51 protein-coding genes, 1 tRNA gene and 1 pseudogene (2 of these 53 only partly in view) are annotated in these 57,671 nt (G+C 50.0%); 35 read left to right on the plus strand and 18 right to left on the minus strand.

The window, feature by feature from the left end:
* Window positions 1-292: the 5' portion of a DUF4396 domain-containing protein gene (locus G367_RS0106260; protein WP_020412259.1), read on the minus strand. 551 nt of this gene lie to the left of the window's left edge; only the first 292 of its 843 coding nucleotides appear in the window; the start codon lies at window positions 290-292; its stop codon lies beyond the left edge, outside the window.
* A 508-nt stretch (window positions 293-800) separates the two neighbouring features.
* On the opposite strand from G367_RS0106260, the gene G367_RS0106265 reads away from it, so the two are divergent.
* The gene (locus G367_RS0106265; protein ID WP_020412260.1) at window positions 801-1,451 is read left to right on the plus strand and encodes a class I SAM-dependent methyltransferase; all 651 of its coding nucleotides are present in this window, start codon (window positions 801-803) and stop codon (window positions 1,449-1,451) included.
* Between the two features lie 216 nt (window positions 1,452-1,667).
* Here the strand turns inward: G367_RS0106265 and G367_RS0106270 are convergent, their stop codons facing one another.
* The gene (locus tag G367_RS0106270; protein WP_020412261.1) at window positions 1,668-2,693 is read right to left on the minus strand and encodes a patatin-like phospholipase family protein; all 1,026 of its coding nucleotides are present in this window, start codon (window positions 2,691-2,693) and stop codon (window positions 1,668-1,670) included.
* Between the two features lie 581 nt (window positions 2,694-3,274).
* Between G367_RS0106270 and G367_RS0106280 the strand changes: the two genes are divergently transcribed.
* Window positions 3,275-5,221, plus strand: a complete 1,947-nt coding sequence (locus G367_RS0106280) for an aconitate hydratase (protein WP_020412263.1) — start codon at window positions 3,275-3,277, stop codon at window positions 5,219-5,221.
* 71 nt (window positions 5,222-5,292) lie between these two features.
* Here the strand turns inward: G367_RS0106280 and G367_RS0106285 are convergent, their stop codons facing one another.
* Window positions 5,293-6,237 carry an alpha/beta fold hydrolase gene (locus tag G367_RS0106285; RefSeq protein ID WP_020412264.1) on the minus strand — a complete coding sequence of 315 codons (945 nt, stop codon included), beginning with the start codon at window positions 6,235-6,237 and terminating at the stop codon, window positions 5,293-5,295.
* A 178-nt stretch (window positions 6,238-6,415) separates the two neighbouring features.
* Here G367_RS0106285 and G367_RS0106290 point away from each other — a divergent pair, with 178 nt between their 5' ends.
* Complete coding sequence (locus G367_RS0106290) at window positions 6,416-7,135, plus strand: helix-turn-helix transcriptional regulator (RefSeq protein WP_020412265.1); 720 nt, start codon at window positions 6,416-6,418, stop codon at window positions 7,133-7,135.
* A gap of 409 nt (window positions 7,136-7,544) precedes the next feature.
* Here G367_RS0106290 and G367_RS0106295 read toward each other — a convergent pair whose 3' ends face one another.
* The 5 genes from G367_RS0106295 to csrA form a co-directional block, all read right to left on the minus strand.
* Window positions 7,545-7,925, minus strand: a complete 381-nt coding sequence (locus tag G367_RS0106295; RefSeq protein ID WP_020412266.1) for a hypothetical protein — start codon at window positions 7,923-7,925, stop codon at window positions 7,545-7,547.
* A 281-nt stretch (window positions 7,926-8,206) separates the two neighbouring features.
* Window positions 8,207-8,680 carry a LabA-like NYN domain-containing protein gene (locus tag G367_RS0106300; protein ID WP_026304961.1) on the minus strand — a complete coding sequence of 158 codons (474 nt, stop codon included), beginning with the start codon at window positions 8,678-8,680 and terminating at the stop codon, window positions 8,207-8,209.
* Window positions 8,681-9,287: 607 nt separating this feature from the next.
* On the minus strand, window positions 9,288-9,944 hold the full coding sequence (locus G367_RS0106305; protein ID WP_020412268.1) for a hypothetical protein: 657 nt from the start codon (window positions 9,942-9,944) through the stop codon (window positions 9,288-9,290).
* A 2-nt stretch (window positions 9,945-9,946) separates the two neighbouring features.
* Window positions 9,947-10,267: a hypothetical protein gene (locus G367_RS0106310; RefSeq protein ID WP_020412269.1), complete on the minus strand. Its 321-nt coding sequence runs from the start codon at window positions 10,265-10,267 to the stop codon at window positions 9,947-9,949.
* 564 nt (window positions 10,268-10,831) lie between these two features.
* A complete protein-coding gene (gene csrA, locus G367_RS0106315) occupies window positions 10,832-11,020 on the minus strand; it encodes a carbon storage regulator CsrA (protein WP_020412270.1) in 189 nt (62 codons plus the stop codon).
* 1,714 nt (window positions 11,021-12,734) lie between these two features.
* Here csrA and G367_RS0106325 point away from each other — a divergent pair.
* From G367_RS0106325 to G367_RS23245, 5 genes and pseudogenes are all read left to right on the plus strand, one after another.
* Window positions 12,735-12,977, plus strand: coding sequence for a hypothetical protein (locus G367_RS0106325; protein WP_020412272.1), 243 nt, complete (start codon window positions 12,735-12,737; stop codon window positions 12,975-12,977).
* 67 nt (window positions 12,978-13,044) lie between these two features.
* Window positions 13,045-13,293: a hypothetical protein gene (locus tag G367_RS0106330; protein ID WP_020412273.1), complete on the plus strand. Its 249-nt coding sequence runs from the start codon at window positions 13,045-13,047 to the stop codon at window positions 13,291-13,293.
* A 540-nt stretch (window positions 13,294-13,833) separates the two neighbouring features.
* A complete protein-coding gene (locus G367_RS0106335; RefSeq protein ID WP_020412274.1) occupies window positions 13,834-14,496 on the plus strand; it encodes a DUF7822 domain-containing protein in 663 nt (220 codons plus the stop codon).
* Between the two features lie 1,911 nt (window positions 14,497-16,407).
* Window positions 16,408-17,259, plus strand: coding sequence for a pentapeptide repeat-containing protein (locus G367_RS0106345; RefSeq protein WP_020412276.1), 852 nt, complete (start codon window positions 16,408-16,410; stop codon window positions 17,257-17,259).
* 126 nt (window positions 17,260-17,385) lie between these two features.
* Window positions 17,386-18,435, plus strand: a pseudogene (locus tag G367_RS23245) (IS5 family transposase).
* An 840-nt stretch (window positions 18,436-19,275) separates the two neighbouring features.
* Here the strand turns inward: G367_RS23245 and G367_RS0106365 are convergent.
* Window positions 19,276-19,362: transfer RNA gene (locus G367_RS0106365), tRNA-Leu, on the minus strand.
* Window positions 19,363-19,540: 178 nt separating this feature from the next.
* Here G367_RS0106365 and queA point away from each other — a divergent pair.
* From queA to secF, 4 genes are all read left to right on the plus strand, one after another.
* On the plus strand, window positions 19,541-20,614 hold the full coding sequence (gene queA / locus G367_RS0106370) for a tRNA preQ1(34) S-adenosylmethionine ribosyltransferase-isomerase QueA (protein ID WP_020412281.1): 1,074 nt from the start codon (window positions 19,541-19,543) through the stop codon (window positions 20,612-20,614).
* 14 nt (window positions 20,615-20,628) lie between these two features.
* Window positions 20,629-21,747, plus strand: coding sequence for a tRNA guanosine(34) transglycosylase Tgt (gene tgt, locus G367_RS0106375; RefSeq protein WP_040628384.1), 1,119 nt, complete (start codon window positions 20,629-20,631; stop codon window positions 21,745-21,747).
* 206 nt (window positions 21,748-21,953) lie between these two features.
* On the plus strand, window positions 21,954-23,822 hold the full coding sequence (gene secD, locus G367_RS0106380) for a protein translocase subunit SecD (RefSeq protein WP_020412283.1): 1,869 nt from the start codon (window positions 21,954-21,956) through the stop codon (window positions 23,820-23,822).
* Window positions 23,823-23,833: 11 nt separating this feature from the next.
* Window positions 23,834-24,835: a protein translocase subunit SecF gene (secF, locus tag G367_RS0106385; protein ID WP_020412284.1), complete on the plus strand. Its 1,002-nt coding sequence runs from the start codon at window positions 23,834-23,836 to the stop codon at window positions 24,833-24,835.
* A 146-nt stretch (window positions 24,836-24,981) separates the two neighbouring features.
* Here secF and G367_RS0106390 read toward each other — a convergent pair whose 3' ends face one another.
* The 3 genes from G367_RS0106390 to pyrC form a co-directional block, all read right to left on the minus strand.
* Window positions 24,982-25,236, minus strand: a complete 255-nt coding sequence (locus G367_RS0106390) for a PFL_1563 family small protein (protein ID WP_425411204.1) — start codon at window positions 25,234-25,236, stop codon at window positions 24,982-24,984.
* Between the two features lie 84 nt (window positions 25,237-25,320).
* The gene (gene rnt, locus G367_RS0106395) at window positions 25,321-25,995 is read right to left on the minus strand and encodes a ribonuclease T (RefSeq protein WP_020412286.1); all 675 of its coding nucleotides are present in this window, start codon (window positions 25,993-25,995) and stop codon (window positions 25,321-25,323) included.
* Between the two features lie 91 nt (window positions 25,996-26,086).
* Window positions 26,087-27,118 carry a dihydroorotase gene (pyrC, locus tag G367_RS0106400; protein WP_020412287.1) on the minus strand — a complete coding sequence of 344 codons (1,032 nt, stop codon included), beginning with the start codon at window positions 27,116-27,118 and terminating at the stop codon, window positions 26,087-26,089.
* A 317-nt stretch (window positions 27,119-27,435) separates the two neighbouring features.
* Between pyrC and G367_RS0106405 the strand changes: the two genes are divergently transcribed.
* From G367_RS0106405 to G367_RS0106450, 10 genes are all read left to right on the plus strand, one after another.
* Window positions 27,436-28,656 (plus strand): argininosuccinate synthase, encoded by a 1,221-nt coding sequence (locus G367_RS0106405; protein ID WP_020412288.1) that lies wholly within the window; start codon window positions 27,436-27,438, stop codon window positions 28,654-28,656.
* Window positions 28,657-28,811: 155 nt separating this feature from the next.
* Entirely contained in the window at window positions 28,812-30,266 is a 1,455-nt protein-coding gene (ccoN, locus tag G367_RS0106410; RefSeq protein WP_020412289.1) for a cytochrome-c oxidase, cbb3-type subunit I, read from the plus strand.
* Between the two features lie 11 nt (window positions 30,267-30,277).
* Window positions 30,278-30,895: a cytochrome-c oxidase, cbb3-type subunit II gene (gene ccoO / locus G367_RS0106415; RefSeq protein WP_020412290.1), complete on the plus strand. Its 618-nt coding sequence runs from the start codon at window positions 30,278-30,280 to the stop codon at window positions 30,893-30,895.
* A gap of 18 nt (window positions 30,896-30,913) precedes the next feature.
* The gene (locus G367_RS0106420) at window positions 30,914-31,147 is read left to right on the plus strand and encodes a CcoQ/FixQ family Cbb3-type cytochrome c oxidase assembly chaperone (protein ID WP_020412291.1); all 234 of its coding nucleotides are present in this window, start codon (window positions 30,914-30,916) and stop codon (window positions 31,145-31,147) included.
* Window positions 31,147-32,055, plus strand: a complete 909-nt coding sequence (gene ccoP / locus G367_RS0106425; protein ID WP_020412292.1) for a cytochrome-c oxidase, cbb3-type subunit III — start codon at window positions 31,147-31,149, stop codon at window positions 32,053-32,055. Before G367_RS0106420 ends, ccoP begins: the two co-directional genes overlap by 1 nt.
* Before the next feature lie 138 nt (window positions 32,056-32,193).
* Window positions 32,194-33,612 carry a cytochrome c oxidase accessory protein CcoG gene (ccoG, locus tag G367_RS0106430; protein WP_020412293.1) on the plus strand — a complete coding sequence of 473 codons (1,419 nt, stop codon included), beginning with the start codon at window positions 32,194-32,196 and terminating at the stop codon, window positions 33,610-33,612.
* A gap of 85 nt (window positions 33,613-33,697) precedes the next feature.
* Complete coding sequence (locus G367_RS0106435) at window positions 33,698-34,222, plus strand: FixH family protein (RefSeq protein ID WP_020412294.1); 525 nt, start codon at window positions 33,698-33,700, stop codon at window positions 34,220-34,222.
* Window positions 34,219-36,663: a heavy metal translocating P-type ATPase gene (locus G367_RS23250; protein WP_020412295.1), complete on the plus strand. Its 2,445-nt coding sequence runs from the start codon at window positions 34,219-34,221 to the stop codon at window positions 36,661-36,663. Before G367_RS0106435 ends, G367_RS23250 begins: the two co-directional genes overlap by 4 nt.
* Window positions 36,664-36,678: 15 nt before the next feature.
* Window positions 36,679-36,858: a cbb3-type cytochrome oxidase assembly protein CcoS gene (gene ccoS, locus G367_RS0106445; protein ID WP_020412296.1), complete on the plus strand. Its 180-nt coding sequence runs from the start codon at window positions 36,679-36,681 to the stop codon at window positions 36,856-36,858.
* 3 nt (window positions 36,859-36,861) lie between these two features.
* Window positions 36,862-37,605: a sulfite exporter TauE/SafE family protein gene (locus tag G367_RS0106450; protein WP_020412297.1), complete on the plus strand. Its 744-nt coding sequence runs from the start codon at window positions 36,862-36,864 to the stop codon at window positions 37,603-37,605.
* Window positions 37,606-37,659: 54 nt separating this feature from the next.
* Here G367_RS0106450 and nadC read toward each other — a convergent pair whose 3' ends face one another.
* Window positions 37,660-38,514 carry a carboxylating nicotinate-nucleotide diphosphorylase gene (gene nadC / locus G367_RS0106455; RefSeq protein WP_157533379.1) on the minus strand — a complete coding sequence of 285 codons (855 nt, stop codon included), beginning with the start codon at window positions 38,512-38,514 and terminating at the stop codon, window positions 37,660-37,662.
* Window positions 38,515-39,000: 486 nt separating this feature from the next.
* On the opposite strand from nadC, the gene G367_RS0106465 reads away from it, so the two are divergent.
* The 8 genes from G367_RS0106465 (at window position 39,001) to G367_RS0106500 (ending at window position 49,448) form a co-directional block, all read left to right on the plus strand.
* Complete coding sequence (locus G367_RS0106465) at window positions 39,001-41,385, plus strand: DUF1631 domain-containing protein (RefSeq protein ID WP_020412300.1); 2,385 nt, start codon at window positions 39,001-39,003, stop codon at window positions 41,383-41,385.
* Between the two features lie 166 nt (window positions 41,386-41,551).
* Window positions 41,552-42,112, plus strand: a complete 561-nt coding sequence (ampD, locus tag G367_RS0106470; RefSeq protein ID WP_026304965.1) for a 1,6-anhydro-N-acetylmuramyl-L-alanine amidase AmpD — start codon at window positions 41,552-41,554, stop codon at window positions 42,110-42,112.
* A 138-nt stretch (window positions 42,113-42,250) separates the two neighbouring features.
* A complete protein-coding gene (ampE, locus tag G367_RS0106475) occupies window positions 42,251-43,126 on the plus strand; it encodes a regulatory signaling modulator protein AmpE (protein WP_020412302.1) in 876 nt (291 codons plus the stop codon).
* Window positions 43,127-43,304: 178 nt separating this feature from the next.
* Window positions 43,305-44,732, plus strand: a complete 1,428-nt coding sequence (locus G367_RS0106480; protein ID WP_020412303.1) for an aldehyde dehydrogenase family protein — start codon at window positions 43,305-43,307, stop codon at window positions 44,730-44,732.
* 107 nt (window positions 44,733-44,839) lie between these two features.
* Window positions 44,840-45,826: a threonine ammonia-lyase gene (locus G367_RS0106485; protein ID WP_020412304.1), complete on the plus strand. Its 987-nt coding sequence runs from the start codon at window positions 44,840-44,842 to the stop codon at window positions 45,824-45,826.
* Between the two features lie 2 nt (window positions 45,827-45,828).
* Window positions 45,829-46,419, plus strand: a complete 591-nt coding sequence (locus tag G367_RS0106490; RefSeq protein ID WP_020412305.1) for a YbhB/YbcL family Raf kinase inhibitor-like protein — start codon at window positions 45,829-45,831, stop codon at window positions 46,417-46,419.
* 83 nt (window positions 46,420-46,502) lie between these two features.
* Complete coding sequence (locus G367_RS0106495) at window positions 46,503-47,870, plus strand: AmpG family muropeptide MFS transporter (protein ID WP_020412306.1); 1,368 nt, start codon at window positions 46,503-46,505, stop codon at window positions 47,868-47,870.
* A 300-nt stretch (window positions 47,871-48,170) separates the two neighbouring features.
* Window positions 48,171-49,448 carry an AmpG family muropeptide MFS transporter gene (locus G367_RS0106500; RefSeq protein ID WP_020412307.1) on the plus strand — a complete coding sequence of 426 codons (1,278 nt, stop codon included), beginning with the start codon at window positions 48,171-48,173 and terminating at the stop codon, window positions 49,446-49,448.
* A gap of 36 nt (window positions 49,449-49,484) precedes the next feature.
* Here G367_RS0106500 and G367_RS0106505 read toward each other — a convergent pair whose 3' ends face one another.
* Window positions 49,485-49,901, minus strand: a complete 417-nt coding sequence (locus G367_RS0106505; RefSeq protein WP_020412308.1) for an MGMT family protein — start codon at window positions 49,899-49,901, stop codon at window positions 49,485-49,487.
* Between the two features lie 228 nt (window positions 49,902-50,129).
* Between G367_RS0106505 and G367_RS0106510 the strand changes: the two genes are divergently transcribed.
* Both G367_RS0106510 and G367_RS0106515 read left to right on the plus strand, forming a co-directional pair.
* Window positions 50,130-51,083, plus strand: coding sequence for a DUF481 domain-containing protein (locus G367_RS0106510; protein WP_245556663.1), 954 nt, complete (start codon window positions 50,130-50,132; stop codon window positions 51,081-51,083).
* An 84-nt stretch (window positions 51,084-51,167) separates the two neighbouring features.
* Complete coding sequence (locus tag G367_RS0106515) at window positions 51,168-51,929, plus strand: SDR family oxidoreductase (RefSeq protein WP_020412310.1); 762 nt, start codon at window positions 51,168-51,170, stop codon at window positions 51,927-51,929.
* An 83-nt stretch (window positions 51,930-52,012) separates the two neighbouring features.
* On the opposite strand, the gene G367_RS0106520 is transcribed toward G367_RS0106515, so the two are convergent.
* The 3 genes from G367_RS0106520 to cfa form a co-directional block, all read right to left on the minus strand.
* Window positions 52,013-52,423, minus strand: coding sequence for a hypothetical protein (locus G367_RS0106520; RefSeq protein WP_020412311.1), 411 nt, complete (start codon window positions 52,421-52,423; stop codon window positions 52,013-52,015).
* A gap of 25 nt (window positions 52,424-52,448) precedes the next feature.
* Window positions 52,449-52,784: a hypothetical protein gene (locus tag G367_RS0106525; RefSeq protein ID WP_157533382.1), complete on the minus strand. Its 336-nt coding sequence runs from the start codon at window positions 52,782-52,784 to the stop codon at window positions 52,449-52,451.
* Window positions 52,785-52,985: 201 nt separating this feature from the next.
* On the minus strand, window positions 52,986-54,131 hold the full coding sequence (gene cfa / locus G367_RS0106530; RefSeq protein WP_020412313.1) for a cyclopropane fatty acyl phospholipid synthase: 1,146 nt from the start codon (window positions 54,129-54,131) through the stop codon (window positions 52,986-52,988).
* Window positions 54,132-54,274: 143 nt separating this feature from the next.
* Here cfa and G367_RS0106535 point away from each other — a divergent pair, with 143 nt between their 5' ends.
* The 3 genes from G367_RS0106535 to groL all read left to right on the plus strand — a co-directional run bounded on the left by G367_RS0106535 (window position 54,275) and on the right by groL (window position 56,942).
* Window positions 54,275-54,745 (plus strand): FxsA family protein, encoded by a 471-nt coding sequence (locus G367_RS0106535; protein ID WP_020412314.1) that lies wholly within the window; start codon window positions 54,275-54,277, stop codon window positions 54,743-54,745.
* A gap of 214 nt (window positions 54,746-54,959) precedes the next feature.
* Complete coding sequence (locus G367_RS0106540) at window positions 54,960-55,253, plus strand: co-chaperone GroES (protein ID WP_020412315.1); 294 nt, start codon at window positions 54,960-54,962, stop codon at window positions 55,251-55,253.
* Between the two features lie 48 nt (window positions 55,254-55,301).
* Window positions 55,302-56,942 (plus strand): chaperonin GroEL, encoded by a 1,641-nt coding sequence (gene groL / locus G367_RS0106545; RefSeq protein ID WP_020412316.1) that lies wholly within the window; start codon window positions 55,302-55,304, stop codon window positions 56,940-56,942.
* A 146-nt stretch (window positions 56,943-57,088) separates the two neighbouring features.
* Here groL and G367_RS0106550 read toward each other — a convergent pair whose 3' ends face one another.
* Window positions 57,089-57,671: the 3' portion of a DUF4886 domain-containing protein gene (locus G367_RS0106550; RefSeq protein ID WP_020412317.1), read on the minus strand. Its footprint extends 197 nt past the window's final position; 583 of the gene's 780 nt are visible here — the last part of the coding sequence; its start codon lies off the right edge, out of view — the gene reads right to left on this strand; it ends in the stop codon at window positions 57,089-57,091.

The raw sequence follows: 57,671 nt of genomic DNA on the forward strand, positions 1-57,671 counted from the left end.
CTATTGATGCTGCAATCACGATTCCAGTTGCATCGCCAGCCAGGCAATGCATCTCACTGTTTACGCTTTGCTTCCATGTTGCCCGGGTAAAAGCATCGTGGGCGCCAGGGAAAGGCCGACGACAAGTAAGAAGATAGAGTATTAATCCGACAACACCGGTATATACCACCACCAATATCCATGCCATACGTTGTACCCAGCTGGTCGGCGCGTTAGTGATGGAATCCCAAACGACAAAGACCACACTTATAGCCGTGAAAATAAACCAGACAAGCATAGCGCCATTTAGCATGCCAGATTCTCTTTAAGGATTAGGCTGATATCTAGTAGTTTAATTGATAGTTACCGGTTTTTGAGAATTTGGATGGGTATTGGCTGTATCCATTCGAAGTTACATATTTATATATCGCACTTACTTTTTCAGGACTATAGTGCAGCAAGATAATCTTGGAAGATATTAGGGTAATACTTGAAGTACTTCATTTGATATAGAGTTATATTTACCTAATTGATCCACCAAATGATTTGGCTTAAGCTTGATCTATTGAAGTTACGTAAGATTAGCTGCTTTTACACTTTGATTTGACCTGGGCTCGTATATTGTTGCTTGGATCATGTTTAGAGAAATTTGATGGTGAGTTATGTGAACAACGCAATAACAGGTCAAAAAAATTGTTTGGACGCTAAGCGGCGATGTAAAAAGTAATCGAAAAACTGCTGTTAATTTCTAAATTAATTGCAGTTTGTAAGTACATAAGTGCTATTTATGTGCTCTACAATTGGTACTAAATGGAGAATAAATGTCTAAAGATCCTAAACTGGTCGCGGAACAGCTAAGGAAGCCATCTGGTGCTTTAGCTTCAGATACTGCACTGCAGATGAACAAGGCTAATAAAGCAACGAACCTGGCTGCACTAGAATTGCTTAATGTGGTAGATCATGATCATATTCTTGAGATTGGGCCCGGCAATGGCAAGTTTGCAGTAGATGTGCTCCGTAAAGGCTCCAGTATTCGCTATACGGGAATCGATTGGTCCAGTGAAATGGTTGCGAGCGCGAAAACTCTCAATTCTAAACACATTGAATCGGGACAAATGGACTTTAAAGTTGGAACCTCGGAGAGGTTGCCGTTTGCCGACAGCCAATTCGAGAAGGCGATTACTGTCCACACCGTCTACTTTTGGGAATCTCTCAAAAAACATTTATCTGAAATACGCAGAGTACTGGTACCTGAAGGAAAATTTTGTTTAGCTTTTGGTGATAAGTCTTTTATGCAGAGTTTGTCATTCACACCGTTTGGGTTTCAGCTTTTTGATGAAAGCGACATTCGAACTCAATTAATTGAAGCTGGCTTTAGGGTTATATGTAGTGAAAAGCATATTGAATATGGAGAGAGCAATACTGGTGATCGAGTAGAAAAATTAATAAATATTATTTTATGTGAGGCTTGAGCCGAAAATTATATAGGGTTACCAAAAAACTTGGTGTTGCTGCTGATTGTTTCGGGTATGATTTCAATGAAAATTTGGCAATGAAGCCTCAAGCACAGAGTTGGTATGTTTTGAGCAGTGGTAAAGTCCATGAAAAGGTTGTTAACGCTTGGTCTCTATTTGATAGAGTACTTGAATGATTACTTATTGGCTTAGCTAATTTTGTGTTGATAGGTATCAGTATCCTTGCTTATATTGATGAATATCTTGTGTGTTCAGCAATGTCCGAGTAATGTCATCCAGTAATTTATCATAGTGCTTTGCATTTCTTTCACCAGACCTCTTCAATTCTTTCAAGTTTTTGGGGGATGCATCATCCAATGCGGGATTAGCATCATATAGATCTGGCTGAATTCGGAAGTACTTTGTATTTTCTACAGTAGATGAAATTTGTTTCAGATAATAATGCGTCATTTGGGCTCCGCCACTCAGTGCGATATCTATCGCTGGTCTCGCCCAGTTAAAAATGCCCCAATTTTTGACTTCTTTGTATTTGTAGCTTATTAGCTGTTTACCAGTGCCAAGAGATACAATAATCATATCCTTAATACCACCCACACCGCTAAACTTAATGGCCTCTGAGTAGGCGCATAATGCAGGGTCACTGGCTACCATACCGCCGTCTACCAGGATATATTTTTTGTTAAGTGGCGGCAGCGAATAAATACGTGCAGGTTCAAAGTAGGTTGGTGCGGCAGTACTGCCTCTTAGTAAATCTCTTACCAAAAAATCCTCATCTCTTATTATGGCGCAGTGTTGCCTAAAGATAACTTGCTCGCGCTTTTTAATATCATAAGAAATGAAACAGGTGGGTTTTAATAGTTTGCTTAGCTTTGTTTTACCAAAATACTTCTTTAATATCTTTTCCAGTTCATGTGTAGAGTATTTTTCCTCCTTAAGTAGTCTCAGCTTGTTCAGGTAAGGCCAGATTCCAGTATCAAACACCTTACCTCCTTCTTTAAGGTAAATATTTACCGCTTCCCGGGCTGAAAATTTGGGTCTTCCCTCCTTGTTTGGACAAATATAGGCCGCGCCTAATATAGCGCCAGTGCTTGTTCCTGCAACCAGATCAAAAAAATCTCCTATTCTGGCGTCGGGATTGCCTGATTTCACTCTCAGCTTATGTTCAAGAGAAACCAATATCTGACCAGGCAGTATGCCTCTTATCCCCCCTCCATCAATAGATAGGATTCTGATCGCCACTGTTCACTCTCCTCGTCTTTACTAATTGTGTGCGATTCTAGAAAGATAGCACTAGGATCAACAGTTAATGATTTAAATATCAGAGGTGACTACTGCATATCGAAAGAGTTTATCGGTACAAAAAATCCCCTTTTTAGCAGTATTTCTGTATGAATAAAAGGAATGTATAAATTTTAAAGAAGGTTGGTGCATGCACATAAACGGGTTGGTGGGCAACTATCAGCTTTTTTTAAAGCAAAAAATTTACGCTGACTTTTATAGTTACAGTAAAAATCTTAATAGTTCCTTATTGTCCTCAAGGAAAGTACAGCCACAGATTTATACACAGAACATGAGGCTGTTGGATATGATCACTTGTTTATTAAAAGGCAAATACAAAAGACCATTATTCATGGCAGGTTTGGAATAGCGCGTTTTCCTATTTTTTGAGGCTTAAGGTTATCGGTCCCGTCGCTTAATTAACCATGCAAGTACAGAAGGGCATTTAGAGACACATAGTAACTATCTTGGGTCGGACTACAATGATCAGGGCTAAGAAGCGCCGCAGGTGGAGCTTCCCAGATTAAGGAAGGGTACCCATTATGGCTATGAACCTCGCACAGAAACTGATTAAGAGCCATCTCGTGAGCGGTTCATTGGAACCCGGTAGTCCAATAGAGATAAAGATTGACCAGACGCTGGCTCAAGATGGCACCGGCACTCTGGTAATGTTAGAGCTAGAGGCGCTTGGTTTATCGCAAATCAAGACTGAGCTTTCCGCACAGTATGTAGACCATAACCTCCTACAGACGGACTTCAAAAACGCTGATGATCATTTGTTCCTGCAAAGCGCCTGTCGCAAGTTTGGACTTTGGTTCTCACGTCCCGGTAATGGTGTAAGCCACCCGGTACATATGGCTTGCTTTGATATCCCCGGAAAGACGTTACTTGGCGCCGATAGCCATACATGTGCAGCCGGCTCTATGGGCATGCTGGCCATTGGTGCTGGTGGCCTACAGGTGGCCATGGCTATAGCTGGCGTTCCCTTCGCGCTGAAAATGCCGAAAGTGCTCGGCGTAAAGCTTGAGGGTGAATTACCGCCATGGGTCAGTGCCAAAGACATAATCCTGGAAATGTTGCGCCGGCAAACAGTCAAGGGCTGTGTGAATAAGATTGTCGAATATCACGGCCCAGGCCTCGCCAATCTGACCGCGATGGACCGCCATGTGATCGCCAATATGGGGCAGGAGATGGGTACCACTGCCAGTGTCTTTCCTGCCGATGAAGCTGTGAAAGCCTTTCTCAAACAACAGCACCGAGAAAGCGATTATGTAGAAATGAAAGCCGATGAGGGTGCGAGCTATGACGAAGAGGATACTATCAATTTATCTGATCTTGAGCCGTTAATCGCTTGCCCATCCAGCCCAGATAAAGTGGTAACCGTACGTGAGGTGGCGGGTCGCCCTATTTACCAGAGCTATATAGGTTCTTCTGCTAACCCGGGGCTGCGGGATTTCGCCATACCAGCGCGTATTGTCGCAGGTCGTCGTTTAGCCGACGATGTCTCTTTTGATATCAACCCAACCTCGCGCCAATTGCTCGAAGAGCTTAGCCGGAGTGGCGATCTCACAAAACTACTTGAAGTTGGTGCGCGCTTGCACCAAACAGGCTGTGGCGGCTGTATTGGTATGGGGCAAGCTCCCGCCACTGGCCGTATCAGCCTACGAACTGTGCCACGTAATTTCCCCGGTCGATCCGGCACAGCAGATGACCAAGTCTATTTATGCAGCCCTGAAACTGCCACTGCCAGTGCACTGAAGGGCGTGATCACCGATCCTCGTGACCTGGACATGGACTATCCCAGCTTTAGTGAGCCGGAATATCTGCCAGATATAAGACCATTACTTCAACCACCCCAAGAAATCCCTGTAGCAGTTGAGCTGATTAAAGGTCCGAATATCAAACCGTTACCAAACTTTGATAAGCTTCCGAACATCTTAACGGGCCCGCTATTACTGAAAGCGGGTGACAACGTCTCTACGGATGAAATACTGCCTGCCGGAGCGGAGATTTTACCTTTGCGCTCAAACATACCCGCCATTAGTCGCTATACATTTTCCCGTATCGATGAAAACTTTTACCAGCGGGCAATGAAATTGAATGGTGATTGTTTTGTTGTTGGTGGTGAAAATTATGGGCAAGGCTCCAGCCGTGAACATGCAGCGGTATCTTCACGGTTTCTTGGCGTAAGGTGCATAATCGCAAAAAGCATGGCTCGTATCCATCGCCGTAATCTCATTAACTTTGGTGTGCTGCCACTGCTTTTTGAGAACTTTGATGATTACGACCGAATTGAGCAAGATTCAATTCTTGAGATTGACAAGCCAATAGCACAATTGAAGTCAAACAATTCTGTAAAGCTTTTGATTAAGTCATCTGGCGAGACTATTAATCTGCGCAGTGACCTGTCAGCGGATGAAATCGAGGTGCTAGAGGCTGGTGGCATGATTAATCAAGTACGAGAAAAGTATCTGAGTAACGAGAAATAGTAGATTTTACTACATCCATAAATTACTCAGATAATTTCAGAGATATTTTTTATATCAAATGGGCTTTTGCGCTAAGTGGCATCCTGTTGTTCTAGCCACTTTAAAATTATCTGATTTGTTTCTTCAGGTTTCTCCTGTTGAATCCAATGGCCGCAGTCGAGGCTGATGATATCAACATTGGGAACGAACTCTTTTAGGTTTTGGGCTTTGGGGATCAAGTCTCGATCGCCGTAAATCATGAGTGCTGGCTTTTGAATGATTGGGTCTACATCTGCCAAGATCTGCCAATTGCGGTCAAGATTTCTGTACCAATTTATACTGCTCATGAACCCTGTTTTCTCAAATGCGGAAATAAAAACAGCCAGTTCGCTATCACTCATTAAGGGCTCGCCAAGTGGCGCTTCTGCTCTGGCGAGATCGATCATCATCATTCCAGGCTCTGGTGGTGCTGGAGGCACGTTCTTGCGGAATATATTGCGAAGGAACTGTGAAGTATTTGCGTCTAACACAGTGTCCGCGATGCCTGGCTGTCGGTTAAAGTGAACGATGTAATAGTCGCTTCCTAGAAATTCCTCCATAAACTCGACCCAAGGCTTTTCTGTGCGAGCCTGGTAGGGTAAGGCCATATTTATAACTTTATTTACCCGGGTTGGATGTAATAGCGCAAGCCCCCAAACCACCATTGCCCCCCAATCATGGCCGATAAAGGTAGCATCTTTGTATCCATAGTGGTCAAGCAGTGCGACGAGGTCATCCGACAAGTTTTTAATGTCATAGTCAGTTACGTCGGCAGGACGGGATGAATTGCCATAACCACGCTGGTTTGGAACGATAACGTGGTAGCCGGCTGCGGCAAGTACTGGCACCTGATGGCGCCAAGAATAGGCATGCTCTGGCCAGCCGTGACAAAGCACAATTGGGTTTTCCGTACTCTGCAGGCCTGCTTCAAAGACTTCTAACTCAACGCCGTTGATTGAAATAAGAGTGGGCTTAGGGAAATCGGTTAGATTAAACAATTTATTTCTCCTTTCTTGGATGGCTCAAGTAACGCCGCATATACCGGATGGACCCTTTCTTTCCCTTGGGATTACGGGTGTGCGTTGCAATTTCAGAACTCCTTTGCTGAAATGAACGGCCATAGATTAAAATCCAATGGTGCCAAATAATGTCACCATTTAATCATATTCTTACAAAATGAGTGTTCGCCTTCGACAAGACGCCATCGTGCGCAGCCTTCGCCGAAATGGTACTTCTACGATTGCTGACCTAGCAGAAGAGGTCGGTGTATCCAGGCGTACAGTGTTGCGTGACATTAGCGCACTGCGCGATGAGGGCTTTGTTATTCATTCTGAACCCGGTCCTGGGGGCGGCCTGCAACTAGACCCGCAATCGGTTCAAACCACAGCGCGTCTCTCGGTTGCCGAAGTCTTTGCTCTTCTGATCAGTGTTGCATCAATGCGTGCGGCTGGGAATTTACCTTTTTCAGGTCTTGCAGATGCTGGCCTTGCCAAAATAGAGAAAGCTTTGCCGCCGGACAAGGTACGTGACTTACGCCGGTTTTTGGACTGCTTATATATCGGTAAGCTTTCACCACAGGTAGACATCTCAAATATCCAAGAGATGGAGCCCGCCCTGCTACCCACTTTTGAGGCAGCTTTTCTCCAACGGCTACAACTAAGTTTCCAGTACTGTGATGCAAAGGGGGCTGTAACCAGCAGGGTTGTTGAGCCACAAGCTATGCTCATTTTACCACCACTATGGTATTTGGTAGCTTGGGATCCCGCACGCAAAGACTTCCGTCATTTTCGAATGGACAGAATCAGTAAGCCGGAATATCTTGAAGGCAAAACATTTCGGCGCCGACATGTTTTATTCGAAGATAGTGTCTCCCCAATTCGCCATTTACCTCGCTAATCTTATTCGTTATGAAAGACAAAATGGTGTCTTAAGCCAGACTCATTTTGCCAGAGCTAAGTGAGATATCGATATAAAATGGGTGTATTAATACTCACCACTTAAAATATATTTCAATATATTTTGTCGATAGAGGTCGCTAGAAAATAATTAGTAGCTGTGATTATACCAGCTCATGATTAAGTTAATCGAGTATCAGTAACAAATTTGCAAGGGCATTTATATTGAGTTATTTACATACATCAATATCTTTATTGGTTGCTTTTTCCTGCTATCTAATTCCGCTTCGCGGTTGATGATTGGGAAATAATACGAGATTTTTAATAGATGTAACCTGATTAAAGTAGGGGGTTTGTTCAGGGTTCTCTGTATCTATGCTTAATCGGTCAACGACTGCCCAATCACGCGGCTATGGAGCTTGTGCCGGAATCTTATAGATCACATATTGGCGCCCACGGTACTCTATACCTTTTGATAGATAAAGCCATCTAGATACGGCGACTTCCATGGGTTTGTCCCACGCTTTGTTTGAGGAACCTTCGATCTTTATTTTTCTGGGAATGAGTCCTCTACCTTCTGATTTCGGAATCTCTGCTAATTCAAACGAAACCACTATACATGCTGGTAAGTACTTGCCATTACCTTTAGGAAGCACAGGTATGGTCTTTATTGTTGGCTTGGCCTTAGATTCTGGTATATCAAGATCTAAGTTTGGGCAAACATCTACATCCTCAGTTGCTTGAGTAACCATGGAGAAGAGGATTAAACCTGTAATCAGTAAATTCTTCACTTTGTTAGGTCCTTGACTAGAGCGTACTAATCGGTAGTCTGTATGAAGCCAGCTGGAAGTACTTTTTCTTTGTCCTCCAGGATAGAGTTTTATCCTTAAATTACAAAATTGGAAGGGATGTTGCTTTGAGCGCAATTGTTTCAAATGAGTCGCTAATCATATGTATATTTCACATTGACCAGTTATCGCTTGATGTAGCGTATTAGCCCTCATTAAGAAGAAAAGAACGCAGTAGATGACTACAGGTGCATATGAGAGCCATCTACTATTTTAGATAGTAATTAGAGTAACAGCTTATTTTCAATTGGGGTGAATTTACTCGCTGCATTAATCAATGAGGCAGCTGTCAACTCTGGTACGCCATATACTTCAACTTTCTTGCCTCGGTCTAATCTAAGTTTATGAGCAAGAATGTCAAAGTCACCATCTCCCGAGACTAAAACTATAGTATCTACCAGGTTTGAGTATTCTATGGCGTCAATAGTTATCCCTACATCCCAATCACCCTTGGCGGAGCCATCGGACCTTTGCGTAAAGGGTTTTAATTTCACTTCAAAACCAATAGATCTCAAGATATTTTGAAATTCATACTGTTTTCTATCGCCACGGTCGATGGCATAAGCCGCCGCCTTAACCACTTCTCTTCCACCCGTCACTTCGGACCAAAACTTATTGTAATCAAAGTTTCGTTTATAGATTTGCCTGCATGTGTAATAAACATTTTGCACATCAACAAGTATGGCAATTTTTTCCATTTGAGAATCCAGTAATATTGAGAGGCCTAATACACAAACAGCGATATGACCTGCGGCCTCTTTTGTACACACTTTATGCTGCTAGCTTTTCATATTCAAGTGACAATTTTTTGCCAAGGCCGGGTATAGCTACTCTCGGCTATCACGCTTGGCTACTTGGAATAGGGTGCCTGTCCTGATATTTATGCTGATACCCTTATAAGGTATCCAATCTAAGCGTATGAAATTGCTACTGCCATTAGAGAGTGCAGTATCGAGAAGTGAGATGCCACTTACCCGCTGGTCAGCAACTCTTAGGTAATACACTGGCTAAATTCAATCACCCTATTTGAGTATCCGCGTGAGATTCTATATAGGGAGTGTGAAAGTGCCTCTCAGCGATTTTACTCGTAAAACTGCCGAGTTACATAAGGTGATTCTGTTGGGTGACTTAACGGGGAGGTGGGTGCATCTGATAATGTAGATAGCCTCAAATGACCGATGCTATTCCGAAGCTAGAGGCCGCGAGTACATCGATTTATGATCTAGTTTGTCAAGCTACTGTCTGGTTATCACTATTCAACGATTAAGAGCAGCCTCTCATAATCATTTGCAGTTGTATGAACAATCAAAACTCGAGCTTTGCTACATGCATATTGGTTCTAATTGTAGCTCCTCTATTTCCAAGGTTATTACCGGATTTATACTTTAGATTTCTAGAATCAGTAACAACTGAAGAGGCCCCACCATCTTTTAACGCTTGGTGTAGATCTTGTTGAGGAATCTTTGGATTAATATTGGCGCTATACACATGGAGATTGACTTCATTATTTATACCGAAGTGTCTGCATGCTTCCATGATAGCTTCAGTTGTTGCTCTATATAAATCTTTATTTAGCTTCACCAAGAGGCTGAGTTCCAGGCTTGCTTCCCCCTCAGCATTCAGATTTTTGACATAGACATTGCTAAGAATATCCCTTGGCTCAATCATATAGAACTGAGAGGCTACGGTTACTGCATCAATAATATGATGCGGGTTAGTACCATCTATACCAAATACCCATATTTCATTATCAATTAAAGCCGCCTCTTTTATGCTCGTTTTAAGGCGCGGATAAAATGGTGAAACATTGACGGCGTACTTAGTTTTCCAGACTGATAGTGAATCAAAAGCAGTACGAAGAACATACTGTCGCTCTTGTATTCCATTTAAGATTAGTGTTGCATCAGTTTTATATTTGCTAGCCTGACTTCCCTCGGCTATTGTCATTGCTCCCTTTGACACAATTAATCCTCCAAGGAAAGCTCTGATGCAAAACAGCCGAATACGATCTCCCCAGTCTGCTTGGCTTCCTCATAGGACTCCTTGGTCTCGTAATCTTCATCAGCTTCTGTATCCCACTGCTGGCTATCATATGTAGTGACCCTGGAAACCTCCTCCACTAACATGAAGTCTTCTTCAAGTGCGGCGGTCAATCGAGCTACAGCATTTTCTCTAGATTCGTCCGGAACAATAGAGCGACCAAAATAGAAAGTGCTACCATCTTGGGGTAACGAGCTTTGTGGCAAAACTTTTACTTTAGTATCAATTACCCAGAAAATAGACATATACATCCCTCTTGATATTGCAGGTGTGGAATTAAAACACCAAATAGTACATAAATTATCTAGTGATATTTCAACCAGATCAATAACATCCTCTTGCAGCTTGGGATTTATATAAATCAAATTTATTCAATTATCCTTGCCGCTAGGTAGTCTCATCGTTTTTAGCATTGGAGTCGAATACCTTAAAAAAGTGTTTAATCAATAGGCCCTGCCTGTAGATAAAAAGCGGAGTATATTTGCCATTGGTTGCCAGAGTGGTAGCAATCCGTGGCCCAATGAAAGTGGCAGAATCAGCAAAAGAGTTCCGTCACCGTTATGAACCGGATATATTTAATTGATCACTGAATATAAACCTGATGATCGCTCGCATGGTAAACTACCCCCTGTGGGTGCCCGCGTTGCGGGCTTCTGAGGGGCGTAGTCTCAAGGCCAATGTTTCCCTTCCTGGGTGTATACTGGTAAGGAATATCCATTGGAATCTAATACAGAACTATAAAACCGTAGAGCTATTCTCTATGGAAGTTAGATTCATGGAGTAGCCGCGTTACAGAAAGAATCCACCTCTCAACGATCTTCACTCTCCATCTCTCGTTCTTTCTGGATGCGCATATAGATTTCTTCACGGTGAACGGGCAGGGATTTGGGAGCCTCTATCCCCACTCTCACGTGATTACCTTTAATATCCAAAACTACGATTGAGACGTTTGCTCCAATCCTGAGGTTTTGGCCAATCCGACGAGTTAAAATTAACATATCCATTTCCTATTGATACTTAAACCATGGGGAGACCTTCCGCTGTGGGAAAGCTTAGAGAGCGACGTTTTGAGGCAGTACAAGGTGGGGCGCGGGAACGATAGGCGTAAAAGTAGAAAAGGCGGATACAACGCTTCCAGAACCTGAAAAAGCCTTTCAAGTTACTGAATGTGCTCCACTTTATTGAAGACGAGCGGGTTTCTAGCGTATCATCCATTACAGCCATTTTGATAGTTCGCGTATCAATTTGGTTAGCTGGCCCCTGGTGTTGGTAGCACCTTGGGTCAGCGCCTTTTACTTACTTTTATGTCACGCTACCGTTCTCCTTTGCGAGATTGGGCCATTTAGAACGTTTTGAGCCTTTTGATTCCGGGTTGTTCGCTAATTAAAGCTTGCTCAGCTATGGCTAAAAATACCGATAAATATCTATTTACCTTACGCATTTTTGACACTGAAAACAATCTTAATAAATTCCAATAAGATCATTTTGGTGCCTATCTTCCTATACGCATTTGCTATTGCACGGTTTTTAGATTGTTGGTCTGATCCAGGCTTGATTACTACTGTTAGATTTACATTCGGAAGAGGTTGGGTGGACCAAGATAACTGGAATCAGTAATCTAAATTTTAAATGCACTCCATGATTTATTGAGTAGATAAGAATTTATAGAATCTATTGCATAGCTTCTTTTCTTCTGGGTCAATTTATGGCTGCTTGCTATGCAACTAGATTGTGGTCTGCATTTAATGAGGTGTTTAGTGGTTAGCTAATTAAAGTATTCTTATTTCAATTCTAAGTTACCGAAGCTAAAAGATCGGAGAAGGCTTATTCAGCTGCTCAGTTTAAAGTGATGATCCAGCCGATGCTTTCACTTATGAACATTTTAAATATGGAAGAGTTGAGTAGTAGAGAGATAGAAAACTGTTTGTTGAAAGTCAAACAACCAATCAGAAAATTGAGTACTTTGGGTAAAGACTGCTCCCTGTTTGGTGCAAAATGTTGGAAATATGATTTCTGCCTTTTTCAGAGCAAGAAATTAATGGTATCGAACAACAGTACAATATTTTTCTACCGCAGTAATTTCGAGACTTTTTACTAGAGATTGGCATTGGGGAAGTCGGCTGCGGTATTGAAATTATGTTGGTAATTCATGGCCCCATCGTAGGGAAGTGTGGATAACCCGGAGCTACCGTGAACCACAGTCATTCTCTATCAGCTATCTGGGTTAGTATGAAGCTGGCTGGCTAATAGTCTTCAGATGTTAGAGGCACAGTATCCACTTTTAAAGGCTGACCGCCAAAGCGCCTCCAGATGACTAAAGCTAATCCTTTGAGCCTGATAGTCAACCAGACCCACATATTCGAGTATATCTAATCCACCGCACGCTAGGGAGGATTGGACGATCTGATCCATGCACTACTTACTGCTGATTCTTTGGTTAACGCCTATCTGATTATTATTTGAGCAAAAGAGATCGCTGATCAATTTTTGTACTGCACATAGTGGATAACCTGATAAAGGTAACCAGCGCTATTACCTCTACTGCGGCGGAGTATGCGCACCGAGCTACAGACAGCGGCAACTCACTAATGACCAAAATGCCTGGCTAGGCTGGGGCTTCACTGGGAAGAGGGGCACGCGGGCTATCTTGACAGGCCCTGAGCCCTGTATCATATACTGTATGGGTATACAGTATTGTGCTTGGAGGTAGTCATGGGAACCAAAAACATCATTTTTGACGGAGAGCCGATCCGGATATGCCGCTATCGGTCGGACTATGACAACCGACCAATGTACGCCATCTGCATCCTTAACTATACAAAGTACGTACGCAGCTTTTCGGTTTCTGTGGGTGTGAATTTGCGTGAAGAACTGGAGCTGACACTAAGGCAGATGCGGGAAGTTGAGCGCAGTATGGCTTGGTTGGAATCAGAATTTAAGGAGTTGAGTGCTTAATCTGGGTTGCTCTAAGCACTATTGAATGGCTAGCGGATGGCCAGGGAAACTTAACCGGAGAAAGGACATGGGAAGAACGATCAATAGGTTTGCAATCTTTGCCGAGCGTATTCATTTAATGAATGGCGGTGCAAAAAGTTTTAGAGGCTCCGCTCCAACTGATGAGGCGGCAATGGAGCTAGCAGCGGAAATTGCTAAATCCGAGAAAGCGGAGTTTTATTCCTGGCTGCAAATCCTTGATATTGTAACTGGGAACTATACCGAGTATTCAATCAAGAGAGGTGGTGTATTGGAGGAAAGGGAGTGCCAAGAATAACAAGAGCCTGCTAACTAGGGGGGGCTGCCCTCGTGACAGTCTTAGACTCGATGAATAAGGAGAAGGGGTGCGAGCGTATCGGAAAAGGTGATTGGTGGATTATAAGAATGGTGAGAGTCTTTTATAGTTTAAGCTAAGGCAGATCCTGGTTTGAAACAATTCTGGATGAACAGCATTGGTTACCAATGGTTAAGTTAACTGGTTTTGCAGCGATGCGGTTAGATAAATTCAGAGTAGTAATTGATTAAAATCAATTCGATATTGGAAAAGTGCTTTACACATAATGAGAAACATAGTGGTGGTAGAATGTAGATCCTATAGCGTTAGGGTATTTGTGGATATCTACAATTAACACACCTGATCGGGTTTTATGAGCAGGTTGCTGGCTATCAATAACCAATCGACTGCGTGTTTACAGAAAAATAATTTCACTTTCGGCTTGCTCTACTCAGGAAGTTGCCATCTAATAGTTTGCATATCCAGAAGGGGCATAACGCGATAAAGCTATGCTGTTGCTGGTATTTATAGGGAGTATCAAAAATGGCAAACCGTTCTTATCTTTACAGTCTTAGCAACCAACCAAAATCCTACTCAGACCGCCCCGACACTATCTCGGGCTTATCTGAATGGCCATACAATATCCCCTTCACTTATCGTGTGCTCATGTCTGGGAACCCAAAATTGTGTGCATCACTGATATCAGATGGCTTTGACGATGATTCGCCCGATAATAAAACTCAGCTTTATGCTATCAGCAGTGACTTTGAGACAGGATTTACGCGGTTAAAAAAATTTATTGAGGTTCTGCGAGTAATCGGGAAAGAGATTGATGGCCTGCAGGAATCAACGCTTAATGAAACATTAGAGTTTCTTGAAGAACATAAGGATAGTTATCTACTACTTGAGACTATCGAACTGGACTGCATGGATGAAAGTGAGGAAGCAGCCCTGCGTGACTACGTTGAAGGCGAAATCAGCGCTTGCCGTGAAGCTGGAGCTGCGATTGATGCGCTGCCAGAAGACCCAGAGGTAGCTGCCGATATTGTAATAAATGCAGCGAAAAACAAGTCAGAAGCTGCCCCAAGTGCATTTTACGGCCTCCAGTTCAATGATAAGTTTGACGATATTGAGAGTGAGCCACCTTTAGGTCTGTACTGGAGTGATATTCTTTATTATGAATTAGAAAATAAAGAGGAATTTTAGGAGGCTCTTTGATAATTGGGTATAGGAGCCCTTAAATATCCCCCAAGGTGGCGCCGAATCAAACTGGATGCTTTTATAGTTTTTTCCAGCGGAGGATGACTTCAGTATCTGGCTAGTACAGTGCTGCCTCATTGCCGATATAAATGGCGACATGGTAATTATTGCTCATTGCTACATAGGCGTTGATATCATGAGCAAAAATTTTAGCCTGATTATGAATCTGGGACTTAATTCACCCATGACAATATTCATAGTTGTTGCAATATTTTATATTTCTACCGCATAGAGACGCTCTCCGCGAACAATGAGATAAATGGGATGTGCTGTCTATAGAAATTTGGGCGCTGCGCGATAGGGTCATAGGCTTTCTATCGATTGTGCTTTTATATATTGATTTAATTCTGTTTTTTTTGTGGGTAGTGTTTAGCGTTGACTATCATTGCAGATCTAATAAGGCTAATAGCACTGTTGGTGTTTAACAGTGTACGAACCGCCATGCGCATTAAATCAATTCAAAAACCTATTGAGGAGGCTGCCGTCGATTAGCGTGGGAATAATAGCAGCTAGTCAAATATATAAAAACTAATGGTTCTGGCTTCCGTCCTGTCTTATAAAAGTTAAATAAATAAGTCAAGAAAGAGAGTAACTCTGTTAGGCTTATTTTTAAATTTTTATAGAAAATAGCCGGTTTGATAAGTGATAGTAAAGGGTTTCTTTTAAACTCTGCAAGTGTCATTTATATTTGCTTAGGATATTGTAGAGAGATTGCTGAATATATTTTCAATATTTATCTTTGGATTGGCTACTCGTAATAAGTTGTAATGTGCAGGTTTTTGAAATGATTGTGTGGTTTTATTTTCTCATCTGAATGTCGTGTGCTAATAATATGTTTGAAGTAAATATTCGAATTGTTACAAAGGAAGCTTTAATTGTGCGTATGGTGTTACAGATGATGTGTTGGTGCATATTTGTTTGTATTTCACTTAAAAAGGAAAAAAATGAGAAATGTCCAAAAAATACAGCGGATTTGAATGGACGGCATGGTTTCATGGTGGCTTTCAGCCAAGCCTCATTGCCATGGATAATCATTCAAATATGGTTGCGGTACCTGATAACGTTTTAATCCTTACATACACGGCGATTGGGACTAGCTTAGTAGGTAGGCGAGCTGTCGCGTTTTATAATGAAATTACTAGGGTTGGACGTCCTTCATTAAGAAAGTTTGTATCTAATGAACATCAAAAGGCCGTAAGTTTCCAAACATTCACTGGTGCAACTAGCCCTAATAATTTAGTGCATTTCACATATCACTCAATCAAGCGTTCCCTACAGAAACTGAGAGTGGAGGGACTGTATACAACTATTCACTGTCGGCAACAGGCAGAGACCATGGGCATAAAATGGGTGTGCGTATGAAGAATGGAGGTAGTTTGTTACATGGACTAAATCATAATGGTTGTTACCTCAGTGATATTCTCGACATTTTAAGAAGGATAGATGGACGACAAATATTGCATTTACATTGTTGTCGAGAATATGGCCATGATGGTGATGTGACAGTGCTCAGCCGCGCAACGAGAAATCGAACTGCATAAGAAGAAGTGCTGCTATTTGAATACCTCTGTGTAAACAAAGTTGGATTGGTAATCTCCTGCCATATCTTCCTTCTAAAAATTAGGCACCGTCATTAGGTGCCTTAAAGCTAGCTGCCAATAAGGGCGGCTAATCTGTCCGTAATTAGGTGTTACCTAGGAACAGAGAGTGTCATATAAATCATTGATATAACCAACTACAATGATTATCTTTAAGATATTAGGGGCTATACGTTCATACGGATAAAAAATAGATGTAGTTCAATTATACTCTCGATAGAATATTGTGAGTCTTGTAAAGTGTTTTATATGATATTACATGAAAAACTATCTTGGAATTTCATGGTTAATAAAAGGTCTCAAAGGCCGATCTTCATGGGAGTGGCTGCAGCTACTCATTATACCTGCTGTACTCACATTAGCTGGTTTGTACTTAAGTGATCAATTTGAGCGTAGGCAAGAAAAACTTGAAATGGAAAAGTATCGACGTGCCGAGTTAGTGAATTACTTGAATACAATGACGAATCTTTTGATTCATCAAAATTTGTCATTGGAGTGCGGTAGTGAGGATTATAAAGATCCTGCATGTGATAAATTGAGTAAAGTAGAACTTAAAAGAGCAGTTGCTGTATTTGATGTCGCCCTTGCTCTTACAAAGGGTATAATTAAAGTGCTGGGTGGTCAAGGGAATGCCCAGGTATTAGCTTTCTTGTCAGATTCGGGGCTTTCAGGGATATTCCATAGTGAGCGAATTTTTCATGGGATAAATCTAAGAGAAGCGAATCTTTCACACCTCTACTTAGACGGCATAGATCTGACCGATGCGAATTTGATAGGTGCTGACTTAACACTCACTCACTTGTCAAAATCTATTCTGATAGGAGCTCAGTTTCAAAATGCTACCATGGAAGGGGCAGTTCTTCATTGTGCTTGGATTTTCAAGGCTAACTTTACGGCTGCTAAAAAGTTAGACCATGTAGATTTTAGGGGCGCCCGATTAGCAGGGGACGGAAATTGTCCTGATATGGTGCATCTTACTTATTTGGAGGAAGAGGGGGATTGCAGTACGATATTCCCAAGATATTTTGATAAGAATTCGCAAGAAATATGTGGTTTAGATGATAATTATTCGTCAGAAATTTGTACTGCGTGTTATGAGGAGTTTGAATAATATAATGAATGAGAATGCAGATTTAAATCATAACTATTCTACAATAAATCCTTTTTGCTATAAGGGCACCTCTAAAAATTCGTCAACTTCCGGTAAAATATTTTAAGCCCTCTCTGATAAAGGTTATTGTCAAATGCAGCCGAGTTTTTCCGTCTTGATGACCGCCATCGCAAGCTAAATGAACGTGATCCATTGGTTGCTCTACGCAAGTTGATTGACTGGGAGGGCTTCCGGAGTAATTTGAATAAAACCCCTACTCCTCCAAGAAAGAGTAATGCTGGAAGAAGACCTTTTGATCAAGTGCTGATGTTCAAAGCACTTGTATTACAGTATTTATATAACCTATCGGATGATGAGCTGGAATATCAGATACGCGACCGATTTTCATTTTGTCGATTTCTCAGCCTAAACCCGGAGGACCGTACTCCGGACGCCAAGACAATCTGGCCATTTCGTGAACGGCTGGTAAAGGCAGGACTCATGAAGTGTCTCTTTATGGACTTCAATTTTCAGCTTGATGCACAAGGATACAAAGCTCAGAAAGGGCAAATAGTGGATGCCAGTTTTATTAATGCGCCGAAACAACGGAATAGCCGATAAGAGAACAAGGAAATCATGGCAGGCAAGGTTCCAAAGCGAATTGAGCAAGATCCAAACGTCAAGCGGCAGAAAGATCTTGATGCCCGCTGGACCAAGAAAAACAAGGAGAGATACTATGGGTATAAGAATCACGTCTGTATAGACAACAAGCATAAACTGATCCGTGAATACCAAGTAACCTCTGCCGAAGTCCATGATTCACAGGTGTTCACTGAATTACTGGGTGACAATAGCTCGAAAGATGTTTGGGCGGACAGCGCCTATTACAGTGAGGAGGTTGAGATCACATTGGATGTAATGGGTTACCGTAGCCATGTGCATAAAAAAGGCTATCGAGGCAAACCTCTTAGCGAATATGAAAAAGAAGTTAACCACCGCAAATCAAAAATTCGGGCCAGGGTTGAGCATGTATTTGGTGCTATAGAAAATGAACTGGGAGGAATGTTTGTTCGAACTATTGGGCTTGCACGCGCCAGTGTTAAAGTTGGCATGATGAATTTGGTTTACAATATACGTCGATTTGTCAGTTTATACGGCGCGATTAGCGCCTATAGCATGAAGAGTGGGATAAAATAGCGATGAGTTTTACTTGGAGTGACAAGAAAGCACACTGGCTGTCAATATTTTTTCACAAACTTAATTTTACAACTAAAAATCAACTATAAAATAGCCCCCTCCAATTGTTCGTAAATTTATCTCCGAATTTATAGAGGCGCCCCTAAGTATTTCTCATGCTCATCGAGTGTTTTTGAGATGTATTCCATTTTTTAATTAATGTTTGGATTGCTGGGTTTGATAGAGAAGTTTTTTCCAAAGGGCATACCCTCAAGTAGACCTGCCCTAAGAGGTTATTTACTCCTTCCCTCTATTTAGTTAGAAACAAATCAATAGAAGTGCGTGATTTATTGATTGGCCGTCTAAATCCTATCACCCCAAGACGATGCTTTAAAACCTGGAACACGCAGCAGCTACGATCCAGCCAAATTTCAAAACTCTTCACCGCTTTCCGAATGAACCAAAACCACCAATTTTCCCACAAACCCCGCTGCTGCTAAGGACGCTCGGTCTTCCTGGTCAAAAAACATACCGAAAAAGGGTTTGCCGTTCACTCCGCCCCACGCCTGTCGATTTTTGCCGTTCTTTTGGTCAGTGAAATTGAAAATGGGGTAGGGTGGCGAGCTGGCGCGGGCGATAGGGTAGGTTGTCTTTTCACACAATGAAGAGTTTTGATGAGAAGTGAAGAAGAGTTTGATCTAAGCTGGAAGCGAATAACCGGTGCCTACAGGTGGGTCAAATGCAGGCCAAAAAACTTCTGTGTGGACACTCTGAAGATTTTAAGCGCCATCCCTAAAAATGGGGTTGGCAAGCCTGAAACGAAAAACCCGCGAAAGCTAGGGCTGACGCGGGTTTGAGAGATGGTACCAGAGGCCGGACTCGAACCGGCACGCTTTTAAGGGCGGGGGATTTTGAATCCCCTGTGTCTACCAATTTCACCACTCTGGCACTTTCGCTGCTCGACCTTGGGGTCGGTGCGAAGAGGGCGTGATTATAGCAATGCTTTGGCCGGGGTCAACCAGTGATTTCAATGACTTACGGCATTTTCTGTCGCGCCAGTTAACAGCTCCTAAAATTTCCTATAACCTTCGCGACCTCTCCATAGTTTCTAGATTTCCAGGATTCCATGCAGCGTCAGGACTTTGACTTTCATCTGCCCGATGAGCTGATCGCCCGCGCGCCTACTGAAGAGCGCCGCGGCAGCCGTCTTTTGTGTCTGGATGGGCCCAGCGGGGCCATTACACATCGGCAGTTTCCAGATATTCTCGACCAGGTACAGGCAGGTGACCTGATAGTCTTTAACGATACCCGGGTGATTCCGGCACGTTTGTTCGCGCAGAAGGAAACCGGCGGTAAGCTGGAAATCCTTGTGGAGCGGGTGCTCAATGAGACGGATATCTGGGCCCATGTGCGCTCCAGTAAGTCTCCCAAACCCGGTTCCAGCATCGTTCTTGAAGACGGTACCCGTATAGAGGTTACTGGCAGGAAGGATGCGCTGTTTGAGCTGTCCTTCCCAAAAGAAGAGGGCGTGCTGGCGATTTTGGATCGCCTCGGCCATATGCCGCTGCCTCCTTATATTGATCGCGAAGACGATGCCAGCGATCGCGAGCGCTACCAGACGGTATACGGCCGCAATGCAGGTGCTGTGGCGGCGCCGACGGCGGGGCTGCACTTTGACGATGAAATGATCGGCGCGCTGCGGGATAAAGGTGTCGAGGTTGTGTTCGTTACCCTGCATGTGGGTGCCGGGACTTTCCAGCCGGTGCGCGTGGATAATATTTTTGAGCACCAGATGCACAGCGAAGTGCTGGATGTTTCCCAGGAAGTGGTGGATGCCGTAGCCGCTTGCCGTGCCCGAAATGGCAGTGTGATTGCGGTGGGTACCACCAGTGTGCGCGCACTGGAAAGTGCGGCGCGCGGTGGCGAATTGCAGGCCACGGTGGGGGAGACGGATATCTTTATTTATCCCGGCTATGAATTTCAGGTTGTGGATAAGTTGGTCACCAACTTCCATCTGCCGGAATCCACCCTGTTGATGCTGGTGAGTGCCTTCGCGGGGTACCAGCATACGATGGCCGCATATAAAGCTGCTGTTGAGGAGCGTTACCGTTTCTTTAGTTACGGCGACGCCATGTTTATTACCCGCGATCCCAATGCCAAAAAAGAAGAAGTCGCACCAGCGAAAGGAGATACCCAGTGAGCCGCGAATGTTTTATGCAGTTTGAAGTGGATAACACTGATGGCAAGGCCCGTCGTGGCCGTTTGCGTTTTCCTCGCGGTGTGGTGGAAACCCCGGCGTTTATGCCGGTGGGTACTTACGGCACTGTTAAAGGTATGTTGCCGAGAGATATCGAGGGCATTGGTGCACAAATTATTCTGGGCAATACCTTCCATCTGATGCTGCGCCCGGGTACCGAAGTGGTTAAAGCCCATGGCGACCTGCACGACTTCACGCAATGGTCTGGCCCTATCCTCACCGACTCCGGCGGCTTCCAGGTATTTAGCCTGGGTGAGCTGCGCAAGATTACGGAAGAGGGGGTTTCTTTCCGTTCACCCATTGATGGCAGCCCGGTATTCCTGGACCCGGAAGAATCCATGCGTGTTCAGCGGGACCTGGGTTCGGATATCGTGATGATCTTCGATGAGTGCACGCCTTATCCGGCCACTACCGATGAAGCGCGCAAGTCTATGGAGCTGTCCCTGCGTTGGGCGGAGCGCTCCAAGAAAGCCCATGGCGATAGCCCGTCTGCGCTGTTCGGCATTGTGCAGGGCGGTATGTACCCGGAATTGCGCGATGTGTCCCTGCGCGGCCTCACTGAGATTGGTTTCGATGGCTATGCCATTGGCGGCCTGTCGGTGGGTGAGCCGAAAGAGGAGATGATCAAGGTATTGGATCATCTGGCGCACAAGATGCCGGAAGACAAGCCGCGCTATCTGATGGGCGTGGGCAAGCCGGAAGATATTGTTGAAGCGGTGCGTCGCGGTGTGGATATGTTCGACTGTGTCATGCCCACGCGCAATGCGCGCAACGGCCACCTGTTTACCTTTGAAGGTGTGGTGAAGATCCGCAATGCCAAGCATCGCCATGATACGGGCCCCTTGGAAGAAGAGTGCGATTGCTACACCTGTGAAAATTTCTCCCGCGCTTACCTGCATCACCTGGATCGCTGTGGTGAAATTCTCGGTGCGCAGCTGAATACAATTCACAATCTGCGCCACTACCAGCGCCTGATGCAAAAGCTGCGCGATGCGATCGCCGCCAATGAACTGGAGGCGTATGTCGCGGAGTTCTACCGCGGTCTGGGCCGTGAGGTTCCAGCGCTAGAGGCCTGATAGCGCCGTACTTTTATCCTATCTGGGGCACAGTCGATCGCACGATTGTGCCCCTGTCATTTGTCCGTTCATCCGATCCCCGTATAATCAGCCCCCACTTTTATTGGGGGCGGTGTACCTTGCATTCTGCGTATACTGCCCGCATATCCAGGCAAATTGCCAAGATTTACCGGCCCTCGGGGTCACACTAGAACAATGAGAACAGCATGAATCGCTACCCGATCTGGAAGTACTTTCTGATTCTCGCGGTTGTGGCCTTTGGCCTTATCTACGCCGCGCCCAATCTCTATAAGCCGGACCCTGCGGTGCAGATTTCCGGGCAGTCCAGTGCCATGGTGATGGATGAGAATGTCCTCACCAAAGCACAAAAGGCCCTGGATGAATCGGGGATTGCGCACTTTGGCGGAGAGGTGGGCGATAAGGCGATATTGATTCGCCTTGAGTCCCAGGATGAGCAGTTGCCGGCCAAGCGCGCGATTCAGGAGGCCCTGGGCCACAGCGATTACGTGGTTGCCCTGAACCTGGCTTCCACCACGCCTCAGTGGTTGAGCGATATTGGCGCAAGCCCGATGAAGCTGGGCCTCGACCTGGCTGGCGGTGTGCACTTCCTGATGGAAGTGGATACCAACACCATCGTAAAAACCAATATGGAAGGCTATGCACAGGATGTGAAAACCAAACTGCGTGAAGCCAAGGCCCGTTACCGCAGTGTTGACCTGATCGACGATCGCGAAATCGTCGCCCGTTTCCGCAGTGATGAACTGCGCAACCTGGCGCTCTCTACCATGCGTAAGGAATTCCCGCAGCTGCAGCTGCGCGAATCCGGCAGTGGTGAGAACCTGGAGATCCGTGCCACCCTGTCTGAGCAGGAGATCAAGCAGCTTGAGGACTACGCGGTTAGCCAGAACCTGACCACCCTGCGCAACCGGGTGAATGAGCTGGGCGTGGCAGAGCCGATCGTTCAGCGCCAGGGGCGCAACCGTATCGTTGTAGAGCTGCCCGGTGTGCAAGACACCGCCGAGGCCAAGCGTATTATCGGTAAGACCGCCAACCTCGAGTACCGTATGGAAGCCCGCCCCGATGAGCTGGTTACCAACAAGGAGTACTTCGAGTACCGCAGCGAGCAGACGCAGCAGATGTACGGCGGTGCCTGGCTCGAGCGCAAGATTATTATCAAGGGTGACAGCGTTACCAACGCTCGTGTCGGCTATGACGAGAGCGGCTTCCCCCAGGTAAATATCACCCTCGATTCCCGTGGCGGTGAACTCATGCACCGTGCCACCTGGAAAAATGTGGGCCGCCGTATGGGCACCCTGTTTATCGAGACCCGCTTTACCCCGCAAACCAAGATCGATGCGGAGGGCAACGAGATCACCGAGCAGATCAGGACTGAAGACAAGAAGATTATCAGCCTGGCTACCGTGCAGAGTGCCCTCGGCAAGCAGTTCCGTGTTACCGGCCTGGACAGCCCCGCAGAGGCCCAGGAACTGGCCCTGCTGCTGCGCGCCGGTGCCCTGGCAGCTCCCATGTATTTTGTGGAAGAGCGCGTGATTGGCCCATCTTTGGGTGCCGATAACATCAAGGTGGGTATTCAGTCGGTAGAGTACGGCTTGTTGGCGGTACTTATCTGTATGCTGATTTCCTATCGCGTATTTGGCCTGGCCGCGAACCTGGCTCTGGCAGTCAACCTGATTCTGCTGGTGGCGGTGATGTCGATTCTCGGCGCTACCCTGACGCTCCCGGGTATTGCCGGTATCGTTCTGACCGTGGGTATGGCGGTGGATGCCAACGTGCTGATTTTCTCGCGAATACGGGAGGAACTCAGGAATGGGATGCCTCCGCAATCGGCGATTACCGCCGGCTTCGATAATGCTTACAGCACCATTGTGGATGCGAATATCACCACCCTGATTGTGGCGGTTATTCTGTACGCTATTGGTTCCGGTCCGGTTCAGGGCTTCGCGGTAACCCTGTCCATCGGTATTCTCACCTCCATGTTCAGTGCCATTATGGGTACCCGTGCAATCATTAACTTGTTCTACGGCGGTCGCCGTGTACAGAAACTCTGGATTTAAGGAGACTGGCCATGAGTGAGACCAAAGTGGAAAACGGTAAGATCACCGAGTACATGGGCAAGCGCGTTTATGACTTTATGCGCTGGCGCAAGATTGCCGCGGTTGTTTCTGTCATCCTGGTACTGGCATCGATTGGCATACTGGCGGCCAAGGGCCTGAAGTTTGGCCTGGACTTCACCGGCGGTACCCAGGTTGAAGTGGGTTACGAAGTTGCGCCGTTTATTAACGATGTGCGCACCCAGCTGGAAAATGCTGGCTATGATGGCGCTACGGTAGTGAACTACGGCTCCGAAACCGAGCTGATGATCAAGCTGCCGCCGGAGGTAACTGAAGAGGAAACCCAGATCAGTGCTACTGATCAGGAAGCTGTTACACCGATTGGCGACAAGGTGGTAGAAGTGCTGCGTGCAGGCAGCGATGGTACTGTCACCCTGCGCCGTGTGGAAATGGTGGGTCCTCAGGTAGGTGCCGAGCTGCGCGATGATGGCGGCTTGGGCATGCTGGTGGCTCTGGCCCTGGTGATGATCTACGTGGCCCTGCGCTTCCAGTACAAGTTCTCCGTTGGTGCCGTAGCGGCATTGGGGCACGATGTGATTATCGTGCTGGGCTTCTTTGCCCTGCTGGGGCTGGACTTCGACCTCACTGTACTGGCGGCGGTGCTGGCGGTGATCGGTTACTCCCTGAACGATACCATCGTGGTATCTGACCGTATTCGTGAGAACTTCCGCAAGGTGCGCAAGGCTGAGACTGAGGAGATTATTAATATCTCCATTAGCCAGACCCTGGGCCGTACCTTTATGACCTCGTTCACGACCTTGCTGGTGTTGTGGGCGCTGCAGTTCTTCGGCGGGGAGCTGATCCACAACTTCTCCCTGGCGTTGATCGTCGGTGTGGTTGTAGGTACCTACTCTTCTGTGTATGTGGCAGCAAACGTGCTGATGGGACTGAAGATCTCCAAAGAAGATCTGATGCCGCCAGTGAAAGAGGGTGCTGAGCTGGAAGAAATGCCCTGATCCAGGCTAACCCTTAAATTAAAAAGGCCGCTTTAAAGCGGCCTTTTTTGTGCTCCCGGTTTCTCAGTCACCATTAATCAAGTGTAATTAAGTGCTGAAGTCGGGGCCTTTTGTTGGGCTAATTAGTGAAGCCAGTTACGAGCGGTTTAGCTGCGAGGCTTCTTACCCAGGGTGATGTGCTTGGGGCCGGAGGTGTTGGTCTGGCCGCTCACACCCTTGGGCACCTGCTCAATCTCGCCACCCTTGGCCAGGAAAGCCTGCACCTGCGCTTCAATGCTCTCGCTGGTCTCTAACGGAGCGCTCTGCTTGCGACTGGAAGACGAGGATGCTTTTTTGGCCACGATAACTATCCGGTTTATGGGTTGGCCGGACATCATACATTGTTTTGAACAAAAAATCACCCAAACGCCTAAGCGCTGCACATAGCGGTCAGTTTGCCGCCGGGTGCAGCGGCACGGTGTGTCACTCAGAGGTAATTTCTGGGGCTATTCCACTTCCTGCTCTGCAGGTGCCTCGGTAGCCAGTGGCCAGCCGCCCATTTCCCGCCACTTGTTTACGATTCCACAGAACAGGGTTGCGGTTTTCTCCGCATCGTACTCTGCGGAGTGGGCGCAGCTATTGTCGAACTCGATACCTGCGGCCTGGCAGGCTTTGGCCAGAACCGTTTGGCCATAGGCGAGCCCGGCGAGACTGGCGGTATCGAAACAGGAGAAGGGATGGAATGGGTTGCGCTTGATTCCGGTCCGCTCAACGACGGCGTTAACAAATCCCAGGTCGAAATGGGCATTGTGAGCAACCACGATGGCGCGGGTACAACTGTGTTTTTTCACCGCGCTGCGGATTTTGCGGAACAGCTCTGGCAGGGCGATTTCTTCAGGCCAGGCATCGCGATCGGGGGACTCCAGGTCGATACCGATAAAGTCCAGGGCCGACTGCTCTACGTTGGCGCCCTCAAATGGTTCCAGGTGGAAACTGTGGGTCTCATGGGGGACGAGGTTGCCCTCCGCATCCATATCCAGAATAACCGCCGAAATCTCCAGCAGGGCATCGGTACGCGCGTTAAAGCCGCCAGTTTCCAGGTCGATAACAACCGGCAGGAAGCCGCGAAATCGCTGGGCGAGGGGGCTCTTGGGTCCTGTTGGTTCTTCCGCGGGGGTCACTTTGGGTCCTTGTAAATCTCAATTGTGCCGGGGTTGCTTGGACCCCGGCATGAGCGGGCTTGCTATTGGCCCGCAACAGTTCAAACCGGAATTATACGAGTTTCCAGTTCAGGGTTTCACCGGCATTCAGGGGTATCAGGTTCTCACCGCCCATATCCAGGCTTTCCGGCAGGGTCCACGGTTGTTTGACCAGGGTGATGGTGTCCTGGTTGCGTGGCAGACCGTAAAAGTCGGGCCCGAAATTACTCGCGAAACCTTCCAGCTTATCCAGCTTGCCGGCGCGCTCAAAAGCTTCGGCGTACAGCTCTATGGCGGAGTAGGCAGTGTAACAACCGGCGCAGCCGCATTCGTGTTCTTTTTTATGGTGAGCGTGGGGGGCCGAGTCGGTGCCGAGGAAAAATTTCGGGCTGCCGCTGGTGGCCGCTTCGATCAGAGCTGACTGGTGATCGCCGCGCTTGAGGATTGGCAGGCAGTAGTAGTGCGGGCGAATACCACCAACCAGCATATGGTTGCGGTTGTACAGCAGGTGGTGGGCGGTAATGGTCGCGGCCACACCATCGCGGGCATTCTGTACAAACTCAGCGGCATTGGCAGTGGTAATGTGCTCAAAAACCACTTTCAACGTGGGAAAATCTTCCACCAAGCGCGACAGAGTTTTCTCAATAAATACCTGCTCGCGATCGAAAATATCGATATCGTTGGTGGTTACCTCCCCGTGCAGCAGCAGCTTCATGCCGCAGGACTGCATTTCCTCCAGGGCGGGGTAAATATTGGCGATGTCGGTTACCCCGGAATCGGAATTCGTGGTTGCTCCGGCAGGGTATAGTTTTGCTGCGATCACACCGGCAGCGTGCGCCTGGCGGATTACTTCGGCATCGGTCTTATCGGTCAGGTAAATAACCATCAGCGGCTCAAAAGCGCGGCCGGCCGGAATATGCGCGCGGATACGCTCGCGATAGGCCAGGGCCATATCGGCGTTGGTAACTGGTGGTACCAGGTTGGGCATCACTATTGCGCGGTGAAATTGTTGGGCGGCATCGCCTACTGTGCGTTCTAGGGCGGCGCCATCGCGCAGGTGAATATGCCAGTCGTCAGGGGCGCGAAGAGTGATTTGCTCCGTCATGGTACTCCGTGGTCTTGGACGCTGTAGTGAGTCGTTGTGCGGCGCGCATGCTACCCGATGCGGGGTGAAATTGCGATGCACAAAAGGGTTAAAAATTAATCAATTGTGTCTACAAGTGTCTTGGCGCTAGTCGATTGCGAGCTGAGGCGCTACAATCGCGCCCCGATAAACAGTGTGGGTATTATTGTGCCCATAATACCGACCCTGGGTATACCTCCAAGAATAACTCCCCCAGACCGACATTAATTCGCGCAGAGGCGATCCATATCGCCGTGCCTAATGTTGTGACGGCGTGTTCCCGGCAGCAGAGGATAGCAATGAGCAAAATCGAGAAGGTAGTACTGGCATATTCCGGCGGACTGGATACGTCGGTAATTGTGCGCTGGCTGCAGGAAACTTACGGTTGTGAGGTGGTAACTTTTACCGCTGATATCGGCCAGGGCGAGGAAGTGGAACCCGCCCGAGCCAAGGCTGAGGCCCTGGGTGTAAAAGAAATTTATATCGACGACCTGCGCGAAGAGTACGTGCGCGATTTCGTCTTCCCGATGTTCCGTGCCAATGCGATTTACGAAGGCGAGTATTTGCTGGGCACCTCCATCGCGCGCCCGCTGATCGCCAAGCGCCTGATCGAGATTGCCAACGAGACCGGTGCCGATGCTATCTCCCATGGCGCCACTGGCAAGGGCAACGACCAGGTGCGTTTCGAACTGGGCGCCTATGCGTTGAAGCCAGGTATCCAGGTAATTGCTCCCTGGCGCGAGTGGGACCTAAACTCCCGCGAAAAGCTGATGCAGTATTGCGAACAGCATAAAATTCCGGTGGATTTCTCCTCCAGCAAAAAGAAATCCCCTTACTCAATGGATGCCAACCTGCTGCATATCTCTTACGAGGGCGGCAACCTTGAGGACCCATGGGCGGAAGCCGAGGAAGATATGTGGCGTTGGAGTGTCAGCCCCGAAGCTGCACCAGAAGAGCCGACCTATATTACTTTGGGCTTTGAGAAGGGTGATCCCGTTTCTATCGACGGTGAGCGCTTAAGCCCTGCTACTTTGCTTGAGAAACTGAATAAGTTGGGCGGAGCCAACGGCATTGGTCGCTTGGATATTGTGGAAAACCGCTACGTGGGAATGAAGTCCCGCGGCTGCTACGAAACACCTGGCGGCACCATTTTGATGAAGGCGCACCGCGCCATTGAGTCCATCACGCTGGATCGCGAAGTGGCTCATATGAAAGATTCCCTGATGCCGCGCTACGCTGAGCTGATTTATAACGGCTACTGGTGGTCACCGGAGCGCAGCATGCTGCAGGCTGCGATCGATGAATCCCAGCTGGTGGTTAACGGTGAAGTACGCCTGAAACTCTATAAGGGTAGTGTGAGCGCTGTGGGCCGCCGTTCTGCGGACAGCCTCTTCGACGAGCGTATCGCTACCTTCGAAGACGATGCCGGGGCCTACGACCAGAAAGATGCAGAGGGCTTTATTAAGCTCAACGCCCTGCGTCTGCGGATCGCCGCCGGTAAGGGAAGAAAATTGATTTAGTTGATTTAGATCATCCTTGGCTAGTGCGGGGTGCGCTTAAATCCTTATCTGGCCAATAAAGTGACAGCTGTGTTTGCGCATAGCTGCCGCAGACCATGCGGTGGGCCAGTCCCGCTCAGTGGAACCGATTTTAAAAAAGCAACGGAAGTTTAAACATGACGACAACGGTGGCAAAGACCGGCCCTGTGCCGGACTATGACTACAATATCGTGCGCCAGTTCACCATCATGTCCGTGGTCTGGGGCATTTTTGGTATGGGCATGGGCGTATTGATCGCGGCCCAGCTGGCCTGGCCAGAACTCAATGATTTCTGGCAGCCCTTCTCGCACTTTGGGCGCTTGAGGCCATTACACACCAATGCGGTAATTTTCGCCTTTGGTGGTAGTGTTCTGTTTGCCACCTCTTACTATGTAGTGCAGCGCACCTGTCAGGTTCGCCTGTGGGGCGGCTGGCTGATTCCCTTTACTTTCTGGGGATGGCAGGCCGTTATCGTGGCAGCGGCTATCACCCTGCCGATGGGCTTCACTTCCACTAAAGAATACGCCGAACTCGAGTGGCCGATTGATATCCTGATCGCCCTGGTTTGGGTGGCCTACGCGCTGGTGTTCTTCGGTACCATCATGAAGCGCAGAACCTCCCACATCTACGTGGCGAACTGGTTCTTCGGTGCTTATATCGTCACTATTGCTGTACTCCATATTATTAATAATTTGGAGATCCCGGTTGCTCCTTTCAAGTCTTACTCTATCTACTCAGGCACCAAGGACGCAATGATCCAGTGGTGGTATGGCCATAACGCAGTAGGGTTCTTCCTGACTGCTGCCTTCCTGGGGATCATGTACTACTTCGTACCTAAGCAGGCGGGCCGTCCGGTTTATTCCTACCAGCTTTCTATCGTGCATTTCTGGGCCCTGATTTCCCTGTACGTATGGGCTGGTGGCCACCACCTGCACTACTCAGCGCTGCCTGACTGGGCCCAGAGCCTGGCGATGGTAATGTCCCTGATCCTGCTGGCTCCATCCTGGGGTGGTATGATCAACGGCATCATGACCCTGTCCGGTGCTTGGCACAAACTGCGCACCGACCCGACCCTGCGCTTCCTGGTGGTATCCCTGTCCTTCTACGGTATGTCCACCTTCGAAGGCCCGATGATGTCCATCAAGACTGTAAACGCCCTGTCCCACAACACCGACTGGACTGTTGGCCACGTACACTCCGGTGCATTGGGCTGGGTTGCCATGATTTCTATCGGTGCTCTCTATCACCTGGTTCCAGTGCTCTGGAAGCGTCGCGAAATGTACAGCACCAAGCTGATTAACGCGCACTTCTGGCTGGCTACTGTAGGCACGGTACTGTACATCGCTGCTATGTGGGTGAACGGTATTACCCAGGGCCTGATGTGGCGTGCATTCAACGCTGACGGCACCCTGACCTATAGCTTTGTGGAAAGTGTGGTTGCGAGCCACCCAGGTTATGTAGTGCGCTGGTTGGGCGGAGCCATGTTCCTGCTGGGCATGCTGCTGATGGCTTACAACGTTTACCGTACGATCACCGAGAAGGTAAACGATGCCGAAGCCGATAACACCGTTCGAGCTGTACCGGCGGCATAGGAGAGCAGACCGTGAAGAATCATGACATCGTAGAAAAAAATATTGGCTGGATGATCTTTTTCATCATTATCGCCATTAGCTTCGGCGCTCTGGTGGAGATCGTTCCGCAGTTCTTTACCAAGGCGAACTACACGCCCCTGCCGGGCCAGAAGCCGCTGACCGCACTGGAGCTGGAAGGCCGCGATATCTATATCCGCGAAGGCTGTCACGTGTGTCACACCCAGATGGTGCGCCCGTTGCGCGCTGAGGTGGAGCGCTATGGACACTACTCCATGGCCGAGGAATCCGTGTACGAGCACCCCTTCCTGTGGGGCTCCAAGCGTACCGGTCCCGACCTGGCTCGTGTAGGTGGCCGTTACTCCGATGAGTGGCAGCGCGCTCACTTGTACAACCCGCGCAGCGTTGTACCCGAGTCCATCATGCCGGCCTACCCTTGGTTGTTCGACAATGTAGTTACTGGCAATTACACCGCGCGCAAGATGGAAGCACTGCGTTTCGTCGGTGTGCCCTACACCGATGAGGACATCGCCAACGCCTCCAAGCCTTTCGAAGGCGGCAAGGTTAAGGAAATCGATGCTCTGGTCGCTTACTTGCAACAGCTGGGTACCCTGGTTACCCAAAAACGCTAATAGCGAGGAAGGAAACTCGTGACTATCGAAACATTGCGGGAAATCGGACTGGTTTTGGGATCAATCGCCTTTCTGGCTATCTGCTGGTGGGCCTTCTCTCCGAAGCGCAAGAAGCGCTTCGAGGAAGATGCCAATTTGCCATTTGCCGATGAAGAGCAACAGGCCGATAAGGATGAGTCGGCCGCTCAGAAGGATGAATCCAAATCCGGGCAAGAGTCCGGGACTGAACGAAAACAGGGGCAGGACAAGTAATGAGTACATTCTGGAGTGTGTGGGTAATTGTACTCACCCTCGCCAATCTGGCGTTGATTACCTGGGTGTTGTTCGCCAACCGAAAAGTGGCAGTTGACGACCAGGCAGAACCGGAAAACAAAACCACAGGCCACGTGTACGACGGCATTGAGGAGTACGACAACCCTCTGCCCAAGTGGTGGTTCATGCTGTTTATCGCCACGCTGGTGTTTTCAGCGGTATACCTGGTGATCTACCCGGGCATGGGTAACTTCAAAGGCCTTGGTGGTTGGTCATCTGTCGGCGCGCTGGAAGCTTCCCAGGCTAAGGCCCAGGAGAAGTTCGACGAGCAGTTTGGCATTTATCTCGATATGCCCATCGAGGAAATCGCCCAGAGCCCGCAGGCACTGAAAATGGGTTCCCGTATCTTCGCCAACAACTGTGCTGTATGTCACGGTGCGGATGCCGGCGGTAACTTCGGCTTCCCTAACCTGACCGACAACGCCTGGCTTTACGGCGGTACCCCGGAGAAAATCCTGGAAACCCTGTACAACGGCCGTCAGGGCATGATGCCTCCGCAAGGGCCGGTGATTGGGGAAGAAGGTGTTAAGAACGCCACTGAGTATGTTCTCTCCCTGAATGGCCTCGAGCATGACAAGGCTATGGCTGCGGAAGGACAGAAGGTCTTCAATACCGTGTGTATGGCCTGTCACGGTATGGACGCCAAGGGTAACCAGCTCCTCGGTGCGCCAAACCTGACCGATGACCTATGGCTGTATGGCAGCGATCGTGCGCAAATCCAGCACACGATCCGCAGCGGCCGTAGCAATATGATGCCCGCGCAGAAAGATAAGCTGCGCGAAGACAAGATCCGCTTAGTAGCGGCCTATGTCTACAACTTGTCCAAACAGGACGAGGAACAGCAGTAATCGAATAGGGCCCGGCTATGCTGGGCCTTATTTTTTGGAAGGAACTCCGGGTGCTGCAGGGACGGAGATAAAAGCCTCATACATAAGTGGCTGACTGTGCCCGCGTGCAGATAATGCCCGTGCGAGAGTGAGGTTTTTGTGAGTGACTTGATTCCCACCCGCGAAGAGCAGGAAGGTAACGGTGAAGTTCGCTACCGCATGCTCTACGAATCGGATGACAAAATTTATATTCGCCATATCCGTGGTATTTACACCCGGATTCGCAAATATACCGGCCTACCGTTACTGTTGGCTTTCTTCTTTATCCCCTGGGTTAATATCGACGGGCGCCAGTCTGTCTTCTTCGATCTTCCCACCCGCCAGTTTCATATCCTCGGTACCACCTTCGGCCCACAGGATGGCTTCCTGCTAGCCTGGTTGCTGATTATTGCTGCCTTTGCCCTGTTTGCCGTTACCACCTGGATGGGGCGGGTCTGGTGCGGTTTTACCTGTCCACAGACTGTCTGGACCATGATGTTTATGTGGGCCGAGCGAGTTTGTGAGGGCGATCGCAACAAGCGGATGAAGCTCGATAAGGCCCCCTGGAACGCGGAGAAAATCCTGCGTAAAGGTGGCACCCACGCTATCTGGCTGCTGATTTCTCTCGCCACAGCTCTGGCTTTCGTTGGTTACTTCTATGGTATCCGCGACCTGGTGGTAGACCTCGCGACCTTTGATGCCCATCCGCAGGGGGTCTTTTGGGTCGCCTTCTTTACTTTTGCCACCTACATGAATGCGGGCTTCCTGCGTGAGCAGGTGTGCAAGTACATGTGCCCCTATGCGCGCTTTCAGTCGGTGATGTACGACCAGGACACTCTTGCGGTCTATTACGATGCACAGCGCGGCGAGACCCGTGGTCCACGCAAGAAGAACGTGGACTACAAGGCCGAGGGTATGGGTGACTGTATCGACTGCTACTGGTGTGTGCAGGTATGCCCTGTGGATATCGATATTCGCGATGGCATGCAGTATGAATGCATTAACTGTGGTCTATGTGTTGACGCCTGTAACAGCGTCATGGACAAAATGGGTTATGACCGCGGCCTGATTCGTTTTACCTCAGAAGACGAATTGGAGACCGGAAAGACCAATTACCTGCGTCCGCGCCTGTTTGGTTATGCCATTGTCCTGTTGGCAATGGTTGGCTTGTTCTCCCATCAGGTGGCTACACGCAACCCGATTGAGACTGAAATTACCCGCGATCGCGGTGCGCGAATGTACCGAGTATCCCAGGGACTGGTGCAGAATGTGTATACCGTGAAGATCAGCAATATGGATCAAGCGGCACATGAGTTCACTATCCGTGTGGAGGGCAACCCGAATTACGATTATTCGGTTCGCAAGCCGCGTACGATCTACCTGGAGGCGGGGGAGATTTTCCCGGTACCGATCCGGGTGAGTGTGCCCAAGACACAGTTGAAAGAGAGCAAGCACGATATCGATATCGTAGTGGAGGCTGTCGATAACCCTGAGCTGGTCGACAAGCACCGAACGGTATTTATTGGTCCCAAGCAGTAGACGGGACGCCGTTCCCGTTGCAAAGTACGGGCCCGCCCAGGTGGGCTCGACTTTTCTGCATAAAACGGTAATTTTTGGTAACGCGATGAATGAACCAACCTCGAAACCCTGGTATCGGGAATTCTGGGCCTGGATGGTCCTGGCACCGCTGATTACAGTGCTGGTAGTGTCCTCTATCACGGTTTCTATAGCTGTGCGCCACGCTGACGATGAGGTCAGGGACACTTATCACAAAGACAGCCGTATGTACCATTTTTCTGCTGAGCAGGACCAGCGGGCCAAAGCCCTGGGATTGGCGGCGATGGTCCAGTTCCAGCGGGGCGATCGCGGGGTGGTTGTCGAACTGAACGGTAATACCGAGTATCCCGAGAAGCTGTTGCTTACCCTCAGCCACCCGCTAGAGGAAGATCTGGATCAGCATATTGTGTTATCCCAGCTCTCCGTTGGGCGCTATTCAGGCTCTGTGCCCGTGGATTTGAACAATCGCTGGTATCTGCGCCTGATGCCTGAACTCGATCCTGAGCTCCACAAAAACGCAGAGTGGCGTCTTAAGGGAGAGATTAATTTCGATCTGGGTGAGGCGGCGCCCCTGAACGCTGCCAGTCGATGACATCCTCCTGTTATCACTGCGGACTTCCGGTCCCTGCCGGTAGCAACCATTCGGTTGTTATTGAGGGGGCTGCACGTGATATGTGTTGCCCCGGCTGTGAGGCCGTGGCGACGGCCATTGTTTCCGGTGGCCTGGATGGCTTCTATCGCTACCGGGAAAAGCAAAGTGACCGCCCGGAACAGGCCCAGCCGCGGGACCGCTGGACCGCCTACGATCTCCCCGAAGTACAGCAGCAGTTTGTTCACGACTGGGATGGCGGCAGCAAGATGGCGGCGCTGCTGATCGGTGGAATTACCTGTGCCGCCTGTGTGTGGTTGATTGAAAAGCACCTGGGACATTTGGCGGGGGTTGGAAAGGTCTCAGTCAATGCCAGTACCCAGCGTGCCCAGATTGTGTTTGATCCTGAGCAGATTAAACCGAGCCAGCTTTTTGAGGCGCTGGAGCGCATTGGCTATCGCCCGGCTCCGGCCACCGCTGCCAACCGGGAAAATGTGATCCAGGCCGAACATCGGGCAGCCCTGCGCCGCCTTGGGGTTGCGGGCCTGGGTACCATGCAGGTGATGATGTTCGCTATCGCCCTGTACTTTGGCGCTGGTAGCGATGGTGTCGGTGAGTTTGAGCGCTATTTCCGTTGGGTGTCGCTATTGGTAGCGACACCAGTGGTGTTCTATGCGGCGCGCCCCTTCTTTAGCGCAGCACTGCGCAGCCTGCGCGCCCGTCACCTGAGTATGGATGTACCTGTCTCCATCGCTATTGGCCTGGCCTACGGTGCCAGTTTCTACGCTACGGTGTTTGGCACCGGCGAGGTGTACTTCGAATCCATCTCCATGTTCACCTTCTTCTTGCTGCTCGGGCGCACGGTTGAGATGCGTGCGCGTCATCGTGCTGGGCTCGCCAGTGGCGGCCTGGCCCAGCTGCTGCCGATGACTGCAGCCAGGTATCAAGGCGATGAAGTGGTTCATGTACCGGTGGCCGCATTGGTGGCTGGCGACCGGATTTTGTTGCGGCCCGGCGACACGATTCCCGCTGACGGCGAAGTGCTGGAAGGGGAGAGTGGCGTGGATGAGTCGCTGCTCAGTGGCGAATCCGCCCTGCAGCAAAAGCTCGTGGGCAGTCCTGTGTATGCAGGCAGTGTCAACGGTGACTCCAGCCTGACTGTGCGTGTGACCGCAGCCGGCCAGTCTACAAGGCTGTCTGCTATCGAGCGTCTGGTGGAGCGCGCCCAACTGGATAAGCCGGCCCAGGTGGCCCTGGCAGACCGGGTCGCCGGTGTTTTTGTCGGAGTTGTATTGCTGGCGGCTGTGGGGGCCTTTGCGGTTTGGTGGCAGCTGGACCCGAGCAGGGCTTTCTGGGTAGCTCTGTCTGTATTGGTGGTGACATGCCCCTGTGCTTTGTCCCTGGCGACACCGGCGGCGCTGGCCTCAGCGACTTTGCGATTGCAGGAACTGGGGCTCCTGGTGGCCGGTGGCAGCCTTCTGGAAACACTGCCGCGTATCAGTCGCGTTGTGTTCGATAAAACCGGCACCCTAACTCGCGGTGAGCCGCGCATCCTGGAAATTCAATTGATGCGCGATGGCTGGGCCGAACAGCGGGTTAAGGATGTAGCTGCAGCCCTGGAATCACAGACCCACCACCCCTTGGCCCGTGCATTTCGCGCTTGGCGCGGCAACCTTACAGCGAGCAAGCTGAAGGTGCATACCGGTCGTGGCCTGGAGGGGCAGATCGAAGGGGTTGATTATCGCCTGGGCCGTGCCGATTTCGCTGCACCTGAAATACTGGCGCAGCCGCAGGGTGAGGGGCAGTGGTTGCTGCTTGCTGATGGAGGCGGCCCTATCGCCTGGATCGCCTTGGGGGATCAACTGCGTGAGACAGCTCGGGATGCGGTACATCAGCTGGAAAAACTGGGCTTGTCGGTAGAGTTACTGAGTGGTGATCAGTCCAACGAGGTTCAGCGCCTGGCCTCGCAGGCTTCCATTGCCCACTTCCGTGCCGGTGCTTCACCGGAAGACAAGCTCTCCCATATGCAGCAGTTACAGGCCGGTGAAGAGAAGGTCCTGATGGTTGGCGATGGGCTCAATGATGTCCCGGTACTGTCGGGAGCGGATGCTTCGGTGGCGATGATGTCCGCTGCGGACTTGGCTCAATCCCGTGCCGATGCCATCTTGCTGAATGGTGACCTGCAGGTGCTTCCCCAGGCAATTTCCCTGGCGCGCAAATGCCGCCAGATAGTTCGGCAAAATCTGGCCTGGGCCCTGGGTTACAACGCCATTGCACTACCGTTGGCGGTTTGCGGCCTGGTACCGCCCTGGGCTGCGGCCATTGGTATGTCGGCCAGTTCGCTGGTGGTGGTTCTTAACGCCTTGCGCCTGTCCCGTGCCAATGCGTCGACGGAAAGTGCGGACAGCTCGGTGCCTGGTATGCAGGCACACCATGCAAATTAAAGAGAGGAGTGAATTGTGGACAGTCTCTATTTCCTGATCCCTATTGCAGTGGCCTTGGTTGCCTTCGCTGTAAAACTCTTTTTCTGGGCGGTAAATAACGGCCAGTACGATGACCTCGAGACTGAGGGCCGGAGAATACTGTTTGAGGATGACGTGCAGAATCAGCCCGCAGCGGATTCGGACAAGGAGAAGTAACCAGTGGGAGATTGGGGGTTTTTGGCGGCTGCGCTCGCCATCGGGTTTCTGGGCAGCAGCCACTGTATTGGTATGTGTGGGGGTATCTCGGGTGCGCTCGGAATGGCGGTGCCCGGCAAGCAAACAGCTTGGGTACAGCTCGGCTCATACCAATTGGGACGTCTCGGTAGTTATACGTTAATGGGGGCGCTCGCTGGCGCTCTGGGTGCTGCGATTATTCCTGCCCTGACGCCGCTGCGCTTCGCTGCGGGCATTATGCTGATCGTTATGGCGCTCTATGTGGCCGGTATCTGGCGTGGGCTGGTATGGCTGGAGAAGGGTGGCAGCTATTTATGGCGCTATGTGCAGCCTCTCTCTGCGAAATTGTTGCCAGTTCGCTCTGCGGGGCAGGCGGTTGCCCTCGGTTCCCTGTGGGGCTGGTTGCCCTGCGGCCTGGTTTACAGTGCGCTGACCTTTGCACTGGCTCAGGGCAGTGCTGAGCGATCGGCCTTGGCGATGTTTGCTTTTGGTCTCGGAACCTTACCGGCCATGCTGGCCACCGGTGCTGCGGCTGTGCAAGTGCGCAATATTGTGCAAAAACCGGGAGTGCGTCTGGGTTTTGCAGCGGCTATTTTATTGTTTGGTATCTGGACTATTTGGGGAGCTCTTGGCCATGGGGGCCACAGTGACCACGGCAATCATGGGGAAATGGGGGCGATGGAATCTCCGCAGGCAGAAGAGCAGGAGCACCACCACCATAATCACTGAGTTTTGAGCTGGCGCCGTTTTGACGCGGCGCCATTAGCCGACACCGGATAAAAACTAAAAATCAATTCTCAGGGAGAGGTCGATCGCGCGCAGGTGCTTGGTCAGGCTGCCGGAGGAGATGTAGTCGACATCCAGAGCTGCCAGCTTCTGAATCCGATCCCGGTCTACACTGCCGGAAATCTCTATTTTGGCTTTACCTTTGGCCAGGGATAGGGCGGAGCGAGTGTCTTCGTCATTGAACTCATCGAGCATGATTACATCGGCACCGCTATCCAGTGCCTGCTGTAACTCTTCAATGGTCTCTACCTCCACCTCGACCAGTGCGCCGGGTTTGATAGCCCTGGCCTGGGAGACAGCTGCATCAATACCGCCGGCGGCTGCGATATGGTTTTCCTTAATTAAAAATGCGTCGTAGAGGCCGATGCGATGATTGTGGCAGCCGCCACACAGCACGGCATATTTCTGGGCACTGCGCAGGCCTGGAATGGTTTTGCGGGTATCGAGAATCTTAACTTCGGTTCCTGCAGCACGGTTTGCGAATTCCGCTGCAGTAGTTGCCGTGCCGGATAGTGTCTGTAGAAAGTTAAGGGCGGCGCGCTCACCAGTCAGGATTGCGCGGGCATTACCCTCCAATTCAAACAGCACTGAATCTGCAGCAACCCTGTCTCCATCTTCAAAGTGCCAGGTCAGTTGCAGATCCTGATCGAGCTGGCGAAAAACCTCTTCTACCCAGGCGCGTCCGCTCAGGGTGCAATCTTCCCGGGTGATTACTCGCGCACGGGCACTGCGCTCCGCTGGGATCAGCTGGGCGGTGATGTCTCCACTACCGACATCTTCATCGAGCGCAGTGTGCACGGCCCTTTTCAGGTCGGTCATGATGTTTGGGATCGCGGAGTCTTGTGGGTGCATTGGAGGACCTCGATAAAAAAGCGCGGGCAGTTTACCAAAACAGACTGGATTTGGGTTGCCTGGGGGATTTACTCGATTTTTACCGGGTTAAATCCTCGGGTAGCAGCTGGCCCTACATTTCGCTGTGACAAGCGTCTCAAATATGTCGCTAAAGTGTGTAAACAGGGGGGGTAACGCGAGTAGAATCGATGGGGTGAGAGAAAAGCTCACTGCGGGAGCCGTCGCCAAATTCGCTAGTCAAATTGACTGCATTAATGCGTTTAAAACCTGAGCAAAATCAAGTAGTTGTTGGATTTTCGGGTGCATTATCTCGAGAGAATTTTACCAGACCTATCCCCGCATGTTTTTAAGCCTTGAGGCCGCCTATTGAAGTGAGCAGCGAGGTGAACAAATGGGACTGGTGATTTAAGACGGCCTATCCGGCCGACAAGATTTCAGCCAGCAAGTGCGCAAAACGCCGGATGGCATGCGAAGGACTTCTTGGAAATGAGTGAATCCAGCAAGGTAGTTTCCCTTTCAGAGAAAAGTGCGGGTCGACATGGTACTTCTATGGGTAAGCCCGCAGTCCTGCCCTCGGCGGTTGTGCTGTTAAAGGAAAAAGCCAGCACCCAGTTGTTTGAGCGTGTCAAAGCGCTGTTTGGGGCGGTGGATGATTCACTGTTTGCGATGGCGGAGCGTGCTCACGGCCAGGAAGAGCAGGATGGTCTGTTCCAGGCATTGCGCCTGCTGAGAGTAGAGCGCCGCAATGTCGCTGAGCGCTTCGTCAAAAACGTGCAGCACGCTTTCCAGATCCGCCAGGAGGAGCCGTCGGAACCCGCTTTTGCCCAGGACAATCTGTCACTGGTTCACAATGATGACCTGGAGCAGCTGGTGGCCGCGGATACCATGGTGGCCAATGCCAAGCGAGATTTTGCCGAGCCACTGACCGAATTGTGCCTGCGCCTGGATACCCTCTACGCCGTTAAGGTGTATGACAAGAACAACCCTCTCGGCCCCGATGTGATCTGCGATGCATTTGTAGATGCAATTCAGGAGCTGGATCTCTATATCCGCGCGCGCCTTACGTTGCTCAAGAAATTTGAGCAAACAGTTATGCAGCAGCTGCGGGGTTTTTACGAATTCTGTAATCAGCTACTTGTAGAGCAGGGCGTGTTGCCCTCACTGCGGGAGCAGCAGCGCGCAGCGCGACAGCGCTCGGCTTATCCGGCAGGGCGTGGTCCCGGCAATCCGGGTGCAGCTCAGGCCGCTGTAGTTGGCAGCGCTGGGGATGGTGCTACCCAGGCCGCACAGGGAGTACCTGTCAGTGGTCACTTTGCCCCAGGGCTCGTACCCGCTACGGCGGGTATGACACCCATGCCCGCTGGGGATCTGCTCACACATCTGGGAGCTTTGCAAAGTGGGGCTCATTACCAGGATGCCGGTGCAGCCCAATTGTTGAATGTTGGCGATCTGCTGCAGCAGCGCCTGGTTGACTCCAATCAGGCAGCTTCGTTGGCAAAAGTGGATAGCGATGTAATCAAACTGGTGGAAATGCTGTTTTCCTTTATTTTGGAAGATCGCAGTCTCGCCACACCGATTAAATCCCAGCTCGGCCGTTTGCAGCTGCCATTGCTCAAGGTTGCGATTGCCGATAAGTCGTTTTTTAGTAAAGGTGGCCATCCCGCACGCAAACTGTTAAATGAGCTTGCCGATGCTGCCACTGGTTGGCAAGCTCCAGACAATTTCGAGTCCGACCCTCTATACAGTGAAGTCTCGCTGATCGTAGAGCGGGTTCTCAGCGAGTTCGATCAGGACATCAATATTTTTGCCACGCTTCTGGAGTCTTTGCGCGAGTTTATTATTCGCGAACGCAAGCGCGCGGAAATGCTGGAGCGCAGGGTTATAGATGAGGCGGATGGCCGGGCAAAAACCCAAGCCGCGCGCGCTCGTGTAGCAGCGGTAATGGATGCCCTGGTAGCCGAGAGAGACCTGCCGCCTGTGGTACAGGATTGGCTGCAAAAGGTTTGGAACAACGTTTTATTCCTCACTTGTGTGAAAGAGGGCACTGAAAGCGAGGCCTGGAGTCGCGATGTGCGCACAGCCCGCGACCTGGTGTGGAGTGTGCAGGCACCAATGCCGGATTCCCGTAAGCAGCTTCTGAGCTTGTTGCCGGTTTTGCAGGAGCGTTTGCGCGAGGGTATTGAAGCTCTCTCCTACAACGCCTTTGAGGCGCGCGCCATGTTTGCCGGTTTGAAGGAAGTTTATCGCGAGCGTTTTGCCCTCGCGCAGCGCCTCACCGAGGAGCGCGAACTTCAGGTTAAAGAGCAGGTGGCCCGCGAGGTTAAGGCGGCCACTTCGGTGGATCATTTGGCGGAAGTGGTCGAGGTTCAATCCAGTGAAACTCTGCCGGTAGAGGCCATAGCTCCCGAAGCTGGCGAGCCGCAACCGGCCGCTGATGATAAAGACGAACCGGTAACCGAAGAGACCGCTCTGTCGCAGGAAGTGGCGGTGCCGCAAATGGAAGAGCTTGAGCAGGCGGTTGCCCAGGCGGAGTTAGCGGCATCTTCTGCGGAGCAGGAGGGCCTTGCTCCTCTCGATGAGGCGGACCCCCACTGGCAGATGACCTTCCGCCTCGCCCAGGGGAGTTGGTTTGAGTTGAAGCGCTCTGATGAGGAGCAGTTCCGCTGCCGTTTGGCAGCGGTTATCCGCGATATTGACCAGTTTATTTTTGTGAACCGCAACGGTGCCAAGGTAGCGGAGTTCGGCCGATTGGAGCTGGCTCATGCGCTGCGCTCAGCGCAGCTGTTGCCCCTTGATGACGGTATGTTATTTGAGCGTGCGCTGCAGTCGGTTATTGGCAATGTGCGCAAAAAACGCAGCGAACAGCGCTGATCTGCCTGTTTTAGCTCCCCTGTCCCGGCAACTATTGCCGGGGCCCACTTCTGTCGCGATACGTCTCTAAACCGATTGGCATATCGATCAACGCTTCCATAGAATGGTAACTGCCAAGGCCCTGAGTTCATTTGGGGTGGTAGTTTGCTGGAACGGAGATCGCAGATTGAAATACCAAGTGGAATCTGGCTGGCTATCCGGTGCGCGCCGGGTGCCCAGTCCTCACTGCAACAGCCGGCCCGACGACTGCCCCGTGGACCTTTTGGTCGTTCACAGCATCAGCCTGCCACCCGGGCAGTATGGCGGGCCTTATATCGATGCGTTTTTCCTTGGGCAGCTGGATATTGATGCCCATCCCTATTTTGCCGAGATTGCGGCTCTGCAGGTTTCTGCACATATCCTTATTGATCGGGATGGTATCGTCACCCAGTATGTGCCCCTTGACCGGCGCGCCTGGCATGCGGGTAAGTCGGAATTCAAAGGGCGCACCAACTGTAATGACTTTTCTATCGGGATCGAGCTTGAAGGCTTGGATACGGATATTTATACCGATGCCCAATACCATGCCCTGGCAGAGGTGAGTGCGGCCATTATGCTGGCTTATCCAGCCATCGGCGTGGACAGGATAGCCAGTCACTCTGATATAGCGCCTGGACGCAAGCTGGACCCCGGCCCCGGCTTTGACTGGGAGCGCTACTTGAATGAGCTCGATAAGCTCGTTGAGTGAAACTTCCACTTCGCGGTGCTGGTGTATCAATCCACATCGCCTTTAAAATTGAACTGCCATTGTGTGAGGTTCGCCTACTTGTTTAGCAGACCCAGGGTGGCGCATCATGATTCAACTATGGGCTGACGCGGTATCACTATGACTCTGCTAATCGTTTTATTCACTTTGGCTCTGGTGCAAATCTGGGGGTCTGGTGCGCCTTTGCACCGCGATGGCTGGTTTGATAAATGGTGTGAGCGACTCTCTAAAGTGCCGCAACTGCAATCGAATGGCGGCTTGTTGCTGGGGGCCAGTATTCTGCCACCGGTGCTGCTGATTGCGGTGGTGATGGTAATTGCAGAATCCAACTTTGGAGGCTTGGGAGCGCTTTTACTTGGGGTGCCACTGTTACTTTATTGCCTGGGACGAGGCAATTTTAACGAGATTGTAAGCGTTTACCTGCGCAGCTGGTATCGGGGCGACTTCAAGGGGGCTGAGGAAGCTGCGGCCCCTTTTCTACAGGATATCCACGAGACTCCGGCAGATGGCAAGTGCCTGCATGAACAGGTCTTCCGCGGTGCCGCTTACAGTGCCTTCGAGCGCCTCTTTGCCGTTCTTTTCTGGTTTATTTTGCTCGGGATACCGGGTGCGCTGCTATTTCGTTTGAGTGCTCTCTATGCAGAGCGCGCTCGCGGGACACAGTGGCAGGCAACTGCAGCCCGCTGGCTTTGGTTACTGGAGTGGTTGCCGGTAAGGATCATGGGGCTCAGCTTTGCGATTGTGGGTAATTTTGCCGGTTGCTACCGAGCCTGGCGTCAGTGTCTGATGTGTCGTGAGAGAGATACGGCACAGGTGCTCGAAGCCTACCTGGAAGGGGCGTTAGGAGGAATTGACGCCAGTGAATGCAGTGCCAGTGCAGATCTTTCACAAGTCCAGCGTCAAAGTGGCGCGGAAATAGAGGGGCTGCAGTCCTTGCTTTCCAGAACCCTACTGTTGTGGGTTACCGTGTTGGCCCTGACGGTTTTGTTCGCCTGATTTTTTGAAGTTATTCAGAGCTGAAATGAGTAAATTATTTTTTAACTGAATTACATTTTGGAAAAATTTCCCAGTAATTGCTTGACTTTTAACCATCCTCCCAGATGATTGCGCCCGCTATCGCACTCCGGAGATTACCGGGTAGCGGGATGCTTATACTCAGTGGAGGAAGTAGGGTTTGAATGTTTCATTACTGGAACCGCAAATGCTGTCAGATCTCAGTGCTGCAAATGGTAGGGACTCCGCGGCGTTAGTCGCTGGACTAAGGGCATATTTTCGCAGTGGAAGTACCCTTGAGCTGGCCTGGAGGCGTCGCCAATTAATTCAGCTGCGCAAAATGCTCTCGGAGAATGAGGCGCGCTTTATTGGGGCCTTGAATGAGGACCTGCATAAGGCTCCCCAGGAAGCTTACCTGACTGAGATTTCGTTTCTCTATAGTGATATCGATCATACCCTCAAGCACCTCAAAAAGTGGGTACGCCAGCGCAAGGTTTCCTCGCCACTTCTCACCCAACCTGCGAAAAGCTATATACAGCCAGAACCCCTTGGGGTGATATTGATTATTGGCGCCTGGAATTATCCCCTTCAACTATTGCTGTCGCCTCTTGTGCCTGCCATAGCGGCGGGTAACTGTGCAGTGGTCAAACCGTCGGAATTATCCCCTGCGGTTTCTCATTTGATCGCTGAGTTGTTGCCCAGATACCTGGATAATGATGCCTTCGCCTGTGTTGAGGGAGCTGTGGCAGAGACCACGAGCCTTTTGGAGCAGCGCTGGGATCACATCATGTACACCGGCGGTGGTCGGGTAGCCAGGATTATTATGGGGGCAGCAAGTAAGCACTTAACTCCGGTTACCCTGGAGCTTGGCGGCAAAAGCCCCTGTATTGTGGCCGATGATGCAGATATCGATATTGCCGCGCGGCGTATAGCTTGGGGGAAATTTACCAATGCGGGGCAAACCTGTATTGCACCGGATTATGTACTGTGTACCAAGCACACCGCGGACCGTCTTGTCCCTGCTATCCAGCTGGCGGTAAGGGAGATGTTTGGGGACAGCCCCCGTCAAAGCAGCGATTATGGACGGATAATCAATACCCAGCACACATTGCGTTTGGCGGACCTCCTCGGTGATGGTGAGGTAATTTTTGGTGGGGATGTCGATGTGGATAGTTGCTACATGGCGCCAACCCTGATGCGCTGTGTCAATCTGGAGTCCCCGGTAATGCAGGAAGAGATTTTTGGTCCCTTGCTGCCGGTAGTTGAGTTGGATGACTTCGGAAAAGTGGAAGCGTTTGTTAATGAGAGGGAAAAGCCGTTAGCGCTGTATATTTTTACCCGGAGTGATGCCATCGCTGACCGGGTGCTTTCCCGCTGCAGCTCCGGTAATGCCTGCGTGAACGATTGCATGATGTTTATGCTGGCCCAGGATCTGCCATTTGGAGGAGTGGGAGCCAGCGGTATGGGCTGTTACCGCGGTGAGCATGGTTTCAGAACTTTTAGCCACTACAAAGCCGTGATGAAACGCAAAAATATTCTGGATGTTGACCTGCGTTATGCGCCGTACACCAATCGAAAATTTAAGTGGTTGAAAATACTGCAGCGATAGAGTGGCCAAAAATATTTAGCGAGATATGGGCGAAAAGGGAATTTTGCTGGTTTTTTAGTGGCTTGAGTTGGTACATTCAGTCGTAAATTAAAAAGACCAACAGAGCTATGCCCTCGGACCCCAATGACCTGCCTACCAGTGCTGATGTTTTTTGCGCGGCACAAACAGTCTCCGGAACTGTCCATCGAACTCCCTTGATTCGCTCCCAGCTTCTCAATGAGCTGGGTGGCGCCAATCTTTGGTTTAAATGTGAGCACTTGCAAAAAGTGGGTGCGTTTAAAGCACGTGGAGCTGCAAATGCACTTTCCCTCTTGCCTGAAGGAGCTGAGTTGGTGGCGACCCACTCCTCAGGCAATCATGGCGCGGCGTTGGCATGGGCTGCTGCGGAGCGGTGTTTGCCCTGTATTGTTGTAATGCCAGAGACGGCGCCCGATATGAAGCGCATGGCTGTGGAAAGTTATGGCGCAACAATTGTTACTTGCGGTCCTACCCTGGCAGACCGTGAAGAGGCTCTGCAAAAAGTGGTGCAAGAGACAGGGGCCCATGTAGTGCCGCCCTATGACGACAGCAGGATTATTGCGGGGCAGGGCACGGTAGCTCTAGAGGTTGTTCAGCAATGTCGGGAGCAGGGTTTTACTCCGGATGTGATTGTGGCCCCTGTGGGTGGCGGTGGCCTGCTCGCAGGCACTGGGCTGGCAATAGCGGCGTTGGCTCCAGATGTATTGGTAATAGGCGCAGAGCCCGCTGGCGCGGATGATGCGCAGCGATCTTTGCGTGGCGGTGTTCATATCACTACCCAGCAGCCCCATACTATTGCCGATGGCTTGCGTACAACGCTTGGGCACCGAAACTACAGGGTGATTCGTCGCACTGTGAGAGATATTGTGACGGTTTCTGAAAGTGGTATTGTGCGGGCAATGCAACTATTGTGGACTCGCACCAAGCAAATGGTTGAGCCCTCAGCTGCCGTGGGGCTCGCAGCTGTGCTCGAGCACGGAGCGCGTTTTCGCAACAAGAATGTCGCAGTTGTATTGACCGGTGGCAACATGGATCTGGGCAAGGTTTCAAGCCTGTTGGCCAGTGTGGAAGAGTAACAATGAGAGTGTTGGATATGAACCTAGGATTTCGCCGCATAAAGTACAGCAAAATTGCCAGTTTCTTTGCAGCGACAATATTTTCTTTGATGGCTGTTGCCTCCCAGGCCGGGCAGTTGACACTGTCTTCTACGTCTTTGAAACCCGGCAAAAAAATGCCATTAGCTCATGTATATGCCGGCTGTGGCGGGGAAAATGTCTCTCCGCAACTGAGCTGGGAGGGGGCCCCCGAAGGCACTAAAAGTTTTGCGGTGACGGTTTATGATCCCGATGCACCGACAGGCAGTGGCTGGTGGCACTGGGTGATTTTTAATATCCCTGCTGACGTAACCAGTCTGCCAGAGGGTGCTGGAGACCTGAAGAACGGCCTGATTCCCGAAGCTATTCAGGGGCGCAATGACTATGGAAATCCTGGATATGGTGGCGCCTGCCCACCCAAAGGGCACGGCGACCATCGCTATCGCTTCCGTGTATATGCCCTGAAAGTGGATTCCCTGCCGTTAGATGAAAATTCATCTCCCGCCAAGGTGGGCTTCAATGTGAATGCCAACAAGTTGGCCGAGGCAGAGCTCGAGGTTCTGTGGGGCCATTGAGTTAGGTAGCTTTTTGGGTGCAGACATATTGCCTGCGCTCTTTCTTTATGGCCGGCAATAGGGCTCAAAGGGGAAGATTGAATATGTCGCGGCAGCAACTGACATGGGGGCAAGCACTTGGAGCTTATCTGAAGCCCCGTGTAATCACCATGTTTTTCCTCGGCTTTTCTGCCGGCCTTCCGCTTTTACTGGTCTTCTCAACCCTGACTGCCTGGCTGCGCGACTACGGTGTTAGCCGCACCGCTATAGGCTTCTTTGCCTGGGTCGGAATTACCTTTTCAATAAAGGTGCTCTGGGCTCCCATCATTGACTATTTACGGTTGCCTTTACTGACCAAAAGCCTGGGAAAACGGCGGAGCTGGATGCTGGTGTCCCAAGTGGGCGTTGCCATTGGCTTGGTGGGTATGGCCAGCGTGGATCCCCAGCTGTCCTTGTTGCAAGTAGCTCTGCTCGCTCTGTGGGTTGCATTCTGCTCGGCTTCACAAGATGTGGCTATTGATGCCTACAGAATTGAAGCCATGGATGAAGACTACCAGGGAGCTATGGCGGCTAATTATGTGTTTGGTTATCGGGTTGCGATGCTGATTGCTGGGGCTGGGGCACTATTTATTGCAGATTTGTTCAGTTGGTCTGGCGCCTACCTGGCAATGGCCGTTTTGATGGGGGTGGGTGTGATCACCACTTTGTTGATCACAGAGCCCGATCACTCGAAGGTTAATAAAGAGGCTGACGTACTGCAGAGTGAATGGGAGCAGCGCCTGTTGGGGAAGGGCGAACACAGTCGCTTGAAGCAGTGGTTTGTTCGTGCTGTCGCCTGTCCCTTTATTGAGTTCTTCCAACGCAATGGGCGCTTTGCTTTTGTTTTATTGCTGTTTATCGGTATTTTCCGCCTAAGCGATATTGCGATGGGGATTATGGCCAATCCCTTCTACTTGGATTTAGGCTTTTCCAAAACAGAAATTGCAGAAATCAGTAAGCTGTTCGGATTCTTCTGCACTATTCTCGGCTCCTTTCTAGGTGGAGTCCTGGTGGTGCGCTATGGCATTTTGCGCCCGCTGATACTCGGGGCGGTAATGGTTGCCTGCACCAACTTACTGTTTGCCCAGCTTGCACTGATTGGTCCGGATAAGGCATGGCTGGCCCTGGTGATCAGTGCCGACAACATCAGCGGCGGTATTGCTAATGCGGTCCTTGTCGCTTACCTGTCGAGCCTGGCCAATAAGGCTTATACCGCAACCCAGTATGCCTTGTTCAGCTCTCTGATGACGCTGCCGGGTAAATTTATCAGTGGTTTTTCCGGTATGGTGGTTGATGCTCAGGGTTACGCCCATTTCTTTATTTATGCTGCCTTAATGGGAGTTCCGGCAATTTTACTCTCTATCTATTTCTGGCGGCGTGAACAGCGTGAATGGCATCTGGAAGAACCGCAGCCAGACTCACGCGCGACCTGAAGAGAGCCATTCCAGGGTCTAATTTTATTGCTGGCATACAGATCTGCTTTATGACAGAAGCTTTCCTGTGTGCCGGTCACTCATCTCGTTGCTACGCCCCCGGATAATTCCTCATCAACGGGCATTTTCTCCGACTTGTGTCTATGGTGGTTGTATTACTCCTCCGCTCGAAACCTGTAATGGTTATTGGTTTTTTATAGAGATAAGGGAGGGGTTTTGGTGTCACTTATGGCTGTTAGCTGGGATGTCTAAGAGCTGTAGTTTTCAAGAATGATAATCAGCAATTAAAAGCGACAAACTATGGCCCACGAAACGGTTCGGGAGGCGGTATTCAATCGGCGTATGCTGATCTGTATCGGTACCGGATTTTCCTCAGGAATGCCACTTTTTGTCCTGATTCAACTGGTGCCTGCCTGGTTACGTTCTGAGGGAGTAGACCTGGCTACCATCGGGATTTTTGCCTTACTTGGTCTGCCCTACACATGGAAGTTTCTGTGGGCTCCATTAATGGAGCGCTTTGCTTTCCCGATTTTAGGGCGTCGTCGTGGTTGGATGCTCGTAATGCAATTGCTGCTGATAGTCTTTATTGGCGGCTTAGGTATGTTCAATCCGCAGTTCAATATATGGACAATTGCCACTTTATGTTTTGGTGTGGCTTTTTTTAGTGCCAGCCAGGATATTGTCCTGGACGCCTTCCGTCGGGAAATATTGCCGGATCATGAGTTAGGTCTCGGTAATTCCTTTCATGCGAATGCCTATCGAGTAGCGGGCCTGATACCGGGTTCGCTCAGTTTAATCCTGTCGGATCATTTGGCCTGGGACCAGGTTTTTTGGATAACTGCAGCTTTTATGTTGATCGCTGTATTTATGACCTTGATGGTTTCAGAGCCCCAGCACCCGGCTGCGCCACCAAGGACTTTGCGCGAGGCTATCGTGCTGCCATTTGTCGAATTTTTTAACCGCAACGGCGTAAAGCACGCAGTATTGGTGCTTGCTTTCATGTTCCTGTACAAGCTCGGCGATAATATGGCCACTGCATTGGCGACACCCTATTACCTGGATATGGGGTACACCAATACGGATATTGGTATTGTGGCTAAAAATGCCGGCCTCTGGCCCGCCGTGATTGGGGGATTTCTCGGCGGCCTATTGATGGTGCGTATTGGGATTAATAAGTGTCTGTGGATCTTTGGAGTTATCCAGCTCGTATCCATTTTTGGCTTTATGATTTTATCTGAGGCTAATGGGGATCTGGTGGGCACACCGGGTTTTAAGCCGAGCCTGTGGCTACTGGCGATAGTGATTGCTTTTGAGTATCTGGGGGTTGGTCTTGGTACTGCAGTTTTCATCGCTTTTATTGCCCGCACAACCAGCAAATTACACACGGCTACCCAATTCGCCCTGTTTACTGCGTTAACCTCGTTACCCAGGACTTTTGCCAATGCTTCAACAGGGTATTTGGTTGAGTCTGTGGGGTGGACGAACTTCTTTCTTCTGTGCGCCGCGTTGGCAGTTCCGGGGATGTTACTGCTCTTTTATGTCGCGCCGTGGAATGGTGATGCAGCGGAGGAAGCCTGATTACTACCGCCTAAACTTGTACAGCTCCTTTCGGGGTTATGGTCTCCAGCGATACTTGGCCATGTCCACCCGCCCCTTTAACAAGGTAATCCCTTCTTCTTCCAGCCGCTTGCGTTGGCGGGAAGCCCCGGGTTCGGGTAATGAGATTCTTCCCTGGGCGTTGATTACCCGGTGCCAGGGTAATTTGGTGTCTTTGGGTAGTTTCCGTAATGTCTGACCAGCTAGTCTGGCGGCTCTTGGATAGCCGGCCATTTCGGCGAGATCTCCATAAGTGACGACCCGGCCTGTTGGTATTGAGGCCAAAACCCGGCATATTCTGGCGAGAGCGCTGCCTGGTGTTTCTGGGCCGGTGGTATTGGTCTCTACAGGCACAAAAGCCTCATTTCTTAGTGGTTTATTAGATTTAGCCGCCAGTTTGCCGTATTTGTCTGCAAATAAGCTATAAAAAAGCACGGATTAAAGCCGGGGTATCATACTGAGCCGTTACAAAATAGGTAGTATTGGCGTGCCACATTTATGGCAGTTGTGGCATTATTGCCGATTGAATAGGGCTTTCATCACAGTTTTCATCGCAAGCTCATCCAGAAACTTCAAGGTTCTCCTGTGGTTCTATCGACACAAATTCCCCGGATTTTTGCCAAAACTCTCCTTTGCCTTGCACCCTTACAGGTTTTTGCGGGTGTGCTCACCCTTGAGAATGGTGATCGCATTCAGGGGGAGCTGGTGCTTGTAGATACTGAACAAGTGGTATGGAAATCTGAGACCTTCGGTGAAGTTAAGGTCGATAAATCCAAGGTTGTATCCATGGATGTGGATACCGATCTCAAAGTTGCCGGGCGGGATGAGCCATGCACGCTGGCAGGGCACCGCCAGGAGCAGTGGGAACTCTACTGCGCAGAGGGTGGAGGTTGGTTGATCGACTTTCCTGGAGTGGAGCGTGCTGAGCCCTATCCACACTTTGTCAGTAATCCAATGACATTCAAGGGTAATGTGAGTGCGGGCGGCGTTTTTGAATCCGGGAACCGTGAGCGTGAGGACCTGGATGCAAATGTTAACCTGGATGTGCGCCATGGGGATTTCCATCACCTGGTCGGCGCCCTTTACCAGAATCAAGACAGTGAGGATGATGGCGCGCTGGAAAAATACCGGCTGACTTATGACCTGCGCTGGATTTTTGCAGAAAAGTGGTTTGCTGCAGCAAATACCGCCTGGGAGCATGAAGAGGCGCGGAACTTGGACCTCGGCACAACCATGGGTCTGGGTCTTGGTTACCTGTTTTATGACACAGACAAAACAGCATTTTCACTGGAAGGCGGTGTTAGTAGCCTGCAGGAAGATTTTATTGATACGGAGCTGAGTGAGAATCAGGACGACCAATATGTGGCAGGGCGTGTCGCGCTGAATTACCGTTATAAATTTTCCCTGGGCCCGGAAATTTACTTTGACCAGGAAACCCTGCAGTCTTTCGATCACAGTGATGACTACCAGGCAAATGCCAAGGTGGGGGTGAGAACACCACTGGTTGAAGGAGTGCTGATGGAAATTGGCTACCAGTGGCAGTACGACAACACACCATCGCTGGAAAGTGAAAAAGAAGATACCAAAGTAACCGTTGGTGTTGGTTACCAGTGGTAATAGCCTGGCGGCATTCTCCCAACTTTGCCGGAATAACAGGCCTTAGAGAGATAAAATCTAAAAAATACTAATGAGGAGTGCAACATGCAGATTGCCGGCAGTATTGTGGCGATTACCGGTGCTGGCCAAGGGCTGGGAAGAGCAATGGCCGTTTACCTGGCGGAGCGCGGGGCCCGTTTGGCATTGATTGATGTCAACGAAGAGGGGCTAAAGGAAAGTGTTTCTGCCTGTGAACAGCTCGGTGCCGAGGCGCGAAGCTATGTGATCAATGTCGCTAATGAGGAAGAGGTAGATAAAGGCTTCCTCCAGGTCGCAGAGGATTTCGGTGGTCTGCAGGTGTTGATTAATAACGCCGGTATTATGCGCGATGGCATGTTGCTCAAGTGTAAAGAGGGCAAGGTCACTGACCGTATGTCACTGTCCCAGTGGCAGTCTGTTATTGACGTAAACCTGACTGGGGTATTCCTTTGTGGCCGTGCCGCAGCCGGAATTATGGCGGAAAGTGGCAAGGGTGGAGTGATGGTGAATATCTCCAGCCTGTCTCGTGCCGGCAATATGGGACAGACAAACTATTCCGCCAGTAAGGCTGGTGTTGCTGCCATGACGGTAACCTGGGCCCGCGAGCTGGCTCGTTACGGCGTGCGCGTAGCTGCAATTGCTCCCGGTTTTATCGGCACTGATATGGTTGCGCAAATGCGCCCGGAAATCCTGGATAGTCTGGTTAAGCAAGTGCCATTGAGACGCCTGGGTGAGCAAGAGGAAATTGCCTCAACCGTGGCGTTTATTCTGGAGAATGACTATGTAACCGGTCGAGTTCTGGATATCGACGGTGGTGCACGTATTTAACGATTCAGTAGCGTGTTATCAGATGAGGGCGAACTTTGTTCGCCCTTTTTTATTTCCCTTTCAGTAATGATTTTAAGATTTATCTATCCCTTCCTCGCATATCTTGTGTTGAGAGTTTTTCGATAAAACAGGTATACAAACAAGGAAATAATGAGCCAGGCCAGGATGGATGCCACTTCGTGAAATACTGTTTGTTCTAAAGATAAGTGAAAATCCCGCAGCGCAAAGCCTTTGATTTGTGCCGACCAGGCATACAGCATCTTGCACATATGCAGTGCCCACCATGGTCGGCCTGTTACTTGTGGTCGGAAAAAAAACGTATAGACATCGAGCCCCATAAAAACCAGCATTAATGCGGATGGAGCCAGGTAAATATTGGCATAACTTGGGTGTTTACCAATATCGTAAAGAAAAACCTGGAAATAGAATACTGCGACCCAGGCAGCTATGGCAGCCAGTATCCAATCGATAATTGGAAGTGATTCTGCCATCATTGGAGTGCTTGATTCTCGGCCATATTTAGGCAGAAAATATGGAGTAACTGAATATGCTGATCAATCCCAGTAATAAAAGGTTTGGGTGAGTATTGTAGACATAGGCAATATCGATCTGGTACTCGGGAATGTCGGCCTTGAGATGAGGAATGATGTAAGGGTTGAATAGCATCAGCAGGGCACTGATGGAAAAGATAATGGCAATCAAGAGTGAGCTGAGGCCACCGATCCGATGGTAACGGCTGCCCTTTTTCATCAGAAGAGTTAATGGAATAGTAATAAACGTTAGAACTATGGCCGCAACCGTATGAACCTCTATAAGAAACTTTAGCTCTTGAGGGGTTGTGAATAGATAATGCATTGAGTAACGACCTGGCGGCAGCAAGTATTATTCGGGCTTGCTGATAAGTAGCGATAGCTAATGGATTTGATTGTCAGGAGAAAGGTCTGGGTGAAGCATTGATAGTAGTAGAGCTAAATCACCGCCACTAATTGCTCCCCCAGACTTTTGAAACTCTCAATGTTGGAAGAATTTGAAGTCTTCAATCAAGAATTTCTTACCCTAGCAAATACGTTCCACACTATCGGTTCTATTTTTCGATAACATCCACTGCCATAACTGCATTCTGCGAACTCTAAAGGATGCCGCGCATAACAGAAGGTAATAACGCCACATACGATAAAAGCGTCGACCATAGCGATCGGCGAAGCGAGGCCAATTACGTTCAAAATTATCATGCCAGGCCATCAGGGTTTTATCGTAATCGGGGCCAAAGTTATGTAGATCCTCACAGGTCAGTAGCTCCTGAGCTGCCAGAGTGATTTGACTGGCGGCAGGTATTTCTCCATTGGGGAAAATATACTTCTCAACCCAGGGGTCGGTAGGTGCGGGTTTGGATTTACCAATAGTGTGAAGTAGTAAAATGCCGTCTTTTTTCAAACAGCGTTTTGACACCTCCATAAATGCGCGGTGGTTTTTTCGTCCTACATGCTCAAACATTCCCACGCTGGCAATTCTGTCAAAGGGTTCATTGAGTTCGCGGTAATCCTGAAGGTGCACGGTGATCGGCAGGTTGGCATAGCGTTCGGCGACGTAGGCTCTCTGCTCACGGGATACTGTAACCCCGACACACTCTACCTGGTATTTCTGTGCCGCATAACCGATGAGGCTTCCCCACCCGCAACCGATGTCTAATAACTTCATTCCTGGTTCAAGCTGCAGTTTGCGGCAGATAAGGTCCAGTTTTGCTTCCTGGGCCTCATCTAGGGTCTGGGCCTCCTTCCAATAACCACAGCTATATGTAAGGCGGCTATCGAGCATGGCGGCGTAAAACTCATTACCTAAGTCGTAGTGGTGCTCGCCGACCTCGAACGCCCGGCGACGGCTTTGCAGGTTGAGCAAGCAGCTGCGTATATAGGGGAAGATATGGCGCCAGCTCTTGAAGTGACGGCCCAAGTCGGAATCTAGAATACGGTAGATGAACTGATCTATGGCCTGTACATCCCAGTCCCCGCGCATATAGGTTTCCCCCAACCCCATACTTTGGCGGGCGACGATCTCATCAAGTGCCTCTTCTCGATGGAGCTGGATATCCCAGGGGCGGTCACCGTTAATACGGATATCGGCCTCGGCTAAAATATCATCAACAAAGTGGCGGCTTCGGCCTATGGCTGGTGCCTCTATGGCATCTTGCTGCTCGCTTGCCATTCAAGTCTCCCTCTCTCCTGGTTAGCGTGGGGTCGATTATGGCGCCCTTGAATAATTTGCCTCCCCACTCCATTTAATACAGCATGTCGAAAATATCCCCAGCCCCGGATTAGCCGTGGGCTGTTAGATCAGGAATCCTCTCTATGCGTCCCTTGCTGCTGCTTCTATTTATAGCTCTACCTGTACTCGAATTGTGGGTATTGATTGCCGTAGGGAGTGAAATCGGCGCCTTGCCCACCATCGGCCTGGTGTTTCTAACGGCTATCATCGGCGTGACGCTGCTGCGTCGCCAAGGGCTCTCTACCCTGGCAAGGGCCCAGGAGAAGATGCGCACTGGTGATATTCCCGCCCAGGAGATGGTAGAAGGTATCTTTCTCGCCGTCGGCGGTGTTCTGCTGCTGACCCCCGGCTTCATCACCGATATTCTCGGTTTCGCCTGCCTGATACCGGGACTGCGCCAGTTATTACTGGGGCGGTTACTTCGCCATGTCACTATCGTTCGACCAGGTGGCCCCTTCCAACCGAATGCCTCCAGACGTGGCCCCGATATTATCGAGGGAGAGTACTCACGGGATGAGCGGAACTCCGTTGAGCACAAGCGCCACAAAGACTGATTTGGTTGAATAGTGCACACTTTTACACTTAAAACGGCACTTTTATAGTTTTTTCACTTTAGGGTGTTGAAATCTATTCTCCCGCCCATAGATAGGGATCAACTGAGAATTAAGCCCCGCCTCTGAGGACCAGAGAGGGGTGAGGTTACCGGCCCGATGGGCCTGTACCGCCAATGTTGGAAAACCTTAAAACGACTCAATGGAGAACTTATCCATGAAAATTCGTCCTTTACACGACCGCGTCGTAGTACGCCGTAAGGAAGAAGAAGCGATGTCAGCTGGCGGTATCGTGCTGCCAGGTGCTGCCAAAGAAAAGCCAAACCAGGGTGAAGTGGTAGCCGTGGGTGAGGGCAAGCAGCTGGACAATGGCGATGTGCGCGCACTGTCTGTGAAGGTAGGTGACACGGTTGTTTTCGGTCGCTATGCCGACAGCAATACCCTCAAGGTGGAAGGCGAAGAGCTGATCATCATGAGCGAAGGTGATATCTACGGCGTGTTGGAAGGCTAAGGCCAGCCTTTAACTTTACTCGCAAAAAGAATTTGAGGAATAAGAATCATGGCAGCTAAAGACGTAATTTTTGGTGACGACGCTCGTCAGAAAATGCTGAAAGGCGTAAACATCCTGGCAGACGCTGTAAAAACTACTCTGGGTCCTAAAGGCCGCAACGTAGTTCTGGACAAGTCCTTCGGCGCTCCTACCGTAACCAAAGACGGTGTTTCCGTAGCGAAAGAAATCGAGCTGAGCGACAAGTTCGAAAATATGGGCGCACAGATGGTTAAAGAAGTTGCTTCCAAAGCTTCTGACACCGCTGGTGACGGCACCACCACCGCTACTGTTCTGGCTCAGGCTATCGTAACCGAAGGTCTGAAATCCGTAGCCGCTGGCTTCAACCCAATGGACCTGAAGCGCGGTATCGACAAAGCGGTAACCGCAGCAGTTGACCACATCGCTGGCCTGTCCACTCCTTGTGCCGACACCAAGTCTATTGCTCAGGTAGGTACTATCTCCGCTAACAGCGACGAGAGCGTTGGTACCATCATCGCTGAAGCCATGGAAAAAGTTGGCAAAGAAGGTGTTATCACCGTTGAAGAAGGTTCCGGCCTGGAAAATGAGCTGGACGTAGTAGAAGGTATGCAGTTCGACCGCGGCTACCTGTCTCCTTACTTCATCACCAACCAAGAGAACATGACTGCCGAGCTGGACAATCCGTTCATCCTGCTGGTAGACAAGAAAATCTCCAATATCCGCGACCTGCTGCCCCTGCTGGAGCAAGTAGCTAAAGCCTCCAAGCCGCTGCTGATCATCGCTGAAGACGTAGAAGGCGAAGCGCTGGCAACTCTGGTTGTAAACAGCATGCGCGGCATCGTTAAAGTTGCTGCTGTTAAAGCACCTGGCTTCGGCGACCGCCGTAAAGCCATGCTGCAGGACATTGCGATCCTGACTGGCGGCACCGTGATTTCTGAAGAAGTTGGCCTGGAGCTGGAAGGTACCACTCTGGAGCACCTGGGTACTGCTAAGCGTGTCACCCTGTCCAAAGAAAACACTGTAATCGTTGACGGCGCTGGCAATGTTAAAGACATCGAAGCTCGCGTTAGCCAGATCCGTGCACAGATCGAAGAGTCCTCTTCCGACTACGATAAAGAGAAACTGCAGGAGCGCGTAGCCAAGCTGGCTGGCGGTGTTGCGGTAATCAAAGTAGGCGCCGCTACTGAAGTGGAAATGAAAGAGAAGAAAGCCCGCGTTGAAGACGCCCTGCACGCTACCCGCGCCGCAGTAGAGGAAGGCGTAGTACCTGGCGGTGGTACCGCTCTGGTTCGCGCTACCCAGGCTATCTCCGTAACTGGCGACAACGAAGACCAGAACCACGGCATCGCTGCAGCTCTGCGCGCTATGGAAATGCCTCTGCGTCAAATCGTTTCCAATGCTGGTGACGAAGCTTCTGTAGTTGTTGACAAGATCAAGCAAGGCGAAGGCAACTTCGGTTACAACGCTGCTACTGGCGAGTATGGCGATATGCTGGACATGGGTATTCTGGACCCAGCAAAAGTAACCCGCTCTGCTCTGCAAGCGGCAGCCTCTATTGCTGGCCTGATGATCACCACCGAAGCCATGGTTGCAGAAATCCCGGAAGAGAAGCCGGCTGCTCCTGACATGGGCGGTATGGGTGGAATGGGCGGCATGGGCGGCATGATGTAAGCCGGCCTTAAAGCCTACCCCAAAAAGCCCCGCAATTGCGGGGCTTTTTTATTTTAGGTACATGGAATGATAGGTTAATACTGGTGCTGCGACGCAGCAAACAATCTGATTAATGGGGATACAACAGACCCAGATCCAGGAATAGCCTATGGATCTAAATTAAGTTTCTTAGTTTGTTGTGCTAGTAATTCGGCTGTTTCCTTAGATATGCCATTGATTGGTGGAGCATTTAATTGAGGTTGTTTCAGTAGATAGGAAACAAAGACCGCGGCAGATAGATATACACCATTCTGATTGGGGTGGCTTCCATCATGAGCGTATAGGTCAATGACTTTATCTGAGGAGCTAATTGTTTCCCAAGCGAGGCCGACTGGTATTACTTTTGAAGATGTTGTCTGGGCTATATTCTGATAACCCTCAAACAAGCGGGCTTGCATTTTACTGCGAGTATCATTGGAATAATTTTGAGTGTCCCCATGCTTACGGCCCCAGGTTAGAAAGAGGAGAGGAGTGGCACCGGCCAATCTAATTTCTTTGGTGAGTTTTTTTGCGTAGGGGTAAATCTCTTTATGCCTCTGTTCTTCGGAGAATGAGGGAAGCTGGCTTTGCTCCTGAAGCACCACATAATCCCATGCCCTCTCATGAATAGCTTCTAGTGTATCCGTAGACTCAGAGTGTTTTTGTAAGGTCCACCCTCCCGGAGTTATGGATCTATATATAATTTGTGCT

The sequence above is a fragment of the Microbulbifer variabilis ATCC 700307 genome (assembly GCF_000380565.1).
In the GTDB taxonomy this organism is placed as follows: Bacteria; Pseudomonadota; Gammaproteobacteria; order Pseudomonadales; family Cellvibrionaceae; genus Microbulbifer; species Microbulbifer variabilis.

Coding starts and splice junctions, on each gene's coding strand:
- G367_RS23250 (WP_020412295.1), top strand. CDS start 34,219: ATGACATCCTCCTGTTATCACTGCGGACTTCCGGTCCCTGCCGGTAGC.
- G367_RS0106265 (WP_020412260.1), top strand. CDS start 801: ATGTCTAAAGATCCTAAACTGGTCGCGGAACAGCTAAGGAAGCCATCT.
- cfa (WP_020412313.1), bottom strand. CDS start 54,131: ATGGCAAGCGAGCAGCAAGATGCCATAGAGGCACCAGCCATAGGCCGA.
- G367_RS0106345 (WP_020412276.1), top strand. CDS start 16,408: ATGAAAAACTATCTTGGAATTTCATGGTTAATAAAAGGTCTCAAAGGC.
- G367_RS0106405 (WP_020412288.1), top strand. CDS start 27,436: ATGAGCAAAATCGAGAAGGTAGTACTGGCATATTCCGGCGGACTGGAT.
- ccoP (WP_020412292.1), top strand. CDS start 31,147: ATGAGTACATTCTGGAGTGTGTGGGTAATTGTACTCACCCTCGCCAAT.
- G367_RS0106490 (WP_020412305.1), top strand. CDS start 45,829: ATGAGAGTGTTGGATATGAACCTAGGATTTCGCCGCATAAAGTACAGC.
- G367_RS0106310 (WP_020412269.1), bottom strand. CDS start 10,267: ATGTCTATTTTCTGGGTAATTGATACTAAAGTAAAAGTTTTGCCACAA.
- G367_RS0106330 (WP_020412273.1), top strand. CDS start 13,045: ATGGGAAGAACGATCAATAGGTTTGCAATCTTTGCCGAGCGTATTCAT.
- G367_RS0106500 (WP_020412307.1), top strand. CDS start 48,171: ATGGCCCACGAAACGGTTCGGGAGGCGGTATTCAATCGGCGTATGCTG.
- ampE (WP_020412302.1), top strand. CDS start 42,251: ATGACTCTGCTAATCGTTTTATTCACTTTGGCTCTGGTGCAAATCTGG.
- G367_RS0106515 (WP_020412310.1), top strand. CDS start 51,168: ATGCAGATTGCCGGCAGTATTGTGGCGATTACCGGTGCTGGCCAAGGG.
- pyrC (WP_020412287.1), bottom strand. CDS start 27,118: ATGACGGAGCAAATCACTCTTCGCGCCCCTGACGACTGGCATATTCAC.
- groL (WP_020412316.1), top strand. CDS start 55,302: ATGGCAGCTAAAGACGTAATTTTTGGTGACGACGCTCGTCAGAAAATG.
- G367_RS0106300 (WP_026304961.1), bottom strand. CDS start 8,680: ATGGAAAAAATTGCCATACTTGTTGATGTGCAAAATGTTTATTACACA.
- G367_RS0106485 (WP_020412304.1), top strand. CDS start 44,840: ATGCCCTCGGACCCCAATGACCTGCCTACCAGTGCTGATGTTTTTTGC.
- G367_RS0106280 (WP_020412263.1), top strand. CDS start 3,275: ATGGCTATGAACCTCGCACAGAAACTGATTAAGAGCCATCTCGTGAGC.
- G367_RS0106495 (WP_020412306.1), top strand. CDS start 46,503: ATGTCGCGGCAGCAACTGACATGGGGGCAAGCACTTGGAGCTTATCTG.
- G367_RS0106540 (WP_020412315.1), top strand. CDS start 54,960: ATGAAAATTCGTCCTTTACACGACCGCGTCGTAGTACGCCGTAAGGAA.
- G367_RS0106465 (WP_020412300.1), top strand. CDS start 39,001: ATGAGTGAATCCAGCAAGGTAGTTTCCCTTTCAGAGAAAAGTGCGGGT.
- G367_RS0106335 (WP_020412274.1), top strand. CDS start 13,834: ATGGCAAACCGTTCTTATCTTTACAGTCTTAGCAACCAACCAAAATCC.
- queA (WP_020412281.1), top strand. CDS start 19,541: ATGCAGCGTCAGGACTTTGACTTTCATCTGCCCGATGAGCTGATCGCC.
- tgt (WP_040628384.1), top strand. CDS start 20,629: ATGCAGTTTGAAGTGGATAACACTGATGGCAAGGCCCGTCGTGGCCGT.
- G367_RS0106290 (WP_020412265.1), top strand. CDS start 6,416: ATGAGTGTTCGCCTTCGACAAGACGCCATCGTGCGCAGCCTTCGCCGA.
- nadC (WP_157533379.1), bottom strand. CDS start 38,514: ATGCACCCACAAGACTCCGCGATCCCAAACATCATGACCGACCTGAAA.
- G367_RS0106325 (WP_020412272.1), top strand. CDS start 12,735: ATGGGAACCAAAAACATCATTTTTGACGGAGAGCCGATCCGGATATGC.
- ccoN (WP_020412289.1), top strand. CDS start 28,812: ATGACGACAACGGTGGCAAAGACCGGCCCTGTGCCGGACTATGACTAC.
- secF (WP_020412284.1), top strand. CDS start 23,834: ATGAGTGAGACCAAAGTGGAAAACGGTAAGATCACCGAGTACATGGGC.
- G367_RS0106535 (WP_020412314.1), top strand. CDS start 54,275: ATGCGTCCCTTGCTGCTGCTTCTATTTATAGCTCTACCTGTACTCGAA.
- G367_RS0106525 (WP_157533382.1), bottom strand. CDS start 52,784: ATGCATTATCTATTCACAACCCCTCAAGAGCTAAAGTTTCTTATAGAG.
- secD (WP_020412283.1), top strand. CDS start 21,954: ATGAATCGCTACCCGATCTGGAAGTACTTTCTGATTCTCGCGGTTGTG.
- G367_RS0106520 (WP_020412311.1), bottom strand. CDS start 52,423: ATGATGGCAGAATCACTTCCAATTATCGATTGGATACTGGCTGCCATA.
- G367_RS0106435 (WP_020412294.1), top strand. CDS start 33,698: ATGAATGAACCAACCTCGAAACCCTGGTATCGGGAATTCTGGGCCTGG.
- csrA (WP_020412270.1), bottom strand. CDS start 11,020: ATGTTAATTTTAACTCGTCGGATTGGCCAAAACCTCAGGATTGGAGCA.